The following is a 57,671-nucleotide window of genomic DNA, read 5'->3' on the forward strand; positions in this document are numbered from 1 at the left end:
TATCATTAGACTTCTTAAAAAAGCCGCTATTCTCAACGATAATCGTCTTTCTATCACTAAAGAATGGCATTGTATCGCAACTAGAAATCAAATCGTCAATGTCAATGGATTCGCCCTCATAATAGACGTAATTCATTGTGTCGTCTCCAACTAGAGCCTGCTTTAACTTTTCCTTATATTGCTTTTTTAAATAGGTCTCCTCGCCATATATTAAATAGGCCTTCTTAAATTCCCCAGATTTTATATCCTTAGCAATTTCTTTCATTTAGTCACTCCTAGTTATCCATTAATCCCTTCAACTATACCATGTATTAAGGCAAGAATCAAAACTAATCTAAGTATCCCCTTATAGTTAATTTCCCGGATTTCTTAGTATTTATCATAATTTCGCCAATCTTACTTGTAATATAAATTTTAGAATTTATAGCATTTAATTTATCTAAGGTCTCCTCATTTGGATGATGATATCTATTCTTAATACCGCAAGAAATTATACTAAAGCTTGGCCTTGTAAAATCAATAAATTCCTTACTAGAACTTGTCTTTGAGCCATGATGCCCCACCTTTAAAAGGTTGATATTACTAATATCAAGTCCCAGCGCCATAGCATTATCCATTATAGCTTTTTCAGCTAGAGCTGTTGCATCACCAATAGTTAAGGCCTTAAAATCTCCGTAATTTATTAAAAAGGAGGTGGAGTAATCATTAGCATCCTCATAACTAAAGTTTTTAAGAGGATGCAGGCATGTGATTTTAAAGCCCTTATCCTTTTGAAAATATAAGACATCCCCGGCCTTAATATATTCCAGCTTAATGCCTCGCTCCTTTGCTAGTTTTGTCATTTTTAGATAATTTTCGTTCTCCTCTAGCTTTTCTACATCCGGGATAACGATTTTCTTTATTTCAAGTCTATCTGCCTTTTCAAGTAGTTCAATTAAACCATTTACATGATCTGAATCAAAGTGGCTCACCGTTATAGCCTCAAGGCTTTTAATCCCTCTATATTTAAGGCTAGGATATATGCGGTACTCGCCAACATTTTTAATATCAGTACTACCACCATCAATTAGGAAATTCTTTCCCTCTAAGCTAACTATCTGGCAATCCCCCTGCCCCACATCAAGGCTAACAATATTAAGACCTGACAGCTCCTTGTAGTGAAGATTAAGCCCAATTATTATTAGGAAAATGTATGCGCCAAAGAGAGCTTTTTGAAAGAAAGAGACATATTTAAATAGGATCTCATCTCTTAGTAGTTTAGCCAAAATTATAATTACCAAAAGGATTAGATAATACGCTATTACAAACTCCCTTCTTGGAGCCCCCGTTAGAATTATAGAGCCCTTAAAGCTTGTGCTTATCTTCATAAGTAGGCTATAAAAATCTAATATGTAATTTGAACTTCCTGCAAAAAGCAGGGATAAAAATATATTAAAAAGTCCTATGATTCCAGAAAGAAAAGCACTTACCATAAGAAGGCTAAATAGAGGAATTACAATTAAATTAAGTAGTATAGATAGCAAAGCAACTTCATAATTCATTAGAATAATTACAGGAAGTGTTGCAATTTGAATAGATAGACTAAGGCAAAAGGCTTCACTAAGCTTTCTTTTTATCTTTTGTTTCATGTCCTTTTTATTCAATTCTTCTCTTTTAAAAAGCATAAGGATTTTCTCATCATTTATAACTATTGGATAAATAAAGGCGATAGCTGCCATGGATAAAAAGGATAGTAAAAATCCCGTATTAGTTATAACGTAAGGATCATCTACTATTAATATTATCAGGCTTAAAGAAATAGTTGTAATTAAATCATTAGACCTAGCTAGATTATCCGCAATACAATAAGCGATTAACATAATTACCGCTCTTCTACAGCTAATACCATTATTAGTAATTATTAGATAAGATAGCATAATAAATACAGCTATAATGGCCGCGACTAAATAATCTAGTTTTCTCTTTAGTAGTTTATAAATTGTAAGGCCAAGTAAGGATACATGAAGGGCTGAAATTGAAAGTAGGTGTGCAATTCCGCTATCCTTAAAGTCTAGCTTTTGTTGTTCTGTTAAATCTGTTCTTACTCCAAGGGTCATGGCCTTTACAATAGCTGCTTTGTCTTTTGTAAAAATTTTATCGTAAACTCCAATTAAATATCCCTTTAGTCTAAAAAGTTCTGGGTAAATTCCTGTTTTAGATTTGTCTATTTTTTTCAAATCTGAAATCGTAAAAGATGCCCTTATTCCAAGGGATTTATAATATTCCTCTTGATTATAATTTCCTTCGTTTCTACTAGTATTTAGTCTCTTTAATTTACCACTAGCCTCAATATAATCTCCCTCTAAAAGGTCTGTATTAGCATCCGCATAAACTAGCAGGGAAAACTTCTCAGAAACAGTCTTTTCTGAATCCTTCTTTTCAGATGAGGTCTTTAAAGTAACATTACCACCATGATCATCAGCATGGTAAACATCTCTATCCACCTCAACCCTTGCATTCATAAGCCTAAAGCTTATTCCGTTTTCCGTCTTGCTGATACAAGTTACGTAACCTGATACATTTGCATTAAGCTCCTCCTTAACTTCTAGATTAGAAATTAACTTAGCTTGGTTTTTGTAAAAATGCGACCTAATACTTACAATGGGAATTATTAATAGAATTATTAAATATAGATAAGAGACTTTCTTATACTCCCTTAAAGCTAGAAGTATAAGAAGTCCTGCAATTAGGACAAAGATAGTCAATTCCTGCCCTAGAAATATAGATGTAAATGCAGTTATTAATGCAAAAATAGCTGCAATAAAAATTGGTCTTTCCATAATCTTTCCTATATACTCTTAAACTATAATCTTTATTTTAAATCTAAGATTACAAAATTGCTTTCTCATTAGTTATTATTCGTTATTCATTAATCAATGATTCGTTAAATTCAAACTCTGTATCTAGACTAATGGACTCTCTAAAGGAAATTGAGGAGTCACCATTAACTAGAATTCTTACTGCGTCGATACCCTCTAAACTACAAAGAGAATTTGTAATTGAGTAAATTGGAATTTCACTTGTAACATTTACCATTTCATCAACAAATTCGCTTGAAAGGTTAAGATAGCAAATTCCATCGATTACAGATACGCTAAGGACTCTCACATCACTTGGAAGGGTTCTATAAAAACCTGCCTGGGTTGGACCCTTTATTAAAGTCTCAATCACTAACTTTTCTGCCGAAACATTACTGCTATGAGAAAGAGTTCTATTGTATCTAATTAGCTTGTCCCCGGATTTTGTTGCAAAATAAAGGGTAACATTAGTCCACTCAATGGAATCATCGCCGTTATTGGCATCATCTACAAAGTCAGAGGCTGTCATTACCCCAACTTTTTTATTATTCTTTACAAGATCCTCGCCATCTACATTAAATTCCACATATTCAATGTCCTTTAGCTGAGTGATTTCCTTAACCATTGCAGCTCTATATAAAACTTCCGTATAGGAATCCATTTGATAATAACTACTATCAAAATCTAGTAAGCAATAGTCATTTGAAATTGAAACTGTAGGATCTGTTACATAATCTGGCTTAATAACACATTCCTTCTTGTCACTGCTTTTAGTGCCCATGCATTCAATTAAAGCCTTGATTATTTCTTCATTTGAGTCAGTCTTTAACTTTGTTTCCTTCTTTATAAGTTCTACGCAACTTGTATTAGTATAGTAATAAAAATAGCTGCTGCCACTAGTCTGACAAGCCACTAAATTTATTAACATAGTTGCGATTAAAATCATACCAGTTATCTTTTTCATATTGTCCCCTATCATTTAACTTCTTTTACATAGTTAATTGGAACTCTAATGGTAAATACCGTTCCCACGTCTTCTTCACTATGTAACTTAATTGTTCCATGATGCATAAGAATAATATTTTTGACAATTGATAGACCAAGTCCTGTACCACCTGTCTGTCTTGATCTAGCCTTATCGACTCTATAAAATCTATCAAATACCTTGTCTTGGCTCTCCTTTGGAATTCCCATGCCTGAATCCTCCACCTTTATATAGAAGTATTGGTGATCGGCGTTAAGGGAAACATGAACCCAGCCTTTACTCTCATTATATTTAATAGCATTCTCTACTAAATTCGTAATAACTCTAGTCATCTTCACTTCATCAATATTGGCAATTACTGGTCTAAAGCTTTCAAATAAGACGTCAATATTCTTCTTTTTAGCAATAGGCTGAAGTCTTCTTAAAACCAGCTCTAACATTTCATTCATGTTAACTGCTGTAATATTAAGTGCTGAAGCTGACTTATCCATTCTAACTAGTGCTAATAAATCATCAATAATCTTACTTTCTCTATCAATCTCAGTAACAATATCCGCCATAAATTCCTTATAAACTTCAATTGGGAAATCCTCTCCTGTATTAAGAGAATCCGCTAAAACCTTGATTGAGGTTATAGGTGTCTTTAATTCATGAGATACATTTGACACAAACTCACTTCTTGAATCATCCACCTTACTAGCCGCATCCAAAATCTTATTAAAATCACTAGCAAATCTTTTATATTCCGTTAATTTGCCCTCTGGCAAACGTCTATCTGTATGACCTTGAGCAATATCTGCCACAAGATCTAACTTTTTATTTAGCTTTTTATAAATCAAATGGAAGTTAATAAATAAAATCACAAGCATAACAGTCACAAGAATAATATGAAGGGCAAAATCAATGTCATTCACATATTCAAATACATCTGCAACCTCTGATTCATCTAGGTCACCTATTAAAACCGCAATTAATTCATCACTAGAATTATAAACAGGAGTGGCTGTTTCTACCTTGCCGTTCTCCTTGTCAAATTCCGATATTGTCTTTTCATTTTGAAAAATCTGAAGAATCTTAGAATTAATCAAAGTCTTAGAAGTATCCGTTCCATAGGTATCCCAAGTAACTTCTAAGTTAGAATTTACAAGTCTAAGTCTAACATTTCCAATGGCTGAGGCTACATTAAGCCTATTATTCATACCACTTTCAACTGCAGCTTCTAAACTAGCATAATTAGAGTATTCCGCCGCTGCAATTACTGTAGTATTCTGCAGGTTGGAAATATATTTATCTACCAAAGCATCATAATATGCCTTATCAATTACAAAAGTCGCCAAGAATAGGGTTCCGCAAGAAATAAGGCTTATGAAAATGTATTCGATAACCGACAATCGTTTAAAAAAGGCAACTAACCTTTTCCTTATTTTTGTAATACTTATTTTCTTTCTTTTTCTTCTTATCTTCACCATATATATACCACTTACTATTAGACATTAAAATAATAACCCACGCCCCACTTTGTATGTACATACTGTGGATCTGATGGATTCTTTTCAATCTTTTCTCTTAGTCTTCTAACATGGACATCTACAGTTCTTGCATCTCCTGGGTAATCACTTCCCCAAACCTTCTTTAAGAGGCTATCACGGGAGTAAACCTTAGTTGGGTTTGAGGCAAGAATTTCAAGTAAATCAAACTCCTTAGCAGTAAGATAGATTTCCTTATTCTCAATAAAGAGATTACGGCCATCAATATCAATCTTCATATCTCCTGCAGTAATAAGGTTTGACTTTTTCTCTTCCTGGCTCTTAGACTTATTTCTTCTAAGAATAGCCTTCATTCTAGCCTTAACCTCTAATATATTAAAAGGCTTTGTTATATAATCATCAGCCCCGTATTCAAGACCTAAAATCTTATCCATGTCATTGCCCTTAGCTGTTAACATAATAATTGGTACATCTGAAAATTCACGTATCTGCTGACAAACTTCAAGTCCATCCATCTTTGGAAGCATAATATCAAGTAAAATAATATCGTAATTATTCTCTTTGGCTAAATTAAGCGCTTCTTCCCCGTCATAAGCCACATCAACAGTCTTATAATCCTGAAGAAGACTAAACTTTAATCCCTTTACAATCAACTTTTCATCATCTACTACTAAAACCTTGTCAGCCATACCAAATCTCCTACTATTTTATTTTAAACACAAATAAAATCTTTGATTTTATCAAACGCTTGCTCTTTAATCCCAGATATATTCTTAATATCCTCAATGGATTTAAAGGCCCCCTTTTCCTTTCTATAGGAAATAATGGCCTCAGCCTTTGATTCTCCAATGCCTTTAAGAGTCATAAGTTCTTCTTTAGTTGCACTATTAATGTTCACCTTCTTAGTTTTTTCATTAGAAAAACCATTAGATGATCCACCCTCCTCACTAAAAGAATACTCTGACCCTTCTTCATTAATATTAGGAATATATATCTTTAATCCATCAGATAACTTATCTGCTAGATTTAAATTCGTTAAATTTGAGCCTTCAAGAGCACCGCCTGCTAAATTAATAGCGTCAATCACTCTATCGCCGTTATTACATTCATAAACCCCAGGATTTTGCACCTCACCACAGACGTATACGTAAATCTTACTAGTCTCCTCTGTCTGTGTTTGAGAAAATGTTACAAATTCCGTGCTTTCCTCTACATCGTTTTGAATGTCATTATTATTTATGTTTAATTTATCAAAATCCCTGCTAAAAATGTAAATTATTCCAAGGACAACTATCGCAATGCCCATAATTACATATCTTAGCCAATATCTATATTTATTATATATTTTTAAAAGTTTCATTTATACGCTCCTTTAATTTACATAAAGGTCCCTCTGCGTACAATTAATATTTTACAAAAATGTTACAAAATTTACAAGACAATATTACAGAATAATTTGTATATAATCCTTATATTTATTTACACTAATTGCTCTTTTTGTTAAAATAGTAAGAGTATTACAGTCGTTTAGGGGATTTTGACTTTAATACGTCTTTTTTTGATACATTTTTATAATCCCCAAATAAATTAAACGGGGGAAGTTTAAAGTGTTAGATATAAGTCATCTTAACTTAGGAAAAACAGAGAAAAACACTTTGAATCAAGAACATGATTCATCAAGAGAAACTAAATCTAATATAAAAACAAGAAAGAAAAAGCGATTTAGACTACTTGAAGAAAGCACAGGCCTTGTGCCTTCAGGAAATATAACTTACATTGTAGCTTTTGTATTGCCACTGATAATGTATATCGCTCTTTACTATATTAAAGAGATTTATCCCTTTGGCAATAACGTCTACTTAAGATCAGATTGTTATCATCAATATGCCCCATTCTTCTCAGAATTATGGGAAAAGATTAAATCTGGTGACTCTTTGTGGTATTCCTGGGATATTGGTATGGGAACTAACTTCATATCCTTATTTGCTTACTATTTAGCAAGCCCAGTGAATTTTATTGTTGCATTTTTCCCACAAAAATTCATACCAGTTGTAATGGACTACATTATTGCAACAAAGCTTTCAATAGCCAGCCTTGCAATTGTTTTCTACATTTCAAAGCACTTTAACACTAAGAAGTTAAGCATTGTACCTTTTGGTATTTTCTATGCTTTTAGTGGATTTTTAGCAGCTTATAGCTGGAATATTATGTGGCTTGATTGCATCATTTTATTCCCACTAATCATTCTTGGTCTTGAAAGATTGGTAAATCAAAACAAGGGCATTTTTTACTGCATTATGCTTGGCCTTTGCATTTACACAAACTACTACATTTCCATTATGGTTTGTATTAGCGTGGTTTTATACTTTATCGTACTCATTATTTGTTACGAGGGCGAGAAGTCTTTTTATGCATATTTTAAGAAAATGTATAGCTTTGCCTTCTATTCTCTCCTAGCCGGAGGACTAGCAGCAATTCTACTCCTTCCTGAGATTTATACATTTTCCTTATCCGCTTCAAGTAATTCGACCTTCCCATCAACTTGGTCAAACTACTTTAGCATAATCAAGGAATTTACAAGACACTTAATTGATATTCCAGTGCACACAGCCCTAGAACATCATCCTAATATTTACTGCGGAGTGGCAATCCTTATTTTACTTCCACTCTACGTTATTTCAAAACAGGTTAAGCCTAAGGAAAAGATCACAAAGATGGCTCTATTACTCATCTTTTTAATTTCCTTTAACCTAAATATTCCAAACTACATTTGGCATGGTTTCCACTATCCAAACAGTTTACCAGCACGTCAGTCCTTTATTTACATTTTCTTTGTATTAATTATTTGCTTTGAGGCCTTTAAAAATATAAAGAACTTCACTAATAAAGAACTTGCCCTCGCTTTCTGGATAAGTATGGGCTTCCTAGTAATTGTTGAGCAGCTCTTTGTCTCCGATGAAACCTATGATTTTAAGACAGTTTATATAAGTGGCGCCTTTATTTTACTCTACGCCCTTTTAATCTATCTAAAGCGAAACAAGAAGTTTAAAAGCCCGATTTTACTAATTGCCTGCTATTCCCTTTGTATCATTGAGGCAACTATAAACATGGATAATACAGGCCTTGGCACAACATCCCTTTCATCTTATCAGATTGATTTTGATGCTGTTGAAAATGTTACAGAAGAAGTTGCAAGTCAAGATGATACATTTTACAGAATGGACAAGGTGGTTGGTGCTAGAACTAAAAACGATGGCGCTTGGCATAATTACCATTCCATCTCAAACTTCTCTTCCACAAGTAATGCTGGAATGTCAAAGCTCTTTGGCTTCCTTGGAATTGAAAGTTCCACAAACGCTTATGGTTACAACGGTTCAACACTAGTTACTAACTCACTTTTCTCAGTTAAGTACCTAATTAGCAATAAGATTCTAAACGAAGGACCTTTGATTAGCTATGTAACTGGCAACAACGGTGAGTTTATTTATAAGAATGAAAATGTACTTCCTGTAGGATACTTAATTCCATCCGACGCAGAGGATAACTGGAATCCTACTAAGTCAAACGATGGCATTATTAATACTAATAGCTTAGTTGAGAGCTTAACTGGAATTTCAAACGTATTTACTCTTACATATGAATACGGCAATGATGATTGGGTTTATTTTAATCCTGTAAAGGACGGACACATTTACCTAATTACTAAGAATTCTGCTTGCTCATCAATACATGTAACTATTAATGATACAACAACAAGAGATTTTACCAATATTAAGACAGGTACAATCCTTGATTTAGGCTACTACACAACTGAGGATGACATTGAGATTGAATCTGATAGTTCTATGGGCCTTGTGGTTTATACTCTTGAAGAGAGCCGCTATGTATCAGCTATGGAGCAGCTAAATGAGTCAGGACTAAATGTTACAGACTATTCAAGCACAAGCATTGAAGGCACTATTGATGCTAGCGAAGATGGAAATATCCTCTTCTCAATTCCATACGATGATGGCTGGACAGTTTTCATCGATGGCAAGAAGGTAGAAACAAGCGCCTTTAAGGATGCCCTACTTATGGTAAGCGTATCTGAGGGCTCACATACAGTAAGCCTTAAGTACACACCAGTTAATTCAATCCTAGGAATTGTGGTAAGCATTATAAGTATTATCATTTTGATTGTTCTCTATATTATTTCAAAAAAGATTAGAAAAAAAGAGATCAAATTAGATAAGCTACCAGTATTCTTACAATCAATCATTCTAGGTGAAGATATTAAGAAAAAGCTTATTAAGGAAAAGCTTCGTGAAGAAATCATTATTGATAATGAGGACAACGACAGCATCATAATCGATGACATTCCAGAGGAAGAATTCTTTGAAGAATACTTCGAAGATGATCCAGATTCTGTAAAAGAGTTAGAGATTTTAGATGGTGTTAAAAATGAAAACAAAGCCGTTTCTTCAAACAAAGATAAAGAAGATAAAATTGAAGACAATGAAGAAGATAAGGTTGATAAAATTGTAAGTCCAGATGATTTAGATTCACTTGATGATTTTGATAACATTTAACTCAGTCGGGGCACAAGCTCCGACTGAGTTAAACGCTCCGCGAGGATGCGCACGGATTCGGACAGGAATTTGTCTGCTAAAGCAGACCCGAATCCGGCGCGCAAGACTCGCGAGCGAGTCTTGACTCTTAGTCGGTAAATTAAATACAAAAGCTAAAGGGATGCCCTAGGGCATCCCTTATTTTTATTCTAGTGATTAAACTTCATTCTTCTTATAATTTCTCCTGCTTCTCTGCCCTAAAGTTTTCTAGGAAATCTAGTAAATCTCCCTTCTTTATAGGCCTTGAAAAAAAGAAGCCCTGAATCTCATCACAACCATAGTCAATAAAAGACTCTAGCTGATCTTTATTCTCCACACCCTCAACTAAAATTCTTAAATCTAGTTCCTTAAACATAGAGATTACATTTTTAATTATGGTTAGCATAACCTCATTCTTATACTCATCTACAAAGAGCTTATCAAGCTTAACAATAGTTATTGGCAGGGTTCCAAGTCTTCTAAGATTAGAATAACCCGTTCCAAAGTCATCTAGAGAAAACTTAATACCATAATCGTTTAGCTTAATAAGATTATTCATAACCACAGCCTGAGAATAACCAGCAATGCTTTCTGTAATTTCAAAGTTTACTTTATCTGGAGATATCTCCATACACTTCATTTTATTTATGATATTATCCGCCAAATTCACCTGAAGACATTGCTGGATTGATAGATTAATTTCCACAAATTCAAGTCCACTTTTTACAAAATCTTCACTAGCAATAAATTTAAAAGTCTCATCTAAAACATAGTCGCCAATTCTTAGAATCGCCCCACTCTTCTCCGCCGCTCTAATAAATACCTTTGGAGATACAAAGCCATGTTCCTTGTCATATAGTCTTAGCAAAGCCTCGGCACTTTTAAATTTCTTTTCCTTAACAGAATAAATTGGCTGATAATAAACCATGAAATTATCCGTTAAATAAGCCTTTTCAATGATCTTATCAATGTTTGTATTTATACATACTTCCTTATCATTAATAATATCCTTAGCCTCGTAAATATTTCCCATGAGCTTACTATTATTGTAAAAGCTATTGGAAAATGTAATCAAATCCTCCACGCTAGCAATATCCTCTGGGAATACAAGACTGCAAAGGTAAGCGTTTATATTTACATTAATATGATTAAAACTAATAGGCTTTGATAGTTCATTATCAATTAGTTCGGCTAAGGCCTTAACCCTGCTTCCATCAATACGATTAACAATAATTGCAAACTTGCCATCGTTTAAATAATAAAGAATATATCTACCCTTAATTAGATTAGTCGAATTCTGAATCATACCTGCAGTTCTTCTAATTAAGGAATTGTAGTGCTCATAGGATAAAAGTCCCCTAAGCATTGACGAATTCTTTAATTTAACCAGAAGTATCATTCGATTAGACTTAGTCTTTTCGTATCTTTTCGTATCAGATATAAAGGAATTCATATTGTGAAAACCTGTAACTCCATCAATTAAAACCTCCGGTCTTTGAACCGTCTGGCTTACCAACAGATTAACTAAAGATAGGGCAAAGGGCTCCACAACTAAATGCGGGAAGAACCATTGAATTCCAATTGCAAGCACACTAATAGGATACATCAAAACAATACTATTAAAGTGTGATTGTGCATACCAATCTCTGTGTTGAATTACAAAGAAAAAGGAATATAAGAAATTCAGACTACCAATCAAATACATTAGAAGTATATAATTTCCTCTAATATAATGTCCCATTTCATCAATTCTAAAAATCATGCCATTATAATGATTTACAATCAATAAAATAATGATAGCTAGAATTGAAAAAATATGAAAAAGCCAGAAGCCATGCCTCTTAAACATAATTTGCCACAAGTCTATAATGCTAATATTGTACAAAGTATATATGAAAATATTAGACAAATGAAATAGGAAATAAAGGGAATTAGGTATAAAGGCAGTCCTAATTTCAAACAAACTATTATGCATGCTCGTATCAATAGTTATAGCCCATATATCAAAAATGCAAGTTATAATTCCCCATATAGCATTAAATATAAAAAACTTATTCGATGCTCCCCTAGTCATCTTTCTATAAAAGAAAGAAAACACAATGATGGCATTTACTAAAAGCGCTGCAACATCAAAATATATAATTCTTGTCATATAAGAAATCTCCTTATAGATTCAGCTTAAAAACTATTTTTATTATATCATTTAACATATATTTCTACAATTAATATAAAGCCTTATTCTTAGGGAAAAATGCATCAAGGCAAATAAAAACCAGAAACTAGCCTAGGCTAATTTCTGGTTTAAATTTTAATCTTTAATTTTAATCTTTAATTTTAGTTATTAGCTAAATATTCCTCATTTAACTTAATAACCTTATTCATTACCTCAGGTCCTGGTGCTCCAAGAGTAAGTCTCTTATTAACACAAGTCTCTAAGCTAATTGCCTCATAGATGTCCTCATCAAATACAGGACTAATCTTCTTATATTCTTCAAGAGAAAGGTCATCAAGTGCGATTCCCTTATCGAGGCAAAGAAGAACTAACTGGCCAACAATACCATGAGCTTCTCTAAATGGTACGCCCTTCTTTACTAAGTAATCAGCGGCATCTGTAGCATTTGTAAAGCCATGCTTAGCAGAATCAGCCATTCTCTTATCATTAAACTTCATTGTATCAATCATACCCTTAAAGAGGCTGACACAGCCCTTTACAGTGTCGATTGCATCAAAAGTTAATTCCTTATCTTCCTGCATATCCTTATTGTAAGCAAGAGGAATTCCCTTCATTGTTGTAAGAAGTCCCATAAGTGCTGCATAAACTCTACCTGTCTTACCTCTTACAAGCTCTGCAATATCTGGATTCTTCTTCTGTGGCATAATTGAGCTTCCTGTTGAAAATGCATCATCAAGCTCAATAAACTTATACTCGTTAGAATTCCAAATAATGATTTCTTCAGAGAATCTGCTTAAATGCATCATAATAGTTGAAAGTGCTGATAAGAATTCAATTAAGTAATCTCTATCAGAAACTGAATCCATACTATTAAGTGTAGGTCCATTAAATTCTAGTAACTTAGCAGTTAACTCTCTATCTAGAGGATAAGTTGTACCAGCTAGGGCCCCTGCGCCAAGTGGACAGTAATTCATTCTCTCATAGATATCTGAAAGTCTAGATCTATCTCTTTTAAACATCTCAAAGTATGCGCCAAAGTGATGTGCTACAGTTACAGGCTGAGCTTTTTGTAAATGAGTGAAGCCTGGCATAAATGTTGTAACATTTTCCTTCATAATACGAAGAATAACCTGCATTAATTCCTTAACTTCTTCATCTACAGCTAAAATCTCATCCCTTGTATAAAGTCTCATATCAAGTGCAACCTGATCATTTCTACTTCTACCAGTGTGAAGCTTCTTACCAGCATCACCAATTCTTTCAATAAGGTTTGCCTCCATAAATGTATGAATGTCCTCATATTCATCATCTATAACAAGCTTTCCTGCTTCGATGTCAGCTAAAATTGCCTTTAAGCCATTAACAATTTTCTCGCCTTCTTCTTCGCTAATAATCCCTGATTTAGCAAGCATAGTAGCATGTGCAATACTACCTCTGACATCCTGTTTATAAAATTTCTGGTCAAAGGAGATTGATGCATTGAAGTTATTAACTAACTCATTAGTCTCCTTTGTAAAACGACCGCCCCAAAGTTTCATTTTCATTTCCTCCTAATGTTTTAACGATTTAACTCATTAAAATGTAATCACTACTAATTTAGCAAATGTTTACTAGGATGTAAACCTCCTTTTAGGATTTAAGCTATTTAATTTTACTTCCCTTAGAATCTCTATGAGCTAACTTTAAGTTAGTAAGGTTAAGTTCCTTCTTCTTATACTCAACCGTTACCTCATCTCCATCAGTAACTAAGAAGACCTCATCAATATGATCATCCTTAGCTAACTTCATAGCACGAACACCAAGAGCATTCTTCTTCTTTTGAGGAATGTCAGTTAGAGGGAATTTTAAAATGTTACCATTAGCACTAGCAAGGCAAACGTTCTGGTTACTTTCCACAACCTCTTCCTCTACAATGCCACCCTCAAGGGTAAACTTAGAATAAATAGCAATCTTAGCATCTGTTGTATAAACGCCTACTAAGCTATCATCCTCACCAAGCTTTGTAGCCGAAACAGTTCTTTTATTAACTTCAAACTCAGAAGCATCCACAAGCTTTGCCATACCATTCTTTGTAACAAAAAGGAGCTTCTTATTCTTGATTGTTGCCTCAGAACCGAGGAAGCAGATATTCTCACCGCTACTATCGTAATTACCAACATTATCAATAGGAGTACCCTTGTCTCTAAATCTAGTATATGGTAAGTCCTTTACCTTAACCTGATGCATATTACCTGTGTCTGTGAAAATGAGAATCTTACCGGTATTCATACATGTAAAGACATACTTATTCTCTGCATGTACTGCTTCCTTATTTCTCTCATAGGCAGAAATATCAATAGTCTTAGCATAGCCAAATCTATCCATAATAAAGACTACTTCCTTCTCTTCCATCTTCTTTTCTTCATAAACAGCTTCCTTAGCATCAAGAATCTGAGTTCTTCTAGCTCTAGCATAGTCCTTCTTAATTCTTAAAAGTTCAGCCTTAATTACCTTTGCCATTTCTTTTCTAGATGAAAGGATCTTCTCATATTTTTCAATCTTCTTTAAGCATTCTTCAAATTCCTTCTGAAGCTGTAAAATTTCAAGACCAATTAATCTGTATAGACGCATCTGTAAAATCTCTGTAGCCTGACGCTCTGTAAAATCAAGCTTAGCTGCACTTGCCTTAGATTTTTCAGACTTAAAATTAATACCTTCAACATTACCATTAACTAAGCAATCCTTAGCCTGAGCTAAATTCTTACTTCCTCTAAGGATTTCAATAATTAAATCAATAATATCGCAGGCACGAATAAGACCTTCTTTAATCTCTTTATTGTCTCTTTCCTTTTTAAGGAGAGTTGTATATTTTCTTGTGGCAAGATCAAACTGGAAGTCTACATGATGCTTAATAACCTGCTTAAGACCAAGTGTTTCTGGTCTTCCATTAACAATAGCAAGCATGTTAACACCAAAAGTATCTTCAAGCTTTGTCTTCTTATAAAGCATGTTCTCTAAGTTCTTGTAATCAGCGTTCTTTTTAAGTTCAAGAACAATTCTAATACCTTCCTTAGAAGATTCATTTGAAACATCCACAATATCACTTGTCTTCTTAGTTTCAATTAAATCAAGAACATCTGAGATAAACTTAGAAATATTAGCACCAATCATTGTGTATGGAATCTCTGTAATAACTAACTTATCTCTTTCACTTCTCTTTGTAGCTGGCTCGTAAACCACCTTACCACGAAGCTTTACCTTACCCTGCCCTGTTTCATAGATGTCCTCTAAGTCAGACTTATTAATTACAATACCGCCTGTAGGGAAATCTGGTCCTGGCATAATTTCAAGTAATTCCTTAGTTGTAATTTCAGTGTTATCCATATAGGCACAAACTGCATCACAAACCTCAGCTAGATTGTGAGGTGGAATATTAGTTGTCATACCAACGGCAATACCATCAGCACCATTAATAAGTAAATTAGGTACTCTTACTGGTAAAACCTCTGGTTCTTTTTCTGTTTCATCGAAGTTTGGTAGGAAATCTACTACATTTTTATCAAGATCAGTTAAGTAAACATCCTCTGTAAACTTCTGGAGTCTAGCCTCAGTGTATCGCATAGCAGCAGCTCCATCACCTTCAATAGAACCAAAGTTACCATGACCATCTACTAAAGCCATTCCCTTCTTAAAATCCTGTGATAAAACTACTAATGTCTCATAAATTGAGCTATCACCATGTGGATGATATTTACCCATGGTATCACCAACAATTCTTGCTGACTTTCTATGGGGTTTATCATGTCCTAAATTTAATTGGTCCATAGCGTATAAAACTCTTCTTTGAACAGGCTTTAAACCATCTCTTGCATCAGGTAAAGCTCTTGCTGTAATTACACTCATGGAATAATCTATATAAGACTTCTGCATTATTTCAGAATACTCAGTCTTTACTATCTGTTCAGCCATACTTCCTCCAAAAAATTATTATTAGTAAATCATATATTCGTAAATTTAAGCATCAATCTCAGCTTCATTGGCATGAGCATAGATAAATGCACGTCTAGGTGGAACCTCACTACCCATAAGCATTGAAGTTACTTCTGTTGCCATTCTTGCATCTTCAATTTCCACCTGCTTTAAAATTCTAGTTTCAGGATTAAGAGTTGTCTCCCAAAGCTGCTCAGGATCCATTTCACCAAGTCCCTTATATCTTTGAAGAGTAAAGCTACCTTCTTCATGATTCTTTCTATAATTTTCAAGAGCCTTGTCATCATAAAGATACATACCTTCATCCCCAGACTTCTTCTTAGTCTTCTTTGGCACTACCTTATAAAGAGGTGGTGTTGCAATATAGACATGACCCTGATTAATAAGCTCAGGCATGAATCTATAGAAGAATGTAAGTAAAAGTGTATCAATATGAGCACCATCCACATCGGCATCAGTCATAATAATAATCTTGTCATAACGAAGCTTTGAAATATCAAAGTCATTACCGTAACCCTCTAAGAAGCCACAATTAAAGGAATTAATCATAGTCTTAATTTCTGCATTAGCTAAAACCTTATCGATTGTTGCCTTTTCAACATTTAAGATTTTACCTCTAATTGGAAGGATTGCCTGAGTTCTTCTGTTTCTAGCAGACTTTGCAGAACCGCCGGCAGAATCACCCTCTACAATAAATACTTCGCACTCTTCAGGATTTCTACTTTCACAGTTAGCAAGCTTACCGTTGCTATCAATTGAGAATTTCTGCTTTGTAAGAAGATTTGTCTTAGCCTTTTCCTCAGCCTTACGAATCTTAGCTGACTTTTCAGCACAAGCAATAACAGCCTTTAGAGCATCTAAATTCTTATCAAAATATAACTGAACCTCGTCGTTAGTTATAGCTGATACAACTGTTGAAGCATCAGGATTATCAAGCTTAGTCTTTGTCTGACCTTCAAATCTTGGTGCTGGATGCTTAATAGCAACAATAGCTGTCATACCATTTCTAACATCAAGACCAGTAAAGTTATTATCCTTATCCTTAAGAATTCCTAACTCTCTAGCATACTGATTAATAATCATTGTAAACTTAGTCTTAAAACCTGTAATATGGGTACCACCCTCTTGAGTGTAAATGTTATTACAAAAACCAAGTATATTTTCCTCGAATTCATTTACATACTGGAAAGCGACTTCCACTTCAATGTCATCCTGCTTATTCTTAAAATAAACAATATCACAAACAGTTTCCTTACCTACATTTAAGTCCTTAACATAGGCTAAAATACCATCTTCTTCATGGAAAGTTTCCTCTTCAGGTGCTTCCCCTCTAAGGTCCTTAAAATTAATTGTAAGTCCTGGATTTAAATATGCGATTTCATGTAATCTTGACTTGATTGAATCTGCCTTAAATCTAGTCTTTTCAAAGATTTCACCATCAGGAAGGAAAGTAACTGTTGTACCTGTATCATGCTTTCTGCAAGTACCAATCTCCTTAAGAGGAGCTACTGCCTTACCTCTTTCATATCTTTGCTTATAAACTTTACCTTCAAGTCTGATTTCAACCTCTAACCAAACTGAAAGAGCATTAACAACAGATGCACCTACACCATGTAAACCACCAGAAATTTTGTAACCGCCATCGCCAAACTTACCGCCGGCATGAAGTACAGTAAATACAACCTCAACTGCTGGAATACCAGCCTTAGGATGAATTCCTATTGGAATACCTCTACCATTATCCTTAATAGTAGCTGTACCATCTGCATTAAGACTTACGTCTATTTCACTACAAAAGCCCGCTAAATGCTCATCTACAGAATTATCTACGATTTCATATATAAGATGATTAAGACCCTTAGTGCCTACTGAACCAATATACATACCAGGTCTTTTTCTAACCGCTTCTAGTCCTTCCAAAATGGAAATACTATTAGCATCATATTTCTTAGTTGCCATAAAATTTTCTCCCTTTTATTTAAATGAAAGCTTCGCTTTCAATAATAAATTCATATAAATCTTAATTAGATAAATAAGAATTAAAAATGCTTTCAAAGTTTGATGAATAAATTGAATTAGAACGAACGCTAAGTTTTGCCCAAACTCCTGTATTAAAATCTACATAATACTTTGATTCATACTCATTCATATACTCATTAAACTGCTCTAATTGCTTGCTTTCTAAGATTGTTGTCTTATTGACTTCAGTCTTAGTTTTATCATTATCAGAAGTACAACGAATTAGATAATAAAGTCCATTAACTTCAAAAACCTCACTCATATCACCAGTAGATAGGTTAAAGGCAATGTCTTCAAATGTCTGATCCATTTCACCCTTCTTTAATTCCATTTCATAATTGCCATCGTCATTGATTTCCTTTGCAAGGGCAAAGAAAGAGCTACCTGACTGAATGCTATTATAGGCATTCTCCACCTCTTCCTTAGAATCGCTTACAATATACTGAATATCAATAACTCTAGCATCATCATAACTTACCTCAATGTCATATTCAGAAATAATATCCTCATATAACTTATTAGCAATGGCAAATTTAGTATACATCTCTTCTAGATCCTCTAAACTTACATCTAACTGCTTCTTATCATCATCGGATAAGTTATTGTAATACTCCGCAGCTGCTGCCTCTACGTTGTTCTCTTCATCTCTACTTAAAACAACGCCTCTTTCCTTTGCTAGCTTATTTAGCATAGCAACTCTTATTAACTTAACTTTAATTTGATCATTAACATAAGAATAAAAAGATTCTCCATCAATTGTCTCATTCCAGATATCCTCACCTAAAAGCTCTTCGTACTGGCTTCTAGCATCAGACATTAAAATCTTAGCTTCGGTCTTAGTCATTGTAATACCGTCTAGCTTAAGAATTGTATTAGAATTTAGCCCTGTTGATATATAAACAAAGTGGCCATTGAAAAAAATCATAAAAATTAAACATGCTGCAACTAAAACCGCTGCAGACACTAAAGCAATTACTCTCTTCTTGTTAGTCTTCACAACCCTACTCCTTTAGTCCATTATTTCTGTAATATGTTCGCTATAGATGTGGAAGTGCTCGCATTAGATGCGGCAGGCCGCAGCTCGCACACGTGTAGCTCCTTCTTCTCAATTGCGGAAGTGCTCGCATTAGATGCGGCAGGGCCGCTGCTCGCACACGTGTAGCTCTTTCAATGAAAGAGCTACAATAGCTACTTATGATATGGCTCGTTCTTCATTATTCTATAGCTTCTATAAATCTGTTCAAGTAAAATCACACGCATTAACTGATGAGGGAAGGTCATTTTAGAAAAGCTAAGCTTGTAATCCGCTCTAGCTAAGACCTCACTTGATAAACCAAGGGAACCACCAATCACAAAGCTTATATCGCTTTTCCCCGAAATACCAAGCTCATCAATCTTTTTTGATAACTCAACAGAATCTAACATCTTGCCTTCAATGGCAAGAGCTATAACATAGGAATCGTCTTTTATATTAGATAAAATTCTCTCCCCTTCTTTTCTTTTGATCAAGTCATTAACAGTATCACTTGCATTATCCGGTGTCTTCTCATCAGGAAGCTCTATAATCTTTAAATTACAGTATCTTGAAAGTCTCTTAGAATACTCATCAATAGCACCTGTAAAGAACTTCTCTTTCACCTTGCCAACGCATACAATGTTAATCTTCAAGCAAACTCACCTCTAACCTTCAACTACAAAATATTCGCCACTAGGAAGCTTAAAAACCTCTAGCTGCTCTTCTAATTCTTCGTCAGACATAGAACTAACATCCATACCTTCATCTGCTAGGGCATCTCTTAATTCCTTAATATCCTTACAAACAAAAGCAAAAGACTCTTCAAGAAAATCCTTAGCCTCATCAATATCAAAGACTACATCCTCCATAAAAAGTTTAGCTTGTTCCTTTAAGAAAACCTCTGCGCAGGCTGTTAAATGCTTCTCGTCCATAATAATCTCCTTATGATAAAATTTGTGGGAAACGCTCCCTTAATGTATCAACTACTCTCTTGGCCTCGTAGTTACCATGTTTCTTAACATCTGCTACAGCCTTCTCCATGACATAAGAATACTTCACATTATCAAGCATAGTAATATCATTATAATTATCACCAAAGGCCATACATTCATTAGACTGTAGCTTAAAATATTCCTTAATCTGATTAATAGCCTTACCCTTAGAAACGCTTGTCTCCATAAAGTCTAAGTAAAGATCACCAGATACAGCAATACTTGCCTTACCCTGCCATCTATCAAAGAAATAGTCTCTAGAATTAGAGATACCTGAAAGGTCACAAACAGCCACCTTTAAAATATCTTCCTTAATCTCACTAAAATCCTCTACTAGAGTTGTATGATAGTTAACTACCTCAGTCATTCTGTGATGATATTCCTTAGTCTTAGGCTTAATATAAGCAGTCTTTTGTCCTGAAACTAAGACCTCACAATTAGCTCTATTATAAACATCATCAATAATTTCAAGGGCTAAGTCTCTCTCCATAGCTGTCTTAGCTATTACCTTATCCTTATAAGCTACTAATGCACCGTTCTCAGCAATATATACCAAATCCTTTGAAACAGGCTCAAATAGTCTCTTTAGAGAGGTAATCTGTCTACCTGATGCAGCAGCAAAATGTATTCCCGACTTTAAAAGCTTAGCTATTGCTCTTAAAGTTTCTTCATCTACACTCTGTGCCCCATTAAGAAGTAGTGTACCATCTAAGTCACTTGCTATAAATCGTATCATATTAACACCTTTCATAATCTATTCTATATCCTAATTTATAAAGTTCAAGACATATTCTTGCTACTGGCAAGCCAACTACATTATTATAGTCGCCCTCAATAGCCTTAATATAGGCGGCAAAAAGCCCCTGAATTCCATATGCCCCTGCCTTATCATAAGGCTCTTTAGTTGATATGTAGGCCTCCACACTCTCATCTGTTAAAGGATAGACTAAAACTTCTGTCTTCTCACTAAAGCTAATCTCTTTAGCCTCCACTTTATCGCCCACGCCACTTGTCTTAATAAGACAAACTCCTGTGTAAACCTGATGAGCATTATCAGAAAGTCCCTTAATCATTCTTCTAGCATCTTCCTTATCCTTAGGCTTAGTTAGAATCTCGCCCTTGTGATAAACTACTGTATCTGCGCCAATAATCACACAATCAGAGAGGTCTTCCCCTCTTCCCTTTAGCATATCAAATACAGCTCTTGCCTTCCTTCTTGAAAGTTCCTTCACATAATCGTAAGGAGGCATTAGTTCAATGTCCTCACTTGCCTGACTAGTTATAATCTCAAATTTAATACCGACCTGCTCTAAAAGTTCCTTTCTTCTAGGAGAAGCAGAAGCTAAAATAATTCTCATAATTAAATTCCTTTCTCGACCTACCATGTCCTATATTAACATTCTTTTATGAAAAATAAAAGTCCAAAAAGAAATTTTGTTCGTTTCTAATCTAAAGAAAAGGGATAGAAAAATTTTCCTATCCCTAAATTATAAACTTAGTCAAACAGACCTTTTAATCCACTTTTAAAGTTTGATTTCTTTATTTCCCAAGACTTCTAGTTATCAAGGCTTTTACTTATCAAGACTTCTATTCATAGCTGACTCAACCGCATCAATAGAAGCTCTAATAATATCGTGATCAATACCAATACCAAAGTAGCCCTTGCCATCATCGCCCTCAATACCTACATAGGCAATAGCCGAAGCACCAGAACCACTCTTTAAGGCATGCTCTTCATAAACTGTAATATTACATGGCTTATTAAAATGTTTAGCAAGTGCGTTACTTACTGCATCAAGACGACCCTTACCAGCTGCATTAACTGTAAGAGACTGTCCATTTTCTTCAATAGTAACTGCTGTCTGAATTCCATCTTCCTGCTTAAAATGTACCTCTGTAATCTTAAAGTTTGGTGTGTATTTCTTATATCTCTTCTCAAAAATTTCAAGAACCTCTTCTGGCGCTAATTCCTTATGAGCATTATCAGAAACATCCTTTACAGCATAGCCTAAATCCTCTCTCATCGCCTTTGGAATAAGCATACCGAAGTTTCTCTCTAAAACGTAGGCAACGCCACCCTTACCAGACTGGCTGTTAATTCTAATAACATCAGAATCATAAGTTCTACCAACATCCTCTGGATTAATTGGAAGATATGGTACAGTCCAAAGATCTGGATTGTGGTCGATTCTATAGTGCATTCCCTTTGAAATAGCATCCTGATGAGATCCTGAGAAAGCTGCAAATACTAACTTACCACAATATGGATGTCTATCAGAAATTGTCATCTGAGTAAGCTTTTCATAAGTCTGTGCAAGCTCAGGCATATCAGATAAATCAAGCTTTGGATCAACACCATGTGAATACATATTCATAGCAAGTGTAATAACATCTACATTACCAGTTCTCTCACCATTACCAAAAAGTGTACCCTCAATTCTATCAGCACCAGCAAGTAATCCAAGCTCAGAATCGGCAACGCCTGTACCTCTGTCATTGTGTGGATGAAGGGATACGATAACATTTTCCCTATTATGCATGTTCTTACACATGTACTCTACCTGACTAGCATAAACATGAGGAAGCGACATCTCAACAGTTACCGGTAAATTAATGATGCACTTCTTGTCTTTTGTTGGCTGCCACTGGTCAATAACTGCGTTACAAACCTCAAGGGCATATTCTGGCTCTGTGCCTGTAAAAGACTCGGGGCTGTATTCAAATAAATAGTTACCGCCATCTGCCTCAGCTAATTCCTTTAAAAGCTTAGCGCCTTCAATAGCGATCTTCTTAATTTCTTCCTTAGACTTAGCAAATACCTGCTCTCTTTGTGCAAGAGATGTAGAATTGTAAACATGGATGATTGCTCTTGGAGCACCCTTAACTGCCTCAAAAGTCTTCTTAATAATATGAGGTCTAGCCTGAGTAAGTACCTGAATTGTTACATCCTCAGGAATCATATTATTCTCAATTAAAGTACGGCAAAACTCATACTCTGTCTCTGATGCTGCAGGGAAACCAATCTCGATTTCCTTAAAGCCCACCTTAATTAACATCTTGTAAAACTCTAACTTCTCAGCCAAGCTCATTGGTTCTATTAAAGCCTGGTTGCCATCTCTTAAATCAACAGAACACCAAATTGGTGCCTTATCCACGTATTCCTTCTTAACCCAGTCATTGCACTCAACTGGTGGCATAAAGTAGCCTCTCTTGTACTGCTTGTAATTAAACATAAACCTTTCCTCCTAATTCTAGTGCTCTTACTTATGAAAATGTGTCAAAAGCCTAAAGACAAATAAAGCCACTAATTTATCTTTAGCCAAACGCTTTTAAGTCTCCCTTCCCAAAGAGGCTATAAAAAAACGTCTCTTAAAGGTTTCCCTTTAAGAGACGAATAAAATCCGCGTTACCACTCTTATTCATAGTAAAACTATGCACTCACCAAATACTTTCATATTCTGACCATTATAACGGTTGGCATTCCGTCTAGCCCTACAGTTATTAAAAATAATTTCAGGTAGCTGCTCCAAGGCGAGTTCATTACTTCTCTTTATCTATCTTTCACCAACCGATAGCTCTCTGTATTCCGATTCATAACTACTATTCCTCTTCATCGCATTTCAAATATTGAATTATATTAAAACTATAAACTATCAATATTTGTTTGTCAATAAGTTTTATAACTTCTTTAAATAACTAATTTCCTCTTTAGTTACCTCTTCTCTTGAGTATCTAGCCTTTTCATAAGCCTCAGTTATCTTAGCTGCCTTTTCTTCATCCTCAATAATAAGCTTAGAAGAAATATCGCCAGGCATTAATTTATCCGGCTTTAAGCCATTTTTCTTATATTTAGTATAACGCTTCTTTGACTTGGCGTATTTTTTGAAAATCTTTCTATAGCTATCATTATTAGATAAGCCCTTAGATGACTCCTTCTTTAAGGTCTCGTAAGCCTTATCCTTTGAAATCTTCTCTTCCTTTAAAAATTCCACTTCATCAAATTCATCAAGCTTAGTCCTTTTAAAGCTCTTCGCATACTTAAATACTAGGTAAATTACTGAAACTGCCAAAGCAATTACCAGCACAAGGGCAAAGGCCTCAAAAATAGCATTAAAGATAGCTGCATTATCATTTGCTGTGGAATCTGCAAAGCCAATATCATAACCTGAACTTGCCTCATCACTAGAAGAAGCTGAATCTGTTGAATCCCCACCAGATCCCCAAAGTATAAGAATAAACTTAATAATTAGCTTTACAATGGCAAATAAAAATCCGCCGATTATACTAAATAAATTTCCGTACTTACCGTAATAGAAAAGGTACATGAAAACTGCCATAACTAAGGCAATTACAAAGGTTACGGTTACATTTGCATTAATAATTCTATTAAGGGGGAACTCTGACTTTCCGGAGTTAACCTTAATAACCTTATTAAGTTCCTTTACCTGATTATAAATTAGGCTAGATAGGACAAATACTACAAATAAAAGCACCATAAGGCCCACAAGGCCATCATTATTATTGCTACCACCAAGCACGTAGCCCACAAACATTACAAGGGCATAGGCTGGATGCATTCTTTCTTTAATTACAGAACTTGAGTAAACATCCTCGTCTGCTGCAGATTTTAAATTAGATACAAAATCCTTAGAAACCGGAGAATTATTAGCAAGCTCTGTAAGCTTATTCATGGCGTTCTTAATTCTAATTGAACGAAGTGATATTACAAGTGTAGCAAGAAAAAAAGTCACAATCTCAAGGTCATTTCTTGCAAAGGCAAGGCTTGCTACTGGGAATATCAAATTAATTATCATAAAGGCTGTAAAATTATTAACCTTACGTCTAACAATATAAAGAGCTACTGTTGGAATAATACACAGTAAACATAGGACTATATCAGTATTTGGCCTATTGGCAATACCAATAATAGCCATAACTTCAATGGCAAAAAATACCACAAACTGTGTGAAAATTTCTAGGAAGGTTTCTAATACGTTAAGCCTTTTGTTAGTTTTACTAATCTTTGTTGGCTGTCCCATTAAAGCTTACCTCCTATATTCTGATCAATCTCAAACTCCAAGCTCTTTAGCTCTGTAAACTGCGATATATTTTCTCCCCTAAAATGTGGCACCACCCAGAGAGAATCCTTATCGTTTTTAAATTTCTCGTTAATTAAGTCTACTAATTCCTTCTGTCTATTAGCAGAAATAATTACATAGATTGAATCTCTTTTAATCTGAACTTCCTTAATAATTTCCTTAAAGTCTCGCTTCTCCTTGCTTGCATCAACTCTAGCAAGTAGCGCGTTAATAGTCTTTAAATGAGCAACGCCAGAACCTGACGTGAGCTTAATCTCAGCTCCTTCAAGGTAATCTCTTGCATTTGAGTAAAGGGATAAATTAACCCCTTCCTTTAAAAACTTAGTGGCAAAGCCTGAACAAAGCTCAATACTATTCTCAATAATCTCAAGGGATTCAAGCTGTCTGTCCTTTTCTAAGTTAAGTAAAATGCATACATTTCTACTCATGGTCTCATCATATTCATTAACCATAAGCTGACCGGTTTTAGCAGAAGCCTTCCAGTTAACGGACTTTAAATTATCATTATAGTTGTATTCTCTAATTGAGCGGAAAGCAAACTTATCCTCGAATAGATACTTCTTCTTAGTTAAGTCCCCTTCAAGGCTATTATTAATAATTCCAAGCTTATTAACGTCAATAGCCTGTGGGTAAACTGTAATAAAGGCAGTATCGTCCTGCTTGCATACATTTACCTCATCCATAAATACACCGTTAAATACAATCTCTAAATTATCTAGTGTAAAGACGCCTCTTTTAAGACACTTAATAGGAATACGTCTTGTGATCTTCTGATTAGGACCTAGGGAAAACACGTCATTTCTATAGGTTCTATCTGTAGTTGTAGAGTTAGTATCAATATCTGTAAAATACAAGCTCTTATCTAATTGAAATTTAGTGTTAATCATAGCTAAGGGCAATTTCTTAGCGTTGCTAACAGTTAAGACTAAATTGGTTGAATCCCCACGAATCACATTTCTGCTTTCGAAATTTAGATTCATTTTCAAATTCTTAGACCAATTCTTTCTATAAAGAGTAACAACAAAGAAGTAAACAAGTGCCACAGCTACTATCATTAAAATAATATTCATTACTTATCCCATTCCTCTGTAGGCACATTAATTTCGCTAACGATTCTATCAATAATCTGTTCTTTGTTGTCACGAGCAAAGGCACCGGATGATAGAGAAAGTCTATGAGCAAAGCAAACTCTAGCTAAAGACTTAATATCTTCTGGTACAACATAAGTTCTTCCTGATACATATGCAAATGCTCTCGCAGCATTCACCATAGCAATTGACGCTCTAGGACTAATACCGATGGAAATGTCCACGCTATTTCTAGTCTTAGTAGCAATATTGACAATATATTCAATTAAAGATGGATGGATAAAGACTTCCTTTACCTCTTCTCTCATCTCTAAGATATCTTTTGTAGTAACTACGCTTCTAATGGATTCAATAGGGCTTGCCTTTAAAAATCTAGTAAGAATCTCCTTCTCACCTTCCTCGCTTGGATAACCCATATTAATCTTCATTAAAAATCTATCTAACTGAGCCTCTGGTAACTCGTAAGTACCAGCAGTCTCAATAGGGTTCTCAGTGGCAATAACGATAAATGGTGCATCTAGCTTAAAACTAGTTTCATCAACTGTTACCTGTATTTCTTCCATACATTCAAGAAGTGCTGACTGAGTTCTTGGTGTCGCTCTGTTAATTTCATCGGCCAATAAAATATTAGTAAAAATTGGACCTCTTCTAAACTTAAACTCTTCTTCCTTCTGGTTATAGATATGAATACCTGTAATGTCTGATGGAAGTAAATCTGGTGTAAATTGGATTCTCTTAAAGTTACCCTCTATGCTTTTAGCAAATGTTTTAGCAAGCATTGTCTTGCCTGTTCCTGGAACATCCTCTAGTAGTACATGGCCAGATGCTAAAACACTTGTTAAAATCAACTTTGTAACATCCTCTTTATCTACGATAACCTTATTGACGTTATCTAAAACTAGTTTACATTTATCCTGATTATTAAACATGAAAAACCTCCGATTGTCTTTGTTTCATACGCTTTTTAGTATAGCAAGCAGAGATTATTCATTCAATAAAAAGAATATAAAATTATTCTTCCATTGGCATATCTTGGTTAACGTCAATTCCTCTTGGTGGAACTGGTGTTGAGAAAACGATCTGAGTTGATGTACGACCGAATTTCTGAAGCTGTCCAATAAATGTATCAAGCTCTAAAGTACTTGGGAAGATAACCTTAAGTAACATTGAATAATTACCTGTTACACAATTACATTCTACAACGTTAGTACATGACTTAATAAATGGATAAAATTCTGGCTTCTGGGCTGGAGCTACTTCAAGATTAATAAAAGCTGTAATATGATATCCAAGCTTTAACTGATTAATCTTAACCTCATAGCCTTCAATGATTTCTTCTTTTTCAAGTCTTTCAATTCTTGCTGATACAGCAGGTGATGATAAAAATACGTTCTCTGCTAAAGCCTTAAGTGGCATTCTTGCGTTCTGCTGTAATAATGTGATTATCTTCTTATCAATCTTATCCATAATTCCTCCTTAAAATAAAAAGAGACAATTCTAGCTATCGCGGCTAAAATTGTCTCCTTCGACATTCATTAATACTTTTCTATAATAAACCTAATTTAATTAATTATCAAGTGTTTTTTGTTAATTTAAATAAGTTTTCTTATGATATAGTTTATTTATTACTTATTCTCTTCTTCAATATCTTCAGCTTCATAGAGTTCTTCATATTCCATAGCATCAAGCTCTTCATCAAAAGCATCTGAAACTATCTCATATTCCTCATCAGAGCCGATATTCTCTAGTACTGGCTCACCGTTTGGATCCTCTTCGTATCTGTAAAGATAAACCTCATCGTTATCTGCTGCCTCACCCTCAAGTGGTAAAAGCGCTATATATGTATTCTCACCAGCTGGGAAAATTCTAACGATTGCACATTCGCATGTCTCACCGCCATCAAGGGCAAGTGTAACTGTGCTATATTCTGAATTATTTGCCATAATTATCTCCTTTTCATGCTTACTGCATAAGCTTTTCTTTATCTAACCTTTTAAAAGGGTATCACAATAATTGATTTTCCTCAAGACCTATTTCCTCGATAAATCTCGAAGGAAGATAATCTTTGTTATATCTATGCTTAGGAGAAAGTATATACAAATGTTTCTTAGCCCTTGTAATACCTACATAGAAAAGCCTTCGCTCCTCCTCTATTTCCTCTTCAAAAGTCGCCTTATTAAGAGGAATAATTTCCTCACAAACATCCATAATAAAAACCACTTTAAACTCTAGGCCCTTACTTCTATGAAGAGTGTAGAAGTTAATCCCATCAAAATTAGAGTAATCCTTGTCTTTCACCCCTGCACTAACTCCAGTTTCATCACTTGCTGCCTCCCCATTTTCCTTTTGCCTTTCCCTTACAAAGGCTACAAAGTCACTTATCTTAGTAAATTCCTTTGAAAGCTCTGTTATCTTTTCAAGGTCTTCAAGTATCAACTCCTTGTTAGCTTTATTTTTTCTTGCATATTCCTCAATATAATCCTCAAGGCCAATGCCCTTTCTAATGTAATTAATCGCCGCAAAGCTAGTCATTTTCTTAAGCATATTAATATCAAAGATAAGGCTATCAATATTTTTTATAACAGTATAATTAGGCCTTTCCGCCTTCTCATAAATCTCCTTTAAAGAAATCAAAGACACGGGACTTGCAAGATAAGACCTTGTAATATACCTCATGGGCTTATTTATTATTTTTAAAAACTTCTCTCTAGTCCTATCTCCAAGGGCAATTTCAAGGTAAGCAAGGACTTCCTCCACCACATTACTATTGTAAAAAGAAGACATCTTAAAATCATTTTTACATTTAATTCCCATAGCCATAAGTTCCCTTACAAAGACCTTATTTAATTCATTGGTCCTTGAAAATATAGCAATATCCCTATAATTTATCCCCTGCTCCCTTAGTTTTACAATCTCACTAACCAAAAACTCCCTCTCTTCCTTTTGATCCTTTGGTCTAAGGTAAGTAATTATTCCTTTACTCCGTTCTAGCGTATGTAAATTTTTTTCAAATCTTACTTTGTTATGGGCTATAAGTTTATTGGCAAGTTCCACGATATTTGACTCACTCCTGTAATTTATATTCAGTTCAAACTTACTAGCCTTTGAAAATATATCTAGGAAGGATAGCATAATCTCTGGCTTAGAACCCCTAAAGCCGTAAATACTTTGATCATCATCCCCCACCACAAAAAGATTGCATTCTTCCCCTAGTAACTGCATTATTACTTCAAACTGCACCTTATTAATATCTTGAAATTCATCTATTAAAAGGTATTTAAAGCGCTTTATTAGACTCTGACGTAGCTCTTCATTTTCCTTTAAAAGATAAACTAGCTTAAGAGCGAAATCATCAAAGTCTAATAGGCCACGTCGCTTTTTTTCAAATTCGTAAACTCTAAATATATTCTTAAAGGTCTGTTCTGGGATTGTTTTTGACTTGTAATTATTGATATCAAGATTGTCATTTTTTATCTTAGAAATTTCTGCAAGAACTAAATCAATTAGTTCGTCTTCGTTATCATATTCTAGCTCGTATTTTAGAATCTCTTTTCTTATAATGCTTCTTTGTAGATTAAGAGTTATAACTGCATCATTTGTTAGATTATTGGCATGCTTAAGTATGGTAAAAAAGAGGGAATGAAAGGTGGCAAAAAATACGCCAATGCCTTGATTATTGTTCTCTTTATAGAAACGCTCTTTAATTTGAATTGCTGCGGATTTATTAAAAGTGATTACTAGAATATTTTGTGGACTCACATCATGATTATTAATTAGATTCTTTATTCGATTAGTCAGGGTAAAAGTCTTACCGCTACCAGGACCTGCAATAACAAGACAAGGGCCCTTGTTAAATTCTATTGCTCTTTTTTGAGCCTCGTTAAAAGACATGTGTGTTCTTCCTTTCAATTGTTTTCTTTCGTAAAATCTATTGCTATTAAAAAATAAATGGGCTTAAAAAATTAAGCCCATTAAATATACTATCTAGTGTGATTGTTGTCAATAACGTTGTATCTTATCGTCTGCATCATCTGTCTTATCGATTCGTTTTACTACTACGTAATACTCAAGGTTATCATTAACATGAATAAGCACTCTATCGCCTACTTTATGACCAAGTAGGGCTTTGCCTAGTGGGGATTCGATGCTTATAAGTCCAAGTAAAGAATCTTCTCTTACTGTTGTAACAAGCTTAATCTCCTCGCTTTCATCATCATCCTCATAATAAACCTCTACAGTATTATTAACACCGATTTCATCTTCTGCAGCAGTTTCTTTAATAACTGTAGCAGATTTAATCATTCTTTGAAGATATCTGATACGACTTTCATTCTGGTTCTTAAACTTCTTAGCAGCATGATATTCAAAATTCTCGCTTAAATCTCCTTGAGCTCGTGCTGTCTTTACATCCTCAAGAGCCTCTTTTCTAACAACGCTAATACGATAGTCGATTTCCTCTTCCATCTTCTTAATGTCATTTTCTGTTAACTCATTTCGCATATAAAAATCCACCTCTTAATAAAACTTTATAATAAATCAGAATTTATATTCTAATTCCTAAATTGTACTAATTCTTAGCTACAACCTCGCCGGCCTTCTTATAAATTGACTTAGCCTCAACTACACCACGTACACTTGAAAGTGGGTAAATATTAGATTCTCTACCAACAATTGTACCTGGATTAAGTACGCTACCGCAACCAACTTCTACATTATCACCAAGGAAGGCACCAATCTTTTTAATACCAGTCTCAATTTTCTCGTCGCCATTTTTAATGACAATAAGCTTCTTATCAGACTTAACATTACTTGTAATTGAGCCAGCACCCATGTGAGCCTTAAAGCCGAGGATTGAGTCACCAACATAGTTATAATGAGGAACCTGAACCTTATTAAAGAGAATTACATTCTTTAATTCAGTTGAGTTACCAACTACTGCGCCTTCACCTACAATAGCCTTACCACGAATAAATGCACAGTGTCTAACTTCTGCGTCCTTGCCAATAATAGCTGGACCTGCGATGTAGGCTGAAGGGAAAACATTAGCAGTTTTGTGTACCCATACATTTTCACCTCTAAGCTCGTATTCATCGGCTGGAAGTGTCTTTCCAAGTTCTATAATAAAGTCACCAATCTTAGCTAGGACCTCCCAAGGGTATGTGCAACCCTTAAAGATATCCTTAGCGATTGTTTCGTTTAAATCAAATAAATTATCAATTGTTAAATTCATATTGTCCTCCAAAGCTTTTATTCTACTGTAACTGACTTAGCAAGGTTTCTTGGCTTATCAACGTCATTACCCTTAAGTACTGATGTGTAATAAGCAATAAGCTGTAATGGAACAGCTGCAACCATAGGCATAAGTAGCTGATTAGCTTCTGGAAGGCAAATTGTTACGTCGCTAACGCCATCTTCAACGTCAACGCCAGGAGCAGCTATAAGTACGACAAATGCGCCTCTAGCCTTAACTTCCTTAATATTACTAATTGTCTTTTCTACTAAGTCCTTCTGTGTAGCAATGGCAATTACTGGCATTCCATCATCAATAAGTGAGATTGTACCATGCTTTAATTCACCTGCTGCATAAGACTCAGAATGAATATATGAAATTTCCTTAAGCTTTAATGAACCTTCCATACTTAGGGCATAATCAAGGCCTCTACCAATGTATAATAAGCTATCTGCATTAAGAAGCTTTGAAGCTGCAAACTGGCAAGCTGGCTTAAGATTAATAGCTTCCTCAATCTGCTCTGGAATGTTCTCTAATAACTTAGTGTATTCAACTAACTGTTCCTTACTAATCTTACCCTTTGCATAAGCTAACTGGAAGGCAAGTAAGTACATTACTGAAACCTGAACCATGTAAGCCTTTGTTGAGGCAACTGAAATTTCTGGACCTGCATGTGTATATAAAACATAATCTGCAGCTCTAGCAATTGAAGAGCCCTTAACGTTAACAATAGCAAGAGTTTCAGCCCCTCTCTCCTTAGCAAGTTCAAGAGCAGCCTTTGTATCAGCTGTTTCACCTGACTGAGAAATAAGGATAACTAAATCTCCCTCGTTAATTAAAGGATCTCTATATCTAAACTCTGAGGCAATGTCTACAGTAACGGATACTCTAGCCATTTTCTCAATAACATATTTACCTACCATACCTGCGTGCATTGCAGTACCACAAGCAACTATGAAAATGTTGTTGTAGCTTGAAAGCTTATCAAGTGATATACCTTCATTCTCAAATGTAGGAATATGATTAGAAATTCTTGGTGTAATTGTAGTCTTAACAACTTCTGGCTGTTCATGGATTTCCTTAAGCATGAAATGCTCGTATCCACCCTTTTGTGCTGCATCAATATCCCAATCAGCAACGTTCATTTCCTTAGAAACTTCTTCACCGTGGATATCAACTACCTTAACACCTGACTTTTCTACGATTGCGATTTCGTTTTGCTCAAGTAAGATGTAATTTCTTGTATACTCTAAGATTGCAGTCATATCTGATGCAATAAAGTTCTCACCCTTACCAATACCAACGATTAATGGGCTTTCCTTTCTTACAGCATAAACTACATCTGGAAAATCTCTAAACATAATACCAAGGGCATATGAACCCTTAATTTCTGCTAAAACCTTAGTAATTGTAGCAATTGGATCACCATCATAGTAGTAATCAAGTAACTTAGCTACTGTTTCTGTATCTGTCTCTGATACAAAGTTATAACCTTCCTTTAAAAGGAAGTCCTTAATCTGCTTATAGTTTTCAATGATACCATTGTGTACGATTGAAACTCTCTTATTACCATGTGGATGAGAGTTAATATCTGATGGTTCACCATGTGTAGCCCAACGTGTGTGACCAATACCCACGTGACCTACTGGCTTACCCTCTCTATCCATCTTGTCTACTAAATTCTTTAAACGGCCCTGGCACTTCTTTACCTTAATAGAACCATTTTCAGAAACAGCAATACCAGCTGAATCATAGCCTCTATACTCTAACTTAGATAAAGCGCCAATTAAAACGTCAGCACTATCTCTACTACCTACATAACCTGCAATACCACACATAAAAAATATCCTCCTTGATAATAGCCACTATTTCTTGTAATTCTTTGCGCTTTCATTAAACAAGCCATAAAGCATGCCTTGATTATTAAGCATCTTAACGCCATTAGTTCTGCGAACAACAAATGCATTCATCTTTTCCATGTATTCATCTGCTGTAATGTCGCCATTGGCAACCATTGTCAAGCCCTTCTCCCAACTTGCGGTAAGTTCCGGGTTTAACAAGGCCTTAATCGAATTAGCCACTACATCATAAATTATCTCTCCAAAAAGGCTTGGAGTAATGATCTGAGTCTTCTTAGCTATAGAAATATATTTCTTAGTCTCTAGCTTCTTTAAGATTTCTGCTCTTGTGGCAGAAGTACCAATACCGCTACCTTTTATTTGAGCTCTGAGTTCTTCATCTTCAATTAACTGTCCTGCATTTTCCATGGCAAGAATCATTGAACCAGAAGAATATCTCTTTGGAGGGCTTGTTTCGCCTTCCTTTATATTAAACTCAGTAAAGTCTATATTAGCCCCTTTTCTAATCTTTTTCAATAGTTCAAAGAAAGCTGTATCATTAATATCCTCATCGGCTTCATCTTCTTCTGATTTACTAGACTTAGAAGCCTTTGAAAATGAGTTTTTCGCTACCTTTAAATAGCCCTCGTCCGCTAATGTCTTAAAGGATGCATATAAATTTTCATCCTTAACATTTAAGTTCATTGCTACTCTTTGATAAATAGCTGCTGGATAGAAAATGCTTAAAAACCTTCTACATATTACTTCATAGGTCTTTAGTGCTGTCTGCGAGAGACTGCCTAAATTATTAAAGCCCTGACCTGTTGGTATAATAGCATAATGGTCTGTAATAGCCTTGTCATTACAATATCTTGTCTTTTCAATGCCCTTAAAGCTTTCCTTTTCTAGTATTTCGCTTGCAAATTCCTTCACAGGGGCGAAATTACGAAGACCAGCAATATTTTTATTAATCTCCTTAGAAATGGCGGTTGAGAGTACTCTCGCGTCAGTTCTAGGATATGTTACAAGCTTTTTCTCGTATAATTCCTGAATGATATTAAGAGTCTGATCAGGACTGATTTTAAAAAGCTTACTACACTCGTTCTGAATTTCAGCTAGGTTGTATAAAAGTGGAGGATTTTTAGTCTCCTTCTTTCTTTCAATGGACTCAACCACCGCTGTTTGTGGCAAAGGATCTGATAGGAAATTTAAAAGCTCAGTAGCCTTTTCCTTATCCTTAAAGCCCTTGTCATTATAAAGGTATGGTGTATTAAAGTACTTACTCTTTTCACTAACCTTCCATTCTGCATCAAACTTGTGTCCTTCAAGGTTGGCACTGCCTATAACACGATAGAAGGGTGTCTTTACGAAAGCTCTAATTTCACGCTCTCTTTTAACCACCATACCAAGTACGCAAGTCATAACTCGACCAACTGCAATACTTGCTCTATCCTCGTGTAGGTAATTTGCCACATTTCTTCCATATTTAAGAGTTAATACTCTTGAAAAATTAATACCCATTAGGTAGTCTTCCTTAGCCCTTAAATAAGCGGCATCGGAAAGATTATTATATTCAGAAATGTCCTTGGCATTCTTTATACCCTTTTGGATTTCCTCCTCTGTCTGAGAATCAATCCAAACTCTTTTTTCTTTCTTACCAGTAACCTTAGCTTCCTGTCTAACTAATCGATAGATGTATTCTCCTTCACGTCCCGAATCGGTACAGACATAAATTGTTTCTACATCTTCTCTGTTAAGCAAAGAGCTAACTATATCAAACTGCTTTTTAACAGCAGGTAAAACCTCATACTTGTATTCCTGTGGAATAAAAGGAATCGTATCTAAACTCCATCTTTTTAGATTAGGATCATAGGCCTCTGGATAGCTCATTGTAACTAAATGTCCAACACACCAAGTTACAATCACATCTCCGCCCTCAAGGTATCCGTCCCTTCTAGACAAGCTAACATGTAGCGCCTTGGCAAATTCCTGGGCTACACTCGGTTTCTCCGCTATAAATACGGATTTTCCCATTATTTCCTCCAATTAATTTAATTATTTTCTTAGACTGCGCCATAAGATTATAAAACGAATTTTAAAAAATGTAAAACCATCCTTTAAACTAAAGCAAATCCTTTTAGAAATCATTAAGGCTAATTAGCTTAATATTAGGATTTTGACGGGATAACTGATTAATCTCCTCTGAAAAGCCTTCCTTAGCAAAAAGGTAGATATAATCCGCGTTAATCTCGGCTTGAGATACATTTTCCAAAAGATTATTATATTCCTCCATGCTAAAGGCCTCATCGGACCAATTGCACTTACCCACTAAGAACTTACCGGCAGCGTCGCTTGCAATAATGTCAATATTGCCATCTTTACCCCACCATCTAGAACGGCTGTTAATCTTAATTTCAAGCTTGCCCATAGAGTCAAGAAGCTCGATAAACTCAGTACCTACAGTAACAAAGGCCTCTCCTGCAAACTCATAAATTGTTGGAGCGATGTATTTGTCATAAAATTCCTTAGCTCCTAGCTTTGAAAGTCTTGATTCATTGGCATAAATGTACTTAAACCAAAACTTTGTGTAGCCAGACTTTATGTTATATAAGCCCTTTCTTGTGTGCTCTTTGCCAGCAATATCATAAGAAAAGACCTTCTCCACCACTTCTCGCTCAATTAAATTCTTTAGATAAACGCTAATCTTATCTCTACCAAAGCCTGTGTGCATATGTAGCTCGTTTAGCTTATTCTCGCCGTTTGCCACGCAGTAAAGGATAGTATTATATAGAGAAGTCTCACGAAGCTCCTCTTTAATGTAGTTTGCCCCCTCGTTATAAAGTAACTTTCCAGGCTTTAATACATTTTCAATAATATTCTCCTCAAGGCTTAGCTTGTCGCTTAACTCAGCTAAGTAGCCTGGCACGCCTCCTGTAATGGCATAAATAGCCAAATCATCAAGGACTGAGTGCTTTGGAAACATTCTAACTATATCTACAAAATCAAGCTCCTTTAGCTTAAGGAAAGCACTTATTGCGTTGGCATTCTCACCGATTGCCTTAACCATGCTATTTTCCACCCAGCTAATAGAAGAACTTGTAAGGATTATGCAAACCTTATCATCAAAGAGCTTTCCTGAAACCATGGCGTTAATTACTGCCATAAAGTCCTTGTTGGACTTGACGATATTTTGGAATTCCTCAATGATTACAAGCTTAGTGTCCCCTGAAAGCTTTGTAACATTATTTAGCAAATGTGCATATTCACTATACATATCCTTCTTTGGAAGCTTTAATTTTTCCTTTTCTTTATCAAAATCTATCTCCATATCCTCACTCTTACTAATGAGGTTAGATTCTATCATCTCTTTTCTTAAAAGCCTTATCTGCTCTTCCTCTGATGCCTGACAGGCAAGGTAATAAAAGGCATCCTTGTCCTTAATAAACTCTCTCATAAGGCTTGTTTTACCTATATTAGTTCTACCATAGCAAATAGTAAGTGTACTTTCATTACATGTATAACCATCATTTAATTTGCTTAATTCTGTGCTTCTTCCTAGTAGCATAATTCTTTCTCCCTCTAGCTAAATATTCTAGTTATTATCCTCTTCCTCATTCTTAGACTCATCAAGTGTGAGACTATAAGCTGGAATATATTCTTCAAGAAAATAATTCGCTTCCTTTAAATCAAGCTTTAAAATAGCCTGATAAGTAGACTCCTTAGCTTTTGAAAAATCTAGGTTTCCAGTGTTAATTTCTTCGATACATTTTATATAGGCTGAAATCTTATCTGCAGCCTTAACGTAAGCCCAGAGCTCCTCTTCCTTACTAGTCTCAAGTAAAAGTGGCTCATAAACCTTTCGTAAATTAAGGGGCAAGCCTGTTAAAATCTCGTCCTTTGCCACATGTTCTACTTCCTTATAGGCATTTCTAATTACTGGAGAATAGTACTTTACTGGAGTTGGCATATCTCCTGTTATAATTTCTGTAACATCGTGGTACATAGCAAGAATAGCTAATCTTTCGGCATTAATTGTCCCACCAAAAATTTCGTTATTAATGACGCCAAGTGCGTGCGCAATGAAGGCAACCTCTAAACTATGCTCACTAAGGTTTTCTTCCCTAGTGTTACGCATTAGACCCCAACGGTTGATGTACTTCATTCTAGACAACATGGCATAGAAATGATTACTTTTCATAAAATCCCTCCCTAATTATTTATGAAAACTGAATTGTGTAGTATAAAAATTTCAACTAAATCTAAATTTAAGTTTAAACTAAAGCAAGTCTTTTATCAAGTTATTTTACAAATAAAAAAGAGCAAAAATAAGACTATTATAAGGATATAAAGTCTTATCCCTGCTCTTTTTATAAACAAAATAACCTCTAAAAAAATCTATAGCAATCTAATTACTTAGCTGTAATATAACCCTTTGCCTTAAGTAATTCAGCAATTAATACAGCACCACCTGCTGCACCTCTAAGTGTGTTGTGTGATAAACCAACAAACTTATAGTCAAATACAGCATCTTCTCTTAATCTACCAAGAGAAACGCCCATACCGTTCTCATAGTTAACATCTAACTTAACCTGTGGACGGTCATCTTCTTCTAAGTACTGGATAAAGTGCTTTGGAGCGCTTGGAAGCTCTAATTCCTGTGGAACTCCCTTGAAGTTTCTCCACTTTTCAATGATCTGCTCCTTTGTTGGCTTCTTCTCGAAGTTAACAAATACTGCAGCTGTATGTCCATCAAGAACTGGAACTCTGATACACTGGCAAGTAATCTGTGGTGTTGTAGCTGGAACTACCTTACCATCCTTTACTTCACCCCATAATCTAAGAGGTTCCTTCTCAGACTTTTCTTCTTCACCACCAATGTATGGGATGATGTTCTCAACCATCTCTGGCCACTGAGCAAATGTCTTACCAGCACCTGAAATAGCCTGGTATGTTGTAGCAACTACAAGCTTAGGACCAAATTCCTTTAAAGCATTTAAAGCTGGTGTATAGCTCTGAATTGAACAGTTAGGCTTAACACAGATAAAACCTCTCTTAGTACCAAGTCTCTTTCTCTGAGCCTCAATAACCTCTAAGTGCTCTGGGTTAATTTCAGGTACTACCATAGGAACATCCTCTGTCCAACGGTTAGCACTGTTATTAGAAACTACAGGAACTTCTGCCTTAGCATATCTTTCCTCTAAAGCCTTGATTTCATTCTTTGGCATATTAACTGCACAGAATACAAAATCAACTGACTCAACGATCTTATCAAAATCCTTATCCATATCATAAACTGGCATCTTCTTAACAAATTCAGGCATAGGACATGTCATCTTCCAACGTCCATCAACAGCCTCCTCATAAGACTTTCCTGCTGAACGGCCTGAAGCTGCAAGTAAAACTACTTCAAACCAAGGATGATTCTCAAGTAATGTAATGAATCTCTGTCCTACCATACCTGTACCACCAAGAATACCAACTCTTAATTTCTCACTCATCGTCAACCTCTTTCCTCTGCCACTTAACTTAGACATTTACTACATAATTCCTAAAAAAATACCATAAAAGAGTTCAAAAACACTCTTTATCCTTTTGTCTTTCTGTGGCGGACATTTGTATTTTCACTAAAGAATATTATCATAATAAAAGCTATTTGGCAAGCCATTTTCCATATAATTTTATCATAAAAATTTACTTAGGCAATACATTTGTCATTACACTTTAAACATTAATTTAATTTCCATAAAAAAGGGCTTTAAAAACAGAGAAAACGAGGCCTCTGGCCTCGTTTTCAAAAATATTAGGAGAAGTAAAATCTTGCAAGCAATTTTAATGGTCTAGCTGTAGTTTTTTACTACACATTATTGACCCACAATATTTTCTTCTTGTTATCTTTAATTAGTAATTAGTTATGCTTCTTCTTAATGCTTACTACCACACCTGTTGCAATTGCAACCCCTGCAATTACAAGAAGGATGATGTAAGGAATTACATTAGCTGTATCACCTGTACCTGTTGATGATGTAGTTGTTGTATCTGCTGAATTATTAGTTGTTTTAACATTTGTATCAGCTAAAACCACTTCCTCATTAGCAGTTACCACATCTGTGTCTGCTGCTACCTCAGCTGCAACATCACCTGTGATTGTAACATTAGTACTAGCACTACCATCCTTTGAAAGGATTGTGAATTCATGAACACCTGCTGTTAAGCTAGACATGAAATCTGCATTAAATTCAACTACTGTAGAACCTGAATATGATACATAGTTTGAAGGATCAACAAGCACGCCATCTACCATAACGCCAAGGAATAAATCATATGATGCGCTAGATCTTAATACTAGCTTTTCAGTTCCTGTAACTGTAACGCCATCGCCTTCAAGCATCTCATAAACAGTATCTGTGTCAGCAGCTACTTCTGTAGAAGTCTCTTCCTGAGTCTCTGTTGGAGCTTCTGTGCTCTCCTGTGTTGGAGCTTCTGTGCTCTCCTGTGTTGGAGTTTCTGTGCTCTCTTCTGTTGGAGCTTCTGTGCTCTCTTCTGTTGGAGCTTCTGTACTCTCCTGTGTTGGAGCTTCTGTTGCCTCTGTTGAAGCCTCTGTGCTCTCTTCTGTTGCTGGCTCTGTGCTGCTTGAAGAAAGGAGTGCAATCTTCTGACTTGCTACATTGAAGTGTGCACCAAGTGAGCTAATATCACTAGTTGCTTCAGTTTCATATAAACCATTTACATTGATTGTGCCATCAGCATTTCTAAATAAGCTATCAATATCCTGATTTACTGAAATGTTGTTATTAGCATTCTTAAATGAAGAAGCTGATAATGTGTAAGCTGCTGAAGCTAAGCTACTTAGCTTGCTGCTATTGTTAACTGAAACACCAAGAGATGTTTCAAAAATGTAATTTTTCTTATTATAAGATACAACTGATGAAGAAATTACACCAGTAAACTTATCACTGCCTGAATTGTTATAAGAAACAAGGTTCTTATAAAGAGCTCCTGATGCTGATCTGTAACACATAAAGTTAGCCTTACTTGAATCACCACCGCCATTAGAAGCTGCTGTACAGTTCATAATTGTAAGGTTTGAAGGATTGTTGTTATCTGTAAATCCTGTTGCACCGTTATTAAATGCTAAGCAGTTAAATACGTAGTGAGCAGTACCAACGCCAGAACCACCAAGCTTAAAGCCGTTCATATCACCACTACCAAAAGATGTACCTGAAGTAGTCTTACCATTTGCAAATGCTACACAGTTTCTAATTGTTACAACCCCAATAGGGCCTGTTGCTGTCTTTGCATATAAATCCCAACCATCATCTGAGTTTGCATATGAAATACAACCATCAAATACATTGCCTTCACCACATGTTAACTTAGCAGCGAAACCATCTGCATTTTCCTGTGTCTTTAAATCACAGTTATCAAATGAAGTACAGTTTAAAATTAAGTTGTTTGAAGGCCACTGTGATACTTCAGAATATTCTGTATTATATCTTGAAAGCTGTAAGCCTGTATCGTGGTTTGCTTCAAATACACATCCTTCAATAATATTGTTGCTACCTGCAAGTAACATACCATTATCACCAGCACCATAGAATGTAATGCCGTTTACATACCAGTAGTCACCATCAAGTACTACGCCTCTATTAGCGCTTGCTTCTTCCATTGATGAGAAGTCAAGTACTACATTAGCATTGTCTGCTGCACGTAAAATCTTATAATTTCCCTCGCTACCGCAATTAGTTTCTGGAATAAGAATTGTTGCATCAAACTTATATGTTCCGTCAGCCATAATAATTGCCTGACCAGCAGCTACATTTTCTAAAGCAGCTACTAATTCTTCTGAAGTTGATACATAAATTGCATTAGCAAAATCTGAATCTGTAGCCTGGCTTAAATCTGTATATGAACCAGAATATGTTGTATTTGTCTTATCGTAGTTAGCAAGACTTACTGTTGAAGCTGTTGAAGCTGCATCATCCTTAGACTCTGTGCTTGTCTCTGCCTCTGTAGTTGTCTCTGCCTCTGTGCTTGTCTCTTCTTCTCCACATGAGTAAACCATATAGAAGAGGTTGATTGAATCTCCCTTTGCAACTGAAACGCTACCAGCAGATACGTCTACTGTAAGTACATTTGTTGAATCAATTGTGTACTTTGTACCATTTACCTTAACCTTCTTGCCATTAGCATCTGTGTTACCACCAAATACTAATGTTAACTTACCGTCCTTTGCTGCTGTAAATGTAATAGATGTAGCAGATTCCATCTTTAAGCACTGTGTAAGTGTTAAACCATTATATGTAACTGTTCCCTTACTTGTTGAAAGGTTACCAGAGATTGTAAAGAAATCACTATTCATGCCATCTGCTGTGAAATTCTGTACATATGAAACAGATGTATCAGCAGCAACCTCAGCTGTTGTTGTCTCTTCTGTTGTTGTCTCTTCAGCTGTTGTCTCAGTTGTTGTTTCCTTACTTGTCTCTGTTTCCTTAGTTGTTTCTGTTTCGGCCTCTGTACTTGTCTCCTCGCTTGAAGCACCTGACTTAACGCCTAATACTGAAACTAATTCTGTATTTTTGTAATTTCTTACAAGTGCAAGTAATTCTGTATCTACTGCGTAGCTACTGTCATCTTCCTCGCTAAATGTGTAATCAATTACGCCGCCACCCTGGCTACCTGCGTTTGCAGTAACGATTGTCTTAACATCTTCAGCCGCGTCAATGTTAGACTCGTCAACGCCAAGGTCAACAGTTGTATCAAAGTTATCATAGCTTGTTGAACCTACTAAAGTCTTGTAGCTGCCTGAAACGACTTCGTCTCTTGAGCTAGCAAGGTAAGCATCATAGCTAGTTGAATTTCCGTCTTCTGTGTTTGCGTAAATTACTGAGCCTGAATTTTCCATGTAATTATTAAAGGCCTTAATTACGCCGCCGTTTTCACCTGAAAATGTACCATCACCTAAAGCATCTGTACCCTGAAGTGAGCTAAGCATTGGATGAGCACATCCTCTAAAATAGTTGTTTTCAACGAAGGCTGACGAACCAGTTGTTACACCAACACCATACTTTGAATTTCCATCATAGTAGTTGTTGTATAAATGTACTGACATAGTTCTAATTCTTGCCATTCTTGAATCTGAATGGTCAAACCAGTTGTGATGGTATGTAATGTAATTTGGTCCAGATTCTGACTTCATACCACAAAGTGAACATTTTCCTGAATCATAAAAATGTACATATGAAACTGTTACATACTGTGAATTACCCTTGATATCAACTGAGCCATCACCCTTTGCCTGATCTGAATCAGAACCAGCATTACCATAATAAAGATCCATATTGTGAACCCAAATATTACAGTTATTAGTATCAATTGAAATACCATCATCCATAAAGTAAAGAATTGAGAAGTTTCTCATTTCTACATTACCAGCATTTCTAATTAAGAAACCAAAGCCATGAACTGAAGCATCTTCACCAACACCTTCAATTGTAATGTTAAGCTGTGAATAATTATTCTTACCCTTAATCTGAATACCCTCAGAGCTACTACCAAAAGAATCAACAGAATCAGCATCAATATTACCAATGATTCTTACATCAAGAGGTCTTGTCTCGTAGCCCTTCTGGTAAGCTGTTAAGATTGCCTGTAAACCAGTAACTTCTGTATACTTGTTCTTACCTGTCTGGATTGTAGCCTTTACAGTCTTTGCTGTATCATCATAGATATATAAAACAATTGCATCTGACTTTAAAGTACCGTCATCATTGTAAGCACCAGAGCCTGTCTTATACTGAGAATCGCTTGAAAATGCGAAACCTGATCTATCATAAGCAGTTACGTTGAGTGTATCTGTTGTGCTGGCCTTATCACTGACTTCTTGACCATTTACATAAGGTACAACCTTAATTACGTAATTGCCTGCTGCTAAACCAAGTGCATCTACTCTCCAATAGTTTGTATACTCCCTAATAAGTTCGTTGTCTAACTTAGTATACGCACTATCATCACTTGTTGCTTCCTTTACATAAGCAACGTAACCATCAGCCCCCTCTACGCTTGTCCATTCAGCGTATGCTGACTCTAAATAACCTGCGGCATCTGTAAATACTACAGACGATACGCTAGCCTTTGCTGTCGCAATCGATGCTGTAATGATAATAGATAAAGTCATTACAACAGCTAAAAGCGATGCAAGGCGCTTTCTTGTCGTTCTCTTAAAAGCACCCATCATTTTGTTTTCCTCCCAATAAATTGTTCATTATCCGTAGCTTTCATTGTGCAACTTTTACATATGAAACTGCATCAATGCATTTATATTATCAATATTTACCATATCTTCAAATAGGACTATGCTAGTTCTTTGGTACCTATTTTATTGGCAAGGTACTAGTTTTAAATAAGAATCATACTTTTAGTAGGGTTGCACTATGCATACTTTTTGATATATTTTTGTAATTTATTTGTGCAATTTTACTAGTAATTTTGTATTATATAAAAGCAATATCCTTAATTTTATAAAAGTTAATATAGACTTATCTTCAAGAAAAGAGGGGCGAAAGGTTACCCTTTCGCCCCATTTATTAGGAGAAGTAAAATCTTGTAAGCAAATTAATATGCATAACCACTAGATAGTTCTACGTAATAAATATCAATAGCACCTGTTGTTGAAGCTAAATAGTAAACTCCATCAGATGGAACTGTTAAAGTCATAGAAACTAACTTCTCGTAAGATACATTCTTTGTTGCCACTGTATTTCCATTGGCATCAAGAAGTGCAAGTGTCTGCTTCTTTGAACCATCAGAAATAGCATAAATCTTTACCTTAGTCTCTCCTGCGGCGTTAAATGCAATACTTCTATAAGCATTATTTCCAACGCCTGATAATTTAATTTTTCTTGTAAAATCAATATTCTTAAAGTTTTGTGTATCACTTTCTACAACTACACTATTTGAGCTATTAGCTAAAAGCTTGAAGCCATCAACTGTTGTAGCGCTTGTATAAGTACCAGTTGCTAAATCATTAGCATATAAAACTAGCTTGCTTGCTGTAGAGCTAGGAGCAGTTGTTTCTGGCTGGCTTGTTGTAGCCTCTGTCTGTGTTTCTGTAGTAGTTTCTGTTGTTGTTTCTGTTGTATTCTCAGTTGCATTTGTTGTCTCTTCGCTAGTTTCCTCATAACTAACGCCTGATGCGTTACCTCCCACTGAAACTAGTGATGTCTTATAAGCCTTAAGTGCTGCCTTTAATGCTTCATTTACTGCAGATGAAGAATCATCCTCACTAGTAAATGTCCAGCTAAAGTCACCACCATTAATTCTACCAGCATATTTTACAACTGAATTCTTAGCTGCTTCTGCTGACTGAACTGTATAAGAATACATAAGTGAAGAGTTTGTATCGAAATTGTTGTATGTAGTAGAGCCCTGCTTTGTCTTTACTGATGATGGAACTGTCTCATTTCTTGAAGAAGCCTCATAAACATCAAAGCTAGTGCTATTGTCCTGATATGTAATAACACCCTTGCCACCAACGATTGTATTACCATAAGACTTTATAATACCGCCGTTTTCTGATGAAAATGTAGCGTTAGCTGTTCCATTTACAATATCAGAACCCTGCATTGAGCTAAGCATTGGATACTTACAATTTCTAAAGTAGTTGTTCTCTACAAATACTGAGCAACCCATTGTAGCACCTACACCATACTTTGCATTACCATCATAGTAATTGTTGTAGATGTGAACTGTACAAGTACGAATTCTTGGATGTCTACTATCTGAATGGTCATACCAGTTGTGGTGGTATGTGATGTAATTTTCAGTAGATTCTGACTTCATACCCTGAAGATTACACTTACCATTGTCATAGAAATGGTTGTAAGAATGTGTAATATAGCTTGATGTCTTAGTATCAAGAGCGCCATCGCCCTTTACCTGATCTGCATCAGAGCCTGCATCTCCGTAGAAGAAATCACAGTTGTGAACCCAAACATGGTCATCATTTTGCTGTAATCCAACATCATCGCCTTCGCCGGAATCACAGTTCATGAAGCCTAAGTTTCTAACTTCCACATTTGATGCATTTGCAATACGAAGACCCCAACCATCGCAAGTTGCATCCTCGCCTACACCTTCAAATGTAACACCACAAGCTAGTCTCTTTGAAGAGCTGCTACCCTTGATTAAAATGTCACCGTCCATCATCACATCAAAATCAGTGATCTGGCCAATTAAACGAATATCAAGCGGACGTGAGTCATAGCCCTTCTTGTAAGCATCTAAGATGTTTTGAAGACCTGTAGCTTTTGTAGTTGCACCCTTTGAACTTGTAACTACGTCAAGTGATACAGTATTCTTAGTCTCTTCTGTAATATAAAGAACTACTGCATCAGATTTTAATGTACCATTAGAGTTATAAGCACCACTTGCATCTCCATCAACGAAGGCGAAACCTGAACGGTCATGTGCCATTACGCTGATAGTTCCTGTAGTAACGCTCTTAGTTGTCTTACCAACAACTGCCTCGATCTTTAAAACATAATCACCTGCTTCAAGACCAAGAGCATCCACTCTAATGTAATTGCTATAATGTCTAATTAATTCGTCATCAAGCTGAACATAGGCACTGTCTGCCTGGCTTGTCTTCTTAACATAGGCCTTATAGCTGCTAGCGCCATCAACTGGAGAAATTGTAGCATATGCCACCTCAAAATCTCCCTGGCTAGAAAGTAAACTTATGCTACCTGTAGCTGCCTTTGCAGTAAGTAGCGAAGTTGGAATAAGTACACTAACAAGCATAGCTAGTGTAAGTAATAAAACTTGGCACTTTGTGCCAATTGAATTCTTAGCTAAATTCATTTTTGCCTCCCATGCGTTTTTTGAAATAACTTTTAATATAAAGCGTTCAAAAAATGCACTTCGAATTCAATATAAACAACAACAGGCTTATTGTAACAGTTAAGATTTTTAAAATAAATCGTACCTTACTAGTTTTTTAGTACTAGATACTTTAATTTGGTACTATTTTATAAAATATATCTAATTCTAAAGTCTTATTTATGCAATTTACACCAGATATAATATCTATCTTCATAGAAAATGTATTTCGTTAGAAAAGATGTCAGTAAATAGGCAATAAAAAAACTTGGTGGGTTTTTCCTGCCCACCAAGTTCTCAGGTTTCATTAGGATTCTTTCCTGTCCCCGTTAAAACCTTTATGAATATCTTGTGCAAAATCTTAGCATTGCCATGGTTTTTCCTGCCATATCCCCCAATACATTATCTCACCCAAGTATATCCTAAATTATTAATTCTTAGATAAGATCCCCTATTCCTATCTAAAAACATTCCCAAAACATTGTTTTGGTAATTTCCAACAAAATCATTATACATTATGATTATCTTTTATGCAAGATGTATATTTTTTAACAATCTTTAGAGTTTTTAGACTCCTTTAGCTCATCCGCTGCTGTCTCTTTACTAGCTGCTGCATCTTCACTAGCTTCTAGATTTTCTAAAGAATCCTTATCTGGATATTCAAAAATATATCTCTCATAACCATTAATCACAGTGGTATCCTGATTAAGCTGCATCTCTGGCTTAAAGTTTAGCATATAGTTTTTGTGCACATGGCCGTGAACAAAGAACTTAGGCTTGTATTTTGCAATAATGTCATTAAAGACCTCAAAGCCCACATGGACATGGTCTGGCCCATCATTAATACCTTTAGCTGGCGAATGAGTAAGCAAGATATCAATGCCCTTATTTTTCTTAATAGAGAGCCAAACCTTATTAACCCTGCTCTTCATCTGCATCTGAGTGTATTGATTATCGCCCTTTTTGTATCTAATAGAGCCACCAAGGCCAAGAATTCTAATGCCCTTATAGACATAGACCTTGTTCTCTATGCAAATACAGCCATCTGGCGGCGTCTCCTTATAGCAATCATCATGATTACCCCTAACATAAAGGATTGGCACCTTAGCAAAGGTTGCAAGGAAGGATAGATACTTTGGATCAAGGTCTCCTGCGGATAGTATTAAGTCAATACCCTCTAATTTTTCTTTTTTAAAATAATCCCATAAATATTCTGACTCAACATCAGCAAGTACAAGTATCTTCATTTACTCTCCTTTTTTCTTTAAAAATTTCTCTTTAAGCTTAGCGGATAATTTAGCCTCTGTAGTCTTATCAAGCTTAAAGATACCCTGACTTGCCACCATGCGCTTAGCGCTATCATTAAGGGAATCTAAATCCGGAAAACTAGCAACAACATTATCAAGTAAATAATCCATGGTAATAATCTGCTCAGGATTAAGCACCTGACCCTCTTTATTACGCACATTTCCCTCCTGATCAATTAATTCACCTTCGAAAATGTTAAATTTACCCTCTATTATTTCCTGCATAATTAAGTTCACAAGTCTCTTAGTTGTAGCAGGAATTGAGTTAGACTCAATAATTTCAATAACTCCAGCAGAAAGACCCCAAAGATAGTTAAGCGCCTTAACACTACCATCCTCTTCCGCCTCTCTATCCCAAGAGCCACTTAAAATGCTTTGAATCAATTTTTCATAAAATACACCCCAATGCCATACAGTCATGGCAAAGTGAGTATTATAGCCTTCTGTATCACCATTACAATAAAGACCGAAGTTTCTCTTACCCTTCATAGGGGTAATCATATCCTGGTCAGAAATGCAATGAACTCCGTTAGCGGCAAAATTTGCCTCTACATCATTGTCCTTAATTCCGCTCCATTCCACATAAACCTTAACTCTTGGATTAACCATCTTAGCGCCAAGAGCGAAGGCATTGATATTAGCTGTCACACCAAAAATTGGGCAATTAGCCACATAGCCAATTCGACCACTAGCTGCCATAGAACCAGCAATAATACCACTTAAGAACTTAGCCTCATACATTCTTGCATAGTAAGTTCTAATGTACTTATGTGGTATCTTTAAAGAACAGTTAAGAATCTTAACCTTAGGGTTTGCAATAGCCACCTTTAGGGAAGCCATAGTCATGGATGGTGATGTAACAAAGATGATATTGACGCCATTTTTAATAAGCTTTTTCATCTCTTTCTCATCATCGATTTCCGGAATGACGTTTTTGGCAACCACTGTCTCTATCTGGTCTCCAAAGACCTCTTCAATATACTGTCTACCAAGCTCATGAGAGTAAACCCAGTCTGACTTTTCAGGGCTATTCTCATAAATAAAGCCAATCTTTAACTTCTTAGTCTGCTGGCTTGGGAATGGTAGTAAATAGCTTAAAATGTTCTTTTTACGTGTATCTGTTGGGTCAAGCTTAAAATCCACTTCGCTGTTATCATCAAGAAGTTCAAACTCTGCCCAAGTCTTTGCCACATTGCGCGACATTTCCATAGGTAGCATATTCACTACGTTCTTATAGCCGTGAATATGTACGAATCGTAAAAATGAATCGCCAATAGGGAAGTCAAACTTATCCCCGCCTCTTTCTAAATAGGCATTCTTAAAATTAAGATAGGCAGAGCACATATCACGCTTATCTTCATCATTTGCAAAGTCGCCCTTCTTAATTCCTGCAAGGCTCATAAGGGAAGTAAAGCTTCCTTCCTTACTAAAGTAAATATCATTAATCTTAGTGGCCTTATAAAAGTCCATAAATTCGTAGTAAATACGCACATTTACATTGTTAGGGTCATACTTTGGAATCTTTCTTGTAACCTTAGCGTTAATAGTTACTGCCCCAAAATACTTTAAAACCGAAACTCTTTTATTGCCCTCTAAGACATAAAATTTATTCATGTATTCGTAAACTTTAATAGGCTCTCTAATGCCTTCATTTACCTGGCTGTCTGAAAGAGATGCCCACTTAGCTGCAAATTCTGTTCCCCAATCAAGTAAAGGCATAAAATTGTCAGCAAAAGCATTGGTTCTACCCTTAGTACATGTACCAACTACGAGACTTAGAGGGATTTGATCCTCCCCTAAATTAACTTCTCTCTCAATAGTACTTTCATCTAAGAAGTCTTCAAGAACTGGTAAATAAGGTGATTTACCTCTGTTCATACATGCATTATAGGCTCTTTTTCCTGATTTAAGCGCTGTCTGATAATCCTGAACTGACATAAAATTCGCCTCCTTAATTTCAATCTAACTAGTAGAAATTTTCAGTATTAGTATATCATAGCTAAACCTTCGTAGTCACTACATTTTCAGTAAAAAAGCCCCACCCAAAGGACTAAATCCAATGGATGGGACTCTTTTAGTTACAAGCTAAAATCTGTATTACTTAGGGCAAAAGTTTTGAGTTTGCAATCTGAGCTATATGTTGTAGAAGAAGAAAGATTAATTGACTCGGGTATGTCCTCTTCCTTCACATCCTTCCTTTGATGTTTCTTAGCAACATATTCTTTCTTGCGCTCCTCTTCGCTTTTATCCTTCATCTTTGGTGTAATCTGAATTGTTGTAACTGCTTCAACCGCTAATAAATCGATAACTCCGTTTATCATAAATATCCCTCCTTGGAAAAAGAAAAGCGGTAAACTAACTATCTTCTATTTTCTATATCGGAATATTTACTTATAACTTTATACTTTAATCTTATTATTTAAAAATAAATTTCAAAGGGAGCACTAAACACTAAACCAAAAATTAATTCTTCTTAACTCTTCCGTGGAGAAGTGGTGAGATTGGCTTATAAATAAGCATGGTAATTACTACTGAAATCATGCCCTTAACAAAGGTAAATGGCACGTTAAATACAAGCAAGCATTCAAATAAATTATCCACTGAAGGAATGATTGCCTTATAAGCTGCAATAATTGTATCCATAGGCATAAAGTTTGTGTAGAATGGGTACACAATAAAATAATTTGTTACAAGGCTAAATACTGCCATTGCACAAGCACCAACTGTAGCACCAATAATTGCTGCTGACTTTGATTTCTTAAACTTATATACGCATCCTGCTACACCTACAAAACAAGCACCAAGTAAGAAGTTAGATAACTCTCCAACAAAACCTGATGAGGAATCAAGAAGGTGTAAAAGGTTCTTAATAAGTTCAATTAAAATACCAGCAATTGGGCCATAGGCAAATGCACCAATAAGGGCTGGTAAATCTGATAAATCAAGCTTAATAAAGCTTGGAATTAAAACTGGTATTGGGAATTCAAAAAACATAAGAATAAATGCAATGCATGAAAGCATACCAACACCTGCTAGCTTTACAACATCTACTCTCTTTTTAGACTGACTATCCATCTATATAATTTCCTTTCTCCTAAAAAATGTGTGTAAAAGATAGCATGCTTTTAAAGACAAACGTACATAAGAAAAATCTTAAAAAGCATTATAATTACTATCTTTCATATCATTTTAATATGACACAATCTAATTGTGCAACTATTATTTTTTATTTTAGCGATAAATTTTTTCATTATAGTCGTAAAACGGCTGTTTATCTACAGCCTGCAAATTTTTTATCTACATCCTGCAAGATAAGCGCAGCCATACATGCCTGCATCATTAAGGAGCTTTGCCTGCATAATATTAGTATATTTTGATGGATGGAAAACGTACTTCTTGTAGCTTTCTCTTATCTTATCAATAAAGTAATCGCCGGCTTTTGAAACACCACCACCGATTACAAATACCTCAGGATCAATCATGCCAGCGGCAATTGCAAGACCCCTTCCAAGATAATCTGTTACATAATCAACTATCATTATACTTAAAAGGTCGCCCTTTTTAGCCTCATCAAATACATCCTTAGCTGTTAAATTCTCGATTCTTTTAAGGGTAGAGTTATTTCCCTTTTCTGCTAACATTTTCTTAGCAACCCTTACAATTCCTGTAGCAGAAGCCACAATTTCAAGACAGTCCTTCTTACCACAATTACACTCCCCCATGTCCTCTGTAACTATTGGCAAATGTCCAATCTCACAGGCAGCACCATTAAAGCCGTTAACAGGCTTGCCATCTATAATTATGCCACCGCCAACGCCAGTACCAACTGTTATAAAGACCATACTTGAAAACTCCTTAGCGCTTCCAAGCCAGTATTCACCAAGGGCTGCCATGTTGGCATCATTTCCAACACGGGTTTTAATGTGAAGTAAATTTTCAAATTCCTCTACAACATTAAAGACACCCCAACCTAAGTTGATACACTTATTAACTACGCCGTTATCAAGGACAGAACCAGGAACTCCAAGGCCAATAGCCTCAATCTCCTCATCCTTAATTCCAAGGTTTTTGTTGTTCTTTCTAATATATTTTGTAATATCCTCTAAGATATATTTGCCATTATCTTCTTTGCGAGTCGTAATTTCATCTTTAGTTATAATCTGTCCGCCAGACTTAATAAGCCCGCATTTAATAGTTGTTCCACCAATGTCAATCCCGTAATAGTACATATTATCCCCCTTATTCCTTTCCTATGTCTAAAATTTTTAAAGCCATATGTAGCACGCAGGCCTCCTTAAAGCTTCTAGGATTATAGCCTGTTTGACTAGCTATTCTATTAAGCTTATATTGCAAGGTATTCTTATGCATAAAAAGCTTGTCACAAGTAGATTTAAGAGACATATTTTCATCAAAATAAGCCTTTAAAATCTCGATATCTTCCTTTGATAAATTACACATTGTCTTTTGTAAAAATGTCTTCTTAGCATCGTCTGTAGCACTTGATAGCAAAATTTCTACATCCAAATCTGAGAAAAGTGCCACCTTACCCTCTTCTACAACGCAGGTAAGAGCTAGGTTTGCAAGTCTATAAGAATCGCACTGACGAGTAAGGATTCTTGCATCCCCCACGCCAATCTTTAAGATCTTACTGTTTCGCTTAGCCAAGTTATTAATAAGAAAAGACTTCTTATCAAGCTCCTTCTCACTAATAATAAGCACATACTCATTAGGATAGTTGAAGGTGTAGATGCTGTTATTTAGATGTCCAATTGTTTCAAAAATGTCTGACTCAATCATAGATAAATTCACAGGATTATATCTATTGCTTACCTTAATAACCACAGTGACGTAATTGTCCTCGAAATTATTAATGCCAGCAAGGGATAGGACCTGCTTCATAAAGTTTCTATTGATATTGTCTTCATTAATAAGAGAATAAACCACATAGTTAATCTGGGCCTTCTTATCATGATTACTAAGTTCTAGCTCATGCTCTCTTACTAAAAGCAAGGTGATTCTTTGGGCAAAATATGCATACTTAGTTACCTCATCAGGTTCCCCGGTAATTCCAATAACCGCAATGGTTTCCCCGTTATGAATGATGGGCATATTAATACCTTTTTTAATTCCCTGCAACTTATTATCTTCATGTACAATCATAGTTTCGCCGCTTATAGCCGCATTTTTACCTGCCTCATGGTAAGAACCTATTCTTGAAGGATCAGTACTAGCACTAATTGTACCATCCACCTTAATAAAATTAATATCATGTTCGCAAATAGATTTAATAGCGTCTACAATCTGGCTTGCTAACTGCTCTCTAATTTCTATTTTCATATAATACCTCTCACGAGTTTTGTTACATATAACAATAATAACATAAGAGCTGTAAAAATTAAATGTCATATCTAACATATAAAAAGAATATTTCAAATGATATTATTGTCATAAGCTTGTCAATCAACAAAGCTTTTCACTATATATCGAAAAAGCAAAAGCTCTTCCTGCTTTTGCTTTTTTAAAAAGAAAGGAACTTTTTATGAAACTACTTTTTGCTTCTGATTCATTTAAAGGTACTTTATCAAGTGCTCAAACAATCAAGCTACTTGGTCAGGCTGCTAATGAAGTATTTGAGAACGTGGAATACTCTGGTGTTGCTGTAGCAGATGGCGGAGAAGGTACAACTGATTCTGTCATTGAAGCAATGAACGGAGAAAAGATTTACCTTGATGTTCATGATCCCTTAATGAACACGGTAAAAGCGTACTATGGTAAGTTTTCAGAAACACAGGCTGTTATTGAAATGGCTGCTGCATCTGGTTTACCATTAGTCCCAACAAATTTAAGAAATCCCCTTAACACCACTACTTACGGTACTGGTGAAATGATCAAGGATGCTCTTGATCGTGGCTTTACAGACATTTCTATCGCAATCGGTGGTAGCGCAACGAACGACGGTGGTATTGGATGTGCAAAAGCCCTTGGCGTAAAATTCTTAGATAAAGATGGTAACGAACTCGAAGGTTTTGGTCGTGATTTAGATAAAATCGTTACTATTGATGCCTCTCAGATTGATCCAAGAATTAAGGACGCTAAAATCACAGTTATGTGTGATGTAACAAATCCTCTTTGTGGAGAGAATGGAGCCACATATACATTTGGTCCACAGAAAGGTGCAACAAAAGAAATACTCCCTATCCTAGAAGAGGGTATGAAAAACTATCGAGATATCATTAAGAGAAATTATAATGTCGATCCTGACGCCATAGCCGGCGCTGGTGCAGCCGGAGGACTCGGTATTGCTCTTAAGGTATTTGTAAACGGAGAGATGAAGTCAGGAATCGAAACAGTTCTTGATTTGATTAAATTTGATGACCGTCTTGACGGCGTAGATCTTGTTATTACAGGTGAAGGTCGTACAGACTGGCAGAGTTGCTTTGGTAAGGTTATGCAGGGTGTAGGCAAACGTGCTAAAGCAAAGAATATCCCAGCCATCGGTCTTAGCGGTAGCTTAGGTAAAGATGCCGATAAGATTTTTGACTACGGAATTGAGTCAATTATGACTACGGTTGACGCTCCTATGGAACTTGAAGAAGCTCTCACTCGTGCAGAAGAGCTTTATTATAAGGGCGCAATCAGAATGTTTAGATTCATCAAAGCAGGTATGAGTATTTCTAAGTAATTAAAAGGTTCTTAACTTTTTTGCTAGTTTAATACCCCATCCTACATTTACATTTATAATTGTTTAGGAGGTTTTAATATGACTTACGATTTTAACACAATTGGCGCACTTATCGGTCTCGTCATCGCAATCATATTAATTATTAAGAAAGTTCATCCAGCATACAGCCTTATTTTAGGTGCTTTAGTTGGTGGTTTACTCGGTGGTGGTGGTTTAACTACTACTGTTAGTACAATGGTAAATGGTGCATCAAGTATGATGTCATCAGTGCTTAGAATTATGACATCAGGTATTTTAGCTGGTGCATTAATTAAGACAGGCTCAGCACAAAAAATTGCAGAAACAATCGTAGATAAGTTAGGTCAGAAACGTGCTATTGCAGCCGTTAGTATTGCTACTATGATTATTTGTGCAGTTGGTGTATTTATTGATATATCAGTTATAACAGTTGCCCCTATCGCATTAGCCATTGGTAAGAAGGCAAACATTTCCAAGGAATCCCTTCTTCTTGCCATGATAGGTGGTGGTAAGGCAGGTAATATAATATCTCCAAACCCTAATACAATCGCAGCAAGCGAGGCATTTAATGTTGACTTAACATCATTAATGCTTAAAAATTTAATTCCTGCCCTATGCGCACTTGTTGTAACAATTATTCTTGCAACTCTTCTTTCAAAGAAGAAGAACGGTCTTATGGTTGAAGCAAGTGATATTGAGGTAAATGACACAAAGTTACCAAACTTCTTTACAGCAATTATCGGACCTTTAGTAGTAATTGTATTACTTGCTTTAAGACCACTTGCAGATATTACAATTGATCCATTAATAGCACTTCCTATTGGTGGTTTAGTTTGTATTTTAGTTACTAGAAACTTTAAGGACACAATTTCAATTACAGAATTTGGTTTATCAAAGGTTGTAGGCGTGTCAATCCTCTTAATTGGTACAGGTACAATTGCTGGTATCGTTAAGGCATCAGCGCTTCAGTACGACGTAATCAATGCTCTTGAAGCATTAAGCATGCCTGCATTTATCCTTGCTCCATTATCTGGTATTCTTATGGCTGCTGCTACTGCTTCAACAACAGCAGGTGCTACAATTGCTGCTCAGACATTTGCACCTACATTAATTGCAGAAGGTGTTCCTTGCCTTGCAGCTGCAGCCATGATACATGCAGGAGCAACAGTTGTTGATTCATTACCACACGGTTCATTCTTCCATGCAACTGGTGGTTCAGTATCAATGTCAATTAAGGCTAGAATGAGCTTAATTCCTTATGAAGCTTTAGTTGGTTTAACAAGTACAATAGTCGCAGTGATTATGTACTTAATCTAATTTTTCAGTTAATTTTAACTGACACATTTTGTTTTCTCTTTAATATAGCTTAATAAAGCATAAATAAACTCCCCATAAAGGTACCAAAAACCAAACTACTTAACCTTTATGGGGAGATTTTTTATAGTTTTGAAAATGTATCTCTTAGGCTAATTTAAAGCCTAATCTTTAAAAACGATCTACAATGTAAACTTTGCAACCTGTCCCTTTAACTCACCTGCTGTTTCAGCAAGACTTGCACTGGCCTTAACAATTTCCTGGGCTGTGGCAGCCTGCTCTTGTGACGCAGCGGATACATTACTTGTTTCATCAACAACTGTCTGTGACATTTCCTGAATCTCATCAATAGATGTGGCAAGCTGTCTTGTTCTATCTGATAAGTCTTCTACAATATCATTCATCTGCTCTGTAGCTGATGAAATATCTGATACCATGCCTACAATATTATTAAAGGTCTGACCTGAACTACTAACAATCTTAGTTCCATCCTCAACAATTTCAAGACCTTCACGCATTGAGCTAACAGCCTTATCTGACTTAGTCTGAATTGTAGTAATAAGATTTGTAATTCTGCTAGCTGCATCATTTGATTCATCCGCTAACTTTCTAATTTCATCTGCAACAACTGCAAAGCCCTTACCAGCTTCACCAGCACGAGCAGCCTCAATAGAAGCATTTAAAGAAAGCAAGTTAGTCTGTTCAGCAATTTCTGAAATTGTAACTACAATAGAACCAATTGTCTGTAACTGATCCCCAAGACCAGATACAACAGTAGATGTATTACTTACAGCAGATTCGATTTCACCCATACGCTTCATAGCAAGATTAATCTCCTTGCTACCCTCATCTGCCTTAGAATTTGTCTCACCAATTAACTCATCAAATCTAGTAAGAGTATCCTTAAAGTCATTCATATTCGTCTTAAATGCATTTGCCATATCACCAGCACTTGTTACGTCATCCATCTGTCTAGAACAACTAGCAGCCACGTTAGTACATGACTCAGCAACCATCATAGAAGCCTCTGCCGACTGATCTGATGATGCATTAAGCTCTTCTGATGCCGATGCCACAAAGTCTGCAGAATCCGCGATCTTTATAAATAGCTCACGAAGCTTTGACTGTAAATCCTCACAGGCCTCATTCATAACGCCAAGCTCAGTCTTTGAAAATGCTGTCTTTGTATTCTCTTCATCACTAACAGAGAAGTCTCCGCTAGCCATTTTATGAAGCTTAGCAGTAATCTTTTTAATTGGATTAGCCATCTTAGAGCCAAAGATAAAGCCAACCGCAGAAAATACAAGAATAATAATCACTGTAGCAAATATAAGCTTATTAAGTGTAACCTTTAGAGCTTTATCTGCTGTAGCTGTATATTCTGCAACTTCTTCATCTATAGAATCAATGTAAACACCAGTTCCTATTACCCAGTCATAAGGCTCAAAATACATTGAGTAGTTTCTCTTTGGAAGAGCCTCACCACCACCAGATTTTGGGAACATTAAATCAGTAAAGCCACCACCATTTAAAGCTTGCTTAATTATTTCCTGAATATAATAGGTTCCATTAGAATCCACAGCATTGTATCTGTTGGTTCCTTCAGTGTCACGGCCAAGTAAAACTACATTATCACCGCTTGATGTATCTACAAAGAAATAACCCTCGCCATTATTGTAGCGTAATTCACGAAGAATATTTGCTGCAACTGACTTAGCTTCTTCCTCTGAAAATGCACCATTTTGCTGATCTGCATAAATAATATCTAGAATACTCACAGCCTCTTCTGTTAAATATTGAAGCTGGTTCTCCACGTTTTTCTCAAGCTGCTCACGATAACTTTCCTGTTCTTCTTTGTTGGTATTAATGATATTTACCATTGAAATCAAAAGTACTACCACACTTGTTAAGATAACAACTGAAACCACAAAAAGAATAATAATGCCTTTAATAGAGTTTAATCCCTTATTCTTTGATAAGTCCATATGCATACCTCCTATATTTAATTATCACGGTCGATATAGTTGTATTTTATCATAATTTAGACATTAATCCAAATATTAAAATTTTTGTTTTATAGGAGATAATTTTTCAGAAAATGTACTTAAATAGGGATTTAAGAATGGCCCGCCTAAATTAAAGAAAGGTATGTTAGT

At 35.6% G+C, this 57,671-nt stretch carries 41 protein-coding genes and 1 other annotated feature (1 of these 42 cut by a window edge); of the genes, 3 read left to right on the forward strand and 38 right to left on the reverse strand.

Annotation, left to right across the window (positions count from 1 at the left end):
• From holA to BLQ66_RS05650, 6 genes are all read right to left on the reverse strand, one after another.
• Positions 1 to 265: the start of a DNA polymerase III subunit delta gene (gene holA, locus BLQ66_RS05625; RefSeq protein WP_074521318.1), read on the reverse strand. 713 nt of this gene lie to the left of the window's left edge; 265 of the gene's 978 nt are visible here — the first part of the coding sequence; its start codon is at positions 263 to 265; its stop codon lies beyond the left edge, outside the window.
• A 64-nt stretch (positions 266 to 329) separates the two neighbouring features.
• A complete protein-coding gene (locus BLQ66_RS05630) occupies positions 330 to 2,819 on the reverse strand; it encodes a DNA internalization-related competence protein ComEC/Rec2 (protein WP_074521319.1) in 2,490 nt (829 codons plus the stop codon).
• An 82-nt stretch (positions 2,820 to 2,901) separates the two neighbouring features.
• Entirely contained in the window at positions 2,902 to 3,801 is a 900-nt protein-coding gene (locus BLQ66_RS05635) for a GerMN domain-containing protein (protein ID WP_074521320.1), read from the reverse strand.
• Positions 3,802 to 3,812: 11 nt separating this feature from the next.
• Positions 3,813 to 5,291 carry a sensor histidine kinase gene (locus BLQ66_RS05640; RefSeq protein ID WP_074521321.1) on the reverse strand — a complete coding sequence of 493 codons (1,479 nt, stop codon included), beginning with the start codon at positions 5,289 to 5,291 and terminating at the stop codon, positions 3,813 to 3,815.
• Between the two features lie 17 nt (positions 5,292 to 5,308).
• The gene (locus BLQ66_RS05645; RefSeq protein WP_027430586.1) at positions 5,309 to 5,998 is read right to left on the reverse strand and encodes a response regulator transcription factor; all 690 of its coding nucleotides are present in this window, start codon (positions 5,996 to 5,998) and stop codon (positions 5,309 to 5,311) included.
• Positions 5,999 to 6,021: 23 nt separating this feature from the next.
• Complete coding sequence (locus tag BLQ66_RS05650) at positions 6,022 to 6,669, reverse strand: helix-hairpin-helix domain-containing protein (protein ID WP_074521322.1); 648 nt, start codon at positions 6,667 to 6,669, stop codon at positions 6,022 to 6,024.
• 247 nt (positions 6,670 to 6,916) lie between these two features.
• Between BLQ66_RS05650 and BLQ66_RS05655 the strand changes: the two genes are divergently transcribed.
• Complete coding sequence (locus BLQ66_RS05655; RefSeq protein ID WP_074521323.1) at positions 6,917 to 9,877, forward strand: YfhO family protein; 2,961 nt, start codon at positions 6,917 to 6,919, stop codon at positions 9,875 to 9,877.
• A gap of 211 nt (positions 9,878 to 10,088) precedes the next feature.
• Here the strand turns inward: BLQ66_RS05655 and BLQ66_RS05660 are convergent, their stop codons facing one another.
• The 31 genes from BLQ66_RS05660 to BLQ66_RS05810 all read right to left on the reverse strand — a co-directional run bounded on the left by BLQ66_RS05660 (position 10,089) and on the right by BLQ66_RS05810 (position 52,838).
• Positions 10,089 to 11,744, reverse strand: coding sequence for an EAL domain-containing protein (locus tag BLQ66_RS05660; RefSeq protein WP_180364697.1), 1,656 nt, complete (start codon positions 11,742 to 11,744; stop codon positions 10,089 to 10,091).
• 485 nt (positions 11,745 to 12,229) lie between these two features.
• Complete coding sequence (gene argH / locus BLQ66_RS05665) at positions 12,230 to 13,606, reverse strand: argininosuccinate lyase (protein WP_074521325.1); 1,377 nt, start codon at positions 13,604 to 13,606, stop codon at positions 12,230 to 12,232.
• Between the two features lie 103 nt (positions 13,607 to 13,709).
• Positions 13,710 to 16,016 (reverse strand): DNA gyrase/topoisomerase IV subunit A, encoded by a 2,307-nt coding sequence (locus BLQ66_RS05670; RefSeq protein WP_074521326.1) that lies wholly within the window; start codon positions 16,014 to 16,016, stop codon positions 13,710 to 13,712.
• Between the two features lie 45 nt (positions 16,017 to 16,061).
• Positions 16,062 to 17,996, reverse strand: coding sequence for a DNA gyrase/topoisomerase IV subunit B (locus BLQ66_RS05675; RefSeq protein ID WP_074521327.1), 1,935 nt, complete (start codon positions 17,994 to 17,996; stop codon positions 16,062 to 16,064).
• A 61-nt stretch (positions 17,997 to 18,057) separates the two neighbouring features.
• A complete protein-coding gene (locus BLQ66_RS05680; protein ID WP_074521328.1) occupies positions 18,058 to 19,053 on the reverse strand; it encodes a foldase protein PrsA in 996 nt (331 codons plus the stop codon).
• Between the two features lie 191 nt (positions 19,054 to 19,244).
• The gene (gene rlmH / locus BLQ66_RS05685) at positions 19,245 to 19,724 is read right to left on the reverse strand and encodes a 23S rRNA (pseudouridine(1915)-N(3))-methyltransferase RlmH (RefSeq protein WP_027430579.1); all 480 of its coding nucleotides are present in this window, start codon (positions 19,722 to 19,724) and stop codon (positions 19,245 to 19,247) included.
• Positions 19,725 to 19,736: 12 nt separating this feature from the next.
• Positions 19,737 to 20,003, reverse strand: coding sequence for a glyoxalase (locus BLQ66_RS05690; RefSeq protein ID WP_074521329.1), 267 nt, complete (start codon positions 20,001 to 20,003; stop codon positions 19,737 to 19,739).
• 10 nt (positions 20,004 to 20,013) lie between these two features.
• Positions 20,014 to 20,799: a Cof-type HAD-IIB family hydrolase gene (locus BLQ66_RS05695; protein ID WP_034245353.1), complete on the reverse strand. Its 786-nt coding sequence runs from the start codon at positions 20,797 to 20,799 to the stop codon at positions 20,014 to 20,016.
• 1 nt (position 20,800) lies between these two features.
• Positions 20,801 to 21,424: a Maf family protein gene (locus tag BLQ66_RS05700; protein ID WP_074521365.1), complete on the reverse strand. Its 624-nt coding sequence runs from the start codon at positions 21,422 to 21,424 to the stop codon at positions 20,801 to 20,803.
• A gap of 210 nt (positions 21,425 to 21,634) precedes the next feature.
• Complete coding sequence (locus tag BLQ66_RS05705) at positions 21,635 to 23,296, reverse strand: 2-isopropylmalate synthase (protein ID WP_074521330.1); 1,662 nt, start codon at positions 23,294 to 23,296, stop codon at positions 21,635 to 21,637.
• Between the two features lie 150 nt (positions 23,297 to 23,446).
• Positions 23,447 to 23,686, reverse strand: a binding site (T-box leader).
• Positions 23,687 to 23,740: 54 nt separating this feature from the next.
• Entirely contained in the window at positions 23,741 to 25,102 is a 1,362-nt protein-coding gene (locus tag BLQ66_RS05710; RefSeq protein ID WP_074521331.1) for a hypothetical protein, read from the reverse strand.
• Complete coding sequence (locus tag BLQ66_RS05715; protein ID WP_074521332.1) at positions 25,102 to 26,232, reverse strand: DUF58 domain-containing protein; 1,131 nt, start codon at positions 26,230 to 26,232, stop codon at positions 25,102 to 25,104. Before BLQ66_RS05715 ends, BLQ66_RS05710 begins: the two co-directional genes overlap by 1 nt.
• Positions 26,232 to 27,179, reverse strand: coding sequence for an AAA family ATPase (locus BLQ66_RS05720; protein ID WP_074521333.1), 948 nt, complete (start codon positions 27,177 to 27,179; stop codon positions 26,232 to 26,234). The genes BLQ66_RS05715 and BLQ66_RS05720 overlap by 1 nt, the downstream gene beginning before the upstream one ends.
• A gap of 82 nt (positions 27,180 to 27,261) precedes the next feature.
• Positions 27,262 to 27,717, reverse strand: a complete 456-nt coding sequence (locus tag BLQ66_RS05725) for an Lrp/AsnC family transcriptional regulator (RefSeq protein ID WP_074521334.1) — start codon at positions 27,715 to 27,717, stop codon at positions 27,262 to 27,264.
• A 158-nt stretch (positions 27,718 to 27,875) separates the two neighbouring features.
• The gene (locus BLQ66_RS05730) at positions 27,876 to 28,193 is read right to left on the reverse strand and encodes a DUF1292 domain-containing protein (protein ID WP_034245350.1); all 318 of its coding nucleotides are present in this window, start codon (positions 28,191 to 28,193) and stop codon (positions 27,876 to 27,878) included.
• A gap of 61 nt (positions 28,194 to 28,254) precedes the next feature.
• Positions 28,255 to 30,141, reverse strand: coding sequence for an ATP-dependent helicase (locus BLQ66_RS05735; protein WP_074521335.1), 1,887 nt, complete (start codon positions 30,139 to 30,141; stop codon positions 28,255 to 28,257).
• Between the two features lie 108 nt (positions 30,142 to 30,249).
• Positions 30,250 to 30,750 carry a GreA/GreB family elongation factor gene (locus tag BLQ66_RS05740; RefSeq protein WP_027430567.1) on the reverse strand — a complete coding sequence of 167 codons (501 nt, stop codon included), beginning with the start codon at positions 30,748 to 30,750 and terminating at the stop codon, positions 30,250 to 30,252.
• A 67-nt stretch (positions 30,751 to 30,817) separates the two neighbouring features.
• Positions 30,818 to 31,480 carry an LbetaH domain-containing protein gene (locus tag BLQ66_RS05745; protein ID WP_074521336.1) on the reverse strand — a complete coding sequence of 221 codons (663 nt, stop codon included), beginning with the start codon at positions 31,478 to 31,480 and terminating at the stop codon, positions 30,818 to 30,820.
• A gap of 17 nt (positions 31,481 to 31,497) precedes the next feature.
• Positions 31,498 to 33,318: a glutamine--fructose-6-phosphate transaminase (isomerizing) gene (gene glmS / locus BLQ66_RS05750; RefSeq protein ID WP_074521337.1), complete on the reverse strand. Its 1,821-nt coding sequence runs from the start codon at positions 33,316 to 33,318 to the stop codon at positions 31,498 to 31,500.
• A 27-nt stretch (positions 33,319 to 33,345) separates the two neighbouring features.
• Complete coding sequence (locus tag BLQ66_RS05755; RefSeq protein ID WP_074521338.1) at positions 33,346 to 35,352, reverse strand: DNA topoisomerase; 2,007 nt, start codon at positions 35,350 to 35,352, stop codon at positions 33,346 to 33,348.
• A 103-nt stretch (positions 35,353 to 35,455) separates the two neighbouring features.
• Positions 35,456 to 36,883 (reverse strand): ATP-binding protein, encoded by a 1,428-nt coding sequence (locus BLQ66_RS05760; RefSeq protein ID WP_074521339.1) that lies wholly within the window; start codon positions 36,881 to 36,883, stop codon positions 35,456 to 35,458.
• Positions 36,884 to 36,910: 27 nt separating this feature from the next.
• Positions 36,911 to 37,516 (reverse strand): 5'-deoxynucleotidase, encoded by a 606-nt coding sequence (gene yfbR / locus BLQ66_RS05765; RefSeq protein WP_027430562.1) that lies wholly within the window; start codon positions 37,514 to 37,516, stop codon positions 36,911 to 36,913.
• Between the two features lie 211 nt (positions 37,517 to 37,727).
• Positions 37,728 to 38,816 carry an aspartate-semialdehyde dehydrogenase gene (gene asd, locus BLQ66_RS05770; RefSeq protein WP_074521340.1) on the reverse strand — a complete coding sequence of 363 codons (1,089 nt, stop codon included), beginning with the start codon at positions 38,814 to 38,816 and terminating at the stop codon, positions 37,728 to 37,730.
• Positions 38,817 to 39,223: 407 nt separating this feature from the next.
• On the reverse strand, positions 39,224 to 43,552 hold the full coding sequence (locus BLQ66_RS05775) for a pectate lyase family protein (RefSeq protein ID WP_074521341.1): 4,329 nt from the start codon (positions 43,550 to 43,552) through the stop codon (positions 39,224 to 39,226).
• A gap of 377 nt (positions 43,553 to 43,929) precedes the next feature.
• On the reverse strand, positions 43,930 to 46,176 hold the full coding sequence (locus BLQ66_RS05780) for a pectate lyase family protein (RefSeq protein ID WP_074521342.1): 2,247 nt from the start codon (positions 46,174 to 46,176) through the stop codon (positions 43,930 to 43,932).
• 566 nt (positions 46,177 to 46,742) lie between these two features.
• The gene (locus BLQ66_RS05785) at positions 46,743 to 47,441 is read right to left on the reverse strand and encodes a metallophosphoesterase family protein (RefSeq protein ID WP_083330279.1); all 699 of its coding nucleotides are present in this window, start codon (positions 47,439 to 47,441) and stop codon (positions 46,743 to 46,745) included.
• The gene (locus tag BLQ66_RS05790) at positions 47,442 to 49,439 is read right to left on the reverse strand and encodes a BMP family ABC transporter substrate-binding protein (protein ID WP_074521343.1); all 1,998 of its coding nucleotides are present in this window, start codon (positions 49,437 to 49,439) and stop codon (positions 47,442 to 47,444) included.
• 140 nt (positions 49,440 to 49,579) lie between these two features.
• The gene (locus tag BLQ66_RS05795) at positions 49,580 to 49,822 is read right to left on the reverse strand and encodes a hypothetical protein (RefSeq protein ID WP_074521344.1); all 243 of its coding nucleotides are present in this window, start codon (positions 49,820 to 49,822) and stop codon (positions 49,580 to 49,582) included.
• Between the two features lie 142 nt (positions 49,823 to 49,964).
• Complete coding sequence (locus tag BLQ66_RS05800; protein WP_074521345.1) at positions 49,965 to 50,576, reverse strand: ECF transporter S component; 612 nt, start codon at positions 50,574 to 50,576, stop codon at positions 49,965 to 49,967.
• A 218-nt stretch (positions 50,577 to 50,794) separates the two neighbouring features.
• Positions 50,795 to 51,730, reverse strand: coding sequence for an ROK family protein (locus tag BLQ66_RS05805; RefSeq protein ID WP_074521346.1), 936 nt, complete (start codon positions 51,728 to 51,730; stop codon positions 50,795 to 50,797).
• A gap of 10 nt (positions 51,731 to 51,740) precedes the next feature.
• Positions 51,741 to 52,838, reverse strand: a complete 1,098-nt coding sequence (locus BLQ66_RS05810; RefSeq protein WP_074521347.1) for a CdaR family transcriptional regulator — start codon at positions 52,836 to 52,838, stop codon at positions 51,741 to 51,743.
• Positions 52,839 to 53,040: 202 nt separating this feature from the next.
• Between BLQ66_RS05810 and BLQ66_RS05815 the strand changes: the two genes are divergently transcribed.
• The gene (locus BLQ66_RS05815; protein ID WP_027430556.1) at positions 53,041 to 54,183 is read left to right on the forward strand and encodes a glycerate kinase family protein; all 1,143 of its coding nucleotides are present in this window, start codon (positions 53,041 to 53,043) and stop codon (positions 54,181 to 54,183) included.
• 78 nt (positions 54,184 to 54,261) lie between these two features.
• On the forward strand, positions 54,262 to 55,518 hold the full coding sequence (locus tag BLQ66_RS05820; protein WP_074521348.1) for a GntP family permease: 1,257 nt from the start codon (positions 54,262 to 54,264) through the stop codon (positions 55,516 to 55,518).
• A 179-nt stretch (positions 55,519 to 55,697) separates the two neighbouring features.
• On the opposite strand, the gene BLQ66_RS05825 is transcribed toward BLQ66_RS05820, so the two are convergent.
• A complete protein-coding gene (locus tag BLQ66_RS05825; RefSeq protein WP_074521349.1) occupies positions 55,698 to 57,500 on the reverse strand; it encodes a methyl-accepting chemotaxis protein in 1,803 nt (600 codons plus the stop codon).
• Between the last annotated feature and the right edge of the window lie 171 nt (positions 57,501 to 57,671).

The sequence above is a fragment of the Lachnospira pectinoschiza genome, assembly GCF_900103815.1.
Taxonomy (GTDB): domain Bacteria; phylum Bacillota; class Clostridia; order Lachnospirales; family Lachnospiraceae; genus Lachnospira; species Lachnospira pectinoschiza_B.

Coding starts and splice junctions, on each gene's coding strand:
- BLQ66_RS05630 (WP_074521319.1), bottom strand. CDS start 2,819: ATGGAAAGACCAATTTTTATTGCAGCTATTTTTGCATTAATAACTGCA.
- BLQ66_RS05635 (WP_074521320.1), bottom strand. CDS start 3,801: ATGAAAAAGATAACTGGTATGATTTTAATCGCAACTATGTTAATAAAT.
- BLQ66_RS05640 (WP_074521321.1), bottom strand. CDS start 5,291: ATGGTGAAGATAAGAAGAAAAAGAAAGAAAATAAGTATTACAAAAATA.
- BLQ66_RS05645 (WP_027430586.1), bottom strand. CDS start 5,998: ATGGCTGACAAGGTTTTAGTAGTAGATGATGAAAAGTTGATTGTAAAG.
- BLQ66_RS05650 (WP_074521322.1), bottom strand. CDS start 6,669: ATGAAACTTTTAAAAATATATAATAAATATAGATATTGGCTAAGATAT.
- BLQ66_RS05660 (WP_180364697.1), bottom strand. CDS start 11,744: ATGTTTAAGAGGCATGGCTTCTGGCTTTTTCATATTTTTTCAATTCTA.
- argH (WP_074521325.1), bottom strand. CDS start 13,606: ATGAAACTTTGGGGCGGTCGTTTTACAAAGGAGACTAATGAGTTAGTT.
- BLQ66_RS05670 (WP_074521326.1), bottom strand. CDS start 16,016: ATGGCTGAACAGATAGTAAAGACTGAGTATTCTGAAATAATGCAGAAG.
- BLQ66_RS05675 (WP_074521327.1), bottom strand. CDS start 17,996: ATGGCAACTAAGAAATATGATGCTAATAGTATTTCCATTTTGGAAGGA.
- BLQ66_RS05690 (WP_074521329.1), bottom strand. CDS start 20,003: ATGGACGAGAAGCATTTAACAGCCTGCGCAGAGGTTTTCTTAAAGGAA.
- BLQ66_RS05695 (WP_034245353.1), bottom strand. CDS start 20,799: ATGATACGATTTATAGCAAGTGACTTAGATGGTACACTACTTCTTAAT.
- BLQ66_RS05705 (WP_074521330.1), bottom strand. CDS start 23,296: ATGTTTAATTACAAGCAGTACAAGAGAGGCTACTTTATGCCACCAGTT.
- BLQ66_RS05710 (WP_074521331.1), bottom strand. CDS start 25,102: ATGGGACAGCCAACAAAGATTAGTAAAACTAACAAAAGGCTTAACGTA.
- BLQ66_RS05715 (WP_074521332.1), bottom strand. CDS start 26,232: ATGAATATTATTTTAATGATAGTAGCTGTGGCACTTGTTTACTTCTTT.
- BLQ66_RS05720 (WP_074521333.1), bottom strand. CDS start 27,179: ATGTTTAATAATCAGGATAAATGTAAACTAGTTTTAGATAACGTCAAT.
- BLQ66_RS05725 (WP_074521334.1), bottom strand. CDS start 27,717: ATGGATAAGATTGATAAGAAGATAATCACATTATTACAGCAGAACGCA.
- BLQ66_RS05730 (WP_034245350.1), bottom strand. CDS start 28,193: ATGGCAAATAATTCAGAATATAGCACAGTTACACTTGCCCTTGATGGC.
- BLQ66_RS05735 (WP_074521335.1), bottom strand. CDS start 30,141: ATGTCTTTTAACGAGGCTCAAAAAAGAGCAATAGAATTTAACAAGGGC.
- BLQ66_RS05740 (WP_027430567.1), bottom strand. CDS start 30,750: ATGCGAAATGAGTTAACAGAAAATGACATTAAGAAGATGGAAGAGGAA.
- BLQ66_RS05745 (WP_074521336.1), bottom strand. CDS start 31,480: ATGAATTTAACAATTGATAATTTATTTGATTTAAACGAAACAATCGCT.
- glmS (WP_074521337.1), bottom strand. CDS start 33,318: ATGTGTGGTATTGCAGGTTATGTAGGTAGTAGAGATAGTGCTGACGTT.
- BLQ66_RS05755 (WP_074521338.1), bottom strand. CDS start 35,352: ATGGGAAAATCCGTATTTATAGCGGAGAAACCGAGTGTAGCCCAGGAA.
- BLQ66_RS05760 (WP_074521339.1), bottom strand. CDS start 36,883: ATGCTACTAGGAAGAAGCACAGAATTAAGCAAATTAAATGATGGTTAT.
- yfbR (WP_027430562.1), bottom strand. CDS start 37,516: ATGAAAAGTAATCATTTCTATGCCATGTTGTCTAGAATGAAGTACATC.
- asd (WP_074521340.1), bottom strand. CDS start 38,816: ATGAGTGAGAAATTAAGAGTTGGTATTCTTGGTGGTACAGGTATGGTA.
- BLQ66_RS05775 (WP_074521341.1), bottom strand. CDS start 43,552: ATGATGGGTGCTTTTAAGAGAACGACAAGAAAGCGCCTTGCATCGCTT.
- BLQ66_RS05780 (WP_074521342.1), bottom strand. CDS start 46,176: ATGAATTTAGCTAAGAATTCAATTGGCACAAAGTGCCAAGTTTTATTA.
- BLQ66_RS05785 (WP_083330279.1), bottom strand. CDS start 47,441: ATGAAGATACTTGTACTTGCTGATGTTGAGTCAGAATATTTATGGGAT.
- BLQ66_RS05790 (WP_074521343.1), bottom strand. CDS start 49,439: ATGTCAGTTCAGGATTATCAGACAGCGCTTAAATCAGGAAAAAGAGCC.
- BLQ66_RS05795 (WP_074521344.1), bottom strand. CDS start 49,822: ATGATAAACGGAGTTATCGATTTATTAGCGGTTGAAGCAGTTACAACA.
- BLQ66_RS05800 (WP_074521345.1), bottom strand. CDS start 50,576: ATGGATAGTCAGTCTAAAAAGAGAGTAGATGTTGTAAAGCTAGCAGGT.
- BLQ66_RS05805 (WP_074521346.1), bottom strand. CDS start 51,730: ATGTACTATTACGGGATTGACATTGGTGGAACAACTATTAAATGCGGG.
- BLQ66_RS05810 (WP_074521347.1), bottom strand. CDS start 52,838: ATGAAAATAGAAATTAGAGAGCAGTTAGCAAGCCAGATTGTAGACGCT.
- BLQ66_RS05815 (WP_027430556.1), top strand. CDS start 53,041: ATGAAACTACTTTTTGCTTCTGATTCATTTAAAGGTACTTTATCAAGT.
- BLQ66_RS05820 (WP_074521348.1), top strand. CDS start 54,262: ATGACTTACGATTTTAACACAATTGGCGCACTTATCGGTCTCGTCATC.
- BLQ66_RS05825 (WP_074521349.1), bottom strand. CDS start 57,500: ATGGACTTATCAAAGAATAAGGGATTAAACTCTATTAAAGGCATTATT.